The sequence below is a fragment of the Vibrio sp. Vb0349 genome (assembly GCF_033338975.1).
In genome coordinates, this window is sequence record NZ_JAWOTS010000014.1 from 1 (window position 1) to 57671 (window position 57671).

At 45.9% G+C, this 57671-nt stretch carries 54 protein-coding genes (1 of these 54 running past the window's edge); 32 read left to right on the top strand and 22 right to left on the bottom strand.

What is annotated here, in order from left to right; genetic code table 11:
• Positions 1–137 precede the first annotated feature (137 nt).
• Genes hemG through R7Q47_RS15380 form a run of 3 tightly spaced genes read right to left on the bottom strand, consistent with a single transcriptional unit; the run spans position 138 to position 2802 of the window.
• The gene (gene hemG / locus R7Q47_RS15370) at positions 138–665 is read right to left on the bottom strand and encodes a menaquinone-dependent protoporphyrinogen IX dehydrogenase (protein ID WP_005378894.1); all 528 of its coding nucleotides are present in this window, start codon (positions 663–665) and stop codon (positions 138–140) included.
• A 9-nt stretch (positions 666–674) separates the two neighbouring features.
• Positions 675–2132 carry a TrkH family potassium uptake protein gene (locus tag R7Q47_RS15375; RefSeq protein ID WP_005378893.1) on the bottom strand — a complete coding sequence of 486 codons (1458 nt, stop codon included), beginning with the start codon at positions 2130–2132 and terminating at the stop codon, positions 675–677.
• A 46-nt stretch (positions 2133–2178) separates the two neighbouring features.
• Positions 2179–2802, bottom strand: coding sequence for a YigZ family protein (locus R7Q47_RS15380; RefSeq protein ID WP_005378891.1), 624 nt, complete (start codon positions 2800–2802; stop codon positions 2179–2181).
• A gap of 261 nt (positions 2803–3063) precedes the next feature.
• Here R7Q47_RS15380 and fadB point away from each other — a divergent pair, with 261 nt between their 5' ends.
• The 3 genes from fadB to R7Q47_RS15395 all read left to right on the top strand — a co-directional run bounded on the left by fadB (position 3064) and on the right by R7Q47_RS15395 (position 7656).
• Positions 3064–5235, top strand: coding sequence for a fatty acid oxidation complex subunit alpha FadB (gene fadB, locus R7Q47_RS15385; protein WP_154204932.1), 2172 nt, complete (start codon positions 3064–3066; stop codon positions 5233–5235).
• A gap of 14 nt (positions 5236–5249) precedes the next feature.
• Positions 5250–6425, top strand: coding sequence for an acetyl-CoA C-acyltransferase FadA (gene fadA / locus R7Q47_RS15390; RefSeq protein WP_006743176.1), 1176 nt, complete (start codon positions 5250–5252; stop codon positions 6423–6425).
• Positions 6426–6675: 250 nt separating this feature from the next.
• Complete coding sequence (locus R7Q47_RS15395; RefSeq protein ID WP_005378882.1) at positions 6676–7656, top strand: MDR family oxidoreductase; 981 nt, start codon at positions 6676–6678, stop codon at positions 7654–7656.
• Positions 7657–7708: 52 nt separating this feature from the next.
• Here R7Q47_RS15395 and R7Q47_RS15400 read toward each other — a convergent pair whose 3' ends face one another.
• Both R7Q47_RS15400 and R7Q47_RS15405 read right to left on the bottom strand, forming a co-directional pair.
• Positions 7709–8653, bottom strand: coding sequence for a LysR family transcriptional regulator (locus R7Q47_RS15400; RefSeq protein WP_005383815.1), 945 nt, complete (start codon positions 8651–8653; stop codon positions 7709–7711).
• Positions 8654–8820: 167 nt separating this feature from the next.
• A complete protein-coding gene (locus R7Q47_RS15405; RefSeq protein WP_005378880.1) occupies positions 8821–9003 on the bottom strand; it encodes a hypothetical protein in 183 nt (60 codons plus the stop codon).
• Positions 9004–9136: 133 nt separating this feature from the next.
• Here R7Q47_RS15405 and tusA point away from each other — a divergent pair, with 133 nt between their 5' ends.
• A complete protein-coding gene (tusA, locus tag R7Q47_RS15410) occupies positions 9137–9385 on the top strand; it encodes a sulfurtransferase TusA (protein WP_005378879.1) in 249 nt (82 codons plus the stop codon).
• Positions 9386–9429: 44 nt separating this feature from the next.
• Here tusA and R7Q47_RS15415 read toward each other — a convergent pair whose 3' ends face one another.
• Together R7Q47_RS15415 and R7Q47_RS15420 are read right to left on the bottom strand one after the other, a co-directional pair.
• Complete coding sequence (locus R7Q47_RS15415; protein WP_005378878.1) at positions 9430–9690, bottom strand: hypothetical protein; 261 nt, start codon at positions 9688–9690, stop codon at positions 9430–9432.
• Positions 9691–9850: 160 nt separating this feature from the next.
• Positions 9851–10405 carry a TMEM165/GDT1 family protein gene (locus R7Q47_RS15420; RefSeq protein ID WP_005378877.1) on the bottom strand — a complete coding sequence of 185 codons (555 nt, stop codon included), beginning with the start codon at positions 10403–10405 and terminating at the stop codon, positions 9851–9853.
• Positions 10406–10889: 484 nt separating this feature from the next.
• Between R7Q47_RS15420 and glyQ the strand changes: the two genes are divergently transcribed.
• The 4 genes from glyQ to R7Q47_RS15440 all read left to right on the top strand — a co-directional run bounded on the left by glyQ (position 10890) and on the right by R7Q47_RS15440 (position 17672).
• Positions 10890–11807: a glycine--tRNA ligase subunit alpha gene (glyQ, locus tag R7Q47_RS15425; protein WP_005383818.1), complete on the top strand. Its 918-nt coding sequence runs from the start codon at positions 10890–10892 to the stop codon at positions 11805–11807.
• A gap of 13 nt (positions 11808–11820) precedes the next feature.
• Positions 11821–13887 carry a glycine--tRNA ligase subunit beta gene (gene glyS / locus R7Q47_RS15430; RefSeq protein ID WP_154204933.1) on the top strand — a complete coding sequence of 689 codons (2067 nt, stop codon included), beginning with the start codon at positions 11821–11823 and terminating at the stop codon, positions 13885–13887.
• A 217-nt stretch (positions 13888–14104) separates the two neighbouring features.
• Complete coding sequence (locus tag R7Q47_RS15435; protein WP_154204934.1) at positions 14105–16189, top strand: alpha-amylase; 2085 nt, start codon at positions 14105–14107, stop codon at positions 16187–16189.
• Positions 16190–16418: 229 nt separating this feature from the next.
• Positions 16419–17672 (top strand): valine--pyruvate transaminase, encoded by a 1254-nt coding sequence (locus R7Q47_RS15440; RefSeq protein ID WP_154204935.1) that lies wholly within the window; start codon positions 16419–16421, stop codon positions 17670–17672.
• A 126-nt stretch (positions 17673–17798) separates the two neighbouring features.
• Here R7Q47_RS15440 and R7Q47_RS15445 read toward each other — a convergent pair whose 3' ends face one another.
• Positions 17799–18236: an Hsp20 family protein gene (locus R7Q47_RS15445; protein WP_005378857.1), complete on the bottom strand. Its 438-nt coding sequence runs from the start codon at positions 18234–18236 to the stop codon at positions 17799–17801.
• Positions 18237–18769: 533 nt separating this feature from the next.
• A complete protein-coding gene (locus R7Q47_RS15450) occupies positions 18770–19186 on the bottom strand; it encodes a GreA/GreB family elongation factor (protein WP_017635594.1) in 417 nt (138 codons plus the stop codon).
• A 177-nt stretch (positions 19187–19363) separates the two neighbouring features.
• Here R7Q47_RS15450 and R7Q47_RS15455 point away from each other — a divergent pair, with 177 nt between their 5' ends.
• Positions 19364–19537, top strand: coding sequence for a hypothetical protein (locus tag R7Q47_RS15455; RefSeq protein ID WP_318089238.1), 174 nt, complete (start codon positions 19364–19366; stop codon positions 19535–19537).
• 111 nt (positions 19538–19648) lie between these two features.
• Here R7Q47_RS15455 and R7Q47_RS15460 read toward each other — a convergent pair whose 3' ends face one another.
• From R7Q47_RS15460 to dnaA, 13 genes are all read right to left on the bottom strand, one after another.
• Complete coding sequence (locus R7Q47_RS15460) at positions 19649–21424, bottom strand: ATP-dependent helicase (RefSeq protein WP_318089239.1); 1776 nt, start codon at positions 21422–21424, stop codon at positions 19649–19651.
• Complete coding sequence (locus R7Q47_RS15465) at positions 21417–23195, bottom strand: ATP-dependent nuclease (RefSeq protein ID WP_318089240.1); 1779 nt, start codon at positions 23193–23195, stop codon at positions 21417–21419. Before R7Q47_RS15465 ends, R7Q47_RS15460 begins: the two co-directional genes overlap by 8 nt.
• A gap of 121 nt (positions 23196–23316) precedes the next feature.
• Positions 23317–25128: a TniQ family protein gene (locus tag R7Q47_RS15470; protein ID WP_318089241.1), complete on the bottom strand. Its 1812-nt coding sequence runs from the start codon at positions 25126–25128 to the stop codon at positions 23317–23319.
• The gene (locus R7Q47_RS15475) at positions 25128–26090 is read right to left on the bottom strand and encodes a TniB family NTP-binding protein (protein WP_318089242.1); all 963 of its coding nucleotides are present in this window, start codon (positions 26088–26090) and stop codon (positions 25128–25130) included. The genes R7Q47_RS15470 and R7Q47_RS15475 overlap by 1 nt, the downstream gene beginning before the upstream one ends.
• The gene (locus R7Q47_RS15480; RefSeq protein WP_318089243.1) at positions 26087–28033 is read right to left on the bottom strand and encodes a Mu transposase C-terminal domain-containing protein; all 1947 of its coding nucleotides are present in this window, start codon (positions 28031–28033) and stop codon (positions 26087–26089) included. The genes R7Q47_RS15475 and R7Q47_RS15480 overlap by 4 nt, the downstream gene beginning before the upstream one ends.
• Complete coding sequence (locus tag R7Q47_RS15485; RefSeq protein ID WP_318089244.1) at positions 27948–28739, bottom strand: TnsA endonuclease N-terminal domain-containing protein; 792 nt, start codon at positions 28737–28739, stop codon at positions 27948–27950. Before R7Q47_RS15485 ends, R7Q47_RS15480 begins: the two co-directional genes overlap by 86 nt.
• Before the next feature lie 175 nt (positions 28740–28914).
• Positions 28915–29301 carry a helix-turn-helix transcriptional regulator gene (locus tag R7Q47_RS15490; protein ID WP_318089245.1) on the bottom strand — a complete coding sequence of 129 codons (387 nt, stop codon included), beginning with the start codon at positions 29299–29301 and terminating at the stop codon, positions 28915–28917.
• 365 nt (positions 29302–29666) lie between these two features.
• On the bottom strand, positions 29667–30692 hold the full coding sequence (locus R7Q47_RS15495; RefSeq protein ID WP_318089246.1) for a RelA/SpoT domain-containing protein: 1026 nt from the start codon (positions 30690–30692) through the stop codon (positions 29667–29669).
• Complete coding sequence (locus R7Q47_RS15500; protein ID WP_318089247.1) at positions 30647–31741, bottom strand: nucleoid-associated protein; 1095 nt, start codon at positions 31739–31741, stop codon at positions 30647–30649. The genes R7Q47_RS15495 and R7Q47_RS15500 overlap by 46 nt, the downstream gene beginning before the upstream one ends.
• Before the next feature lie 410 nt (positions 31742–32151).
• Positions 32152–34569, bottom strand: coding sequence for a DNA topoisomerase (ATP-hydrolyzing) subunit B (gene gyrB, locus R7Q47_RS15505; RefSeq protein ID WP_005378841.1), 2418 nt, complete (start codon positions 34567–34569; stop codon positions 32152–32154).
• A 13-nt stretch (positions 34570–34582) separates the two neighbouring features.
• Positions 34583–35662, bottom strand: coding sequence for a DNA replication/repair protein RecF (gene recF, locus R7Q47_RS15510; protein ID WP_213969969.1), 1080 nt, complete (start codon positions 35660–35662; stop codon positions 34583–34585).
• 9 nt (positions 35663–35671) lie between these two features.
• A complete protein-coding gene (gene dnaN, locus R7Q47_RS15515; protein ID WP_005394106.1) occupies positions 35672–36772 on the bottom strand; it encodes a DNA polymerase III subunit beta in 1101 nt (366 codons plus the stop codon).
• A 63-nt stretch (positions 36773–36835) separates the two neighbouring features.
• Entirely contained in the window at positions 36836–38242 is a 1407-nt protein-coding gene (gene dnaA, locus R7Q47_RS15520) for a chromosomal replication initiator protein DnaA (protein ID WP_005378835.1), read from the bottom strand.
• Positions 38243–38654: 412 nt separating this feature from the next.
• Here dnaA and R7Q47_RS15525 point away from each other — a divergent pair, with 412 nt between their 5' ends.
• The 23 genes from R7Q47_RS15525 to glmU form a co-directional block, all read left to right on the top strand.
• Positions 38655–39401, top strand: a complete 747-nt coding sequence (locus tag R7Q47_RS15525) for an amino acid ABC transporter substrate-binding protein (protein ID WP_005378831.1) — start codon at positions 38655–38657, stop codon at positions 39399–39401.
• Between the two features lie 114 nt (positions 39402–39515).
• A complete protein-coding gene (locus R7Q47_RS15530; protein ID WP_005378829.1) occupies positions 39516–40187 on the top strand; it encodes an amino acid ABC transporter permease in 672 nt (223 codons plus the stop codon).
• A complete protein-coding gene (locus R7Q47_RS15535) occupies positions 40184–40921 on the top strand; it encodes an amino acid ABC transporter ATP-binding protein (RefSeq protein WP_213969970.1) in 738 nt (245 codons plus the stop codon). Before R7Q47_RS15530 ends, R7Q47_RS15535 begins: the two co-directional genes overlap by 4 nt.
• A 242-nt stretch (positions 40922–41163) precedes the next feature.
• Positions 41164–41298: a 50S ribosomal protein L34 gene (rpmH, locus tag R7Q47_RS15540; RefSeq protein WP_005378825.1), complete on the top strand. Its 135-nt coding sequence runs from the start codon at positions 41164–41166 to the stop codon at positions 41296–41298.
• 46 nt (positions 41299–41344) lie between these two features.
• Positions 41345–41668, top strand: coding sequence for a ribonuclease P protein component (gene rnpA, locus R7Q47_RS15545; RefSeq protein WP_005394102.1), 324 nt, complete (start codon positions 41345–41347; stop codon positions 41666–41668).
• Complete coding sequence (gene yidD / locus R7Q47_RS15550) at positions 41635–41892, top strand: membrane protein insertion efficiency factor YidD (protein ID WP_005378822.1); 258 nt, start codon at positions 41635–41637, stop codon at positions 41890–41892. Before rnpA ends, yidD begins: the two co-directional genes overlap by 34 nt.
• Positions 41893–41894: 2 nt before the next feature.
• Entirely contained in the window at positions 41895–43517 is a 1623-nt protein-coding gene (gene yidC, locus R7Q47_RS15555; RefSeq protein WP_005383834.1) for a membrane protein insertase YidC, read from the top strand.
• A gap of 130 nt (positions 43518–43647) precedes the next feature.
• Positions 43648–45009: a tRNA uridine-5-carboxymethylaminomethyl(34) synthesis GTPase MnmE gene (gene mnmE, locus R7Q47_RS15560; RefSeq protein WP_213969971.1), complete on the top strand. Its 1362-nt coding sequence runs from the start codon at positions 43648–43650 to the stop codon at positions 45007–45009.
• A 100-nt stretch (positions 45010–45109) separates the two neighbouring features.
• A complete protein-coding gene (gene mioC / locus R7Q47_RS15565; protein ID WP_248487146.1) occupies positions 45110–45544 on the top strand; it encodes an FMN-binding protein MioC in 435 nt (144 codons plus the stop codon).
• Between the two features lie 477 nt (positions 45545–46021).
• Entirely contained in the window at positions 46022–47917 is a 1896-nt protein-coding gene (gene mnmG, locus R7Q47_RS15570; protein WP_005378901.1) for a tRNA uridine-5-carboxymethylaminomethyl(34) synthesis enzyme MnmG, read from the top strand.
• Positions 47917–48552 carry a 16S rRNA (guanine(527)-N(7))-methyltransferase RsmG gene (rsmG, locus tag R7Q47_RS15575; RefSeq protein WP_005378902.1) on the top strand — a complete coding sequence of 212 codons (636 nt, stop codon included), beginning with the start codon at positions 47917–47919 and terminating at the stop codon, positions 48550–48552. Before mnmG ends, rsmG begins: the two co-directional genes overlap by 1 nt.
• A gap of 10 nt (positions 48553–48562) precedes the next feature.
• Positions 48563–49336 (top strand): ParA family protein, encoded by a 774-nt coding sequence (locus R7Q47_RS15580; RefSeq protein ID WP_005383838.1) that lies wholly within the window; start codon positions 48563–48565, stop codon positions 49334–49336.
• 24 nt (positions 49337–49360) lie between these two features.
• Positions 49361–50242 (top strand): ParB/RepB/Spo0J family partition protein, encoded by an 882-nt coding sequence (locus R7Q47_RS15585; RefSeq protein ID WP_005383840.1) that lies wholly within the window; start codon positions 49361–49363, stop codon positions 50240–50242.
• Positions 50243–50431: 189 nt separating this feature from the next.
• The gene (locus R7Q47_RS15590; protein ID WP_213969973.1) at positions 50432–50821 is read left to right on the top strand and encodes a F0F1 ATP synthase subunit I; all 390 of its coding nucleotides are present in this window, start codon (positions 50432–50434) and stop codon (positions 50819–50821) included.
• A gap of 8 nt (positions 50822–50829) precedes the next feature.
• Complete coding sequence (gene atpB, locus R7Q47_RS15595; protein WP_005378922.1) at positions 50830–51642, top strand: F0F1 ATP synthase subunit A; 813 nt, start codon at positions 50830–50832, stop codon at positions 51640–51642.
• A 57-nt stretch (positions 51643–51699) separates the two neighbouring features.
• Positions 51700–51954: a F0F1 ATP synthase subunit C gene (gene atpE / locus R7Q47_RS15600; protein WP_002540812.1), complete on the top strand. Its 255-nt coding sequence runs from the start codon at positions 51700–51702 to the stop codon at positions 51952–51954.
• A gap of 74 nt (positions 51955–52028) precedes the next feature.
• Positions 52029–52499 (top strand): F0F1 ATP synthase subunit B, encoded by a 471-nt coding sequence (atpF, locus tag R7Q47_RS15605; RefSeq protein WP_005378929.1) that lies wholly within the window; start codon positions 52029–52031, stop codon positions 52497–52499.
• Between the two features lie 14 nt (positions 52500–52513).
• Positions 52514–53047, top strand: coding sequence for a F0F1 ATP synthase subunit delta (gene atpH, locus R7Q47_RS15610; protein ID WP_017635596.1), 534 nt, complete (start codon positions 52514–52516; stop codon positions 53045–53047).
• 13 nt (positions 53048–53060) lie between these two features.
• The gene (gene atpA, locus R7Q47_RS15615) at positions 53061–54602 is read left to right on the top strand and encodes a F0F1 ATP synthase subunit alpha (protein WP_005378931.1); all 1542 of its coding nucleotides are present in this window, start codon (positions 53061–53063) and stop codon (positions 54600–54602) included.
• Between the two features lie 44 nt (positions 54603–54646).
• Positions 54647–55513 (top strand): F0F1 ATP synthase subunit gamma, encoded by an 867-nt coding sequence (gene atpG / locus R7Q47_RS15620; protein WP_005378932.1) that lies wholly within the window; start codon positions 54647–54649, stop codon positions 55511–55513.
• Between the two features lie 35 nt (positions 55514–55548).
• Entirely contained in the window at positions 55549–56952 is a 1404-nt protein-coding gene (atpD, locus tag R7Q47_RS15625) for a F0F1 ATP synthase subunit beta (RefSeq protein WP_005383849.1), read from the top strand.
• 18 nt (positions 56953–56970) lie between these two features.
• Positions 56971–57393 (top strand): F0F1 ATP synthase subunit epsilon, encoded by a 423-nt coding sequence (locus R7Q47_RS15630; protein WP_005378937.1) that lies wholly within the window; start codon positions 56971–56973, stop codon positions 57391–57393.
• Positions 57394–57542: 149 nt separating this feature from the next.
• On the top strand, positions 57543–57671 hold the 5' end (the start) of the coding sequence (glmU, locus tag R7Q47_RS15635; RefSeq protein ID WP_054575340.1) for a bifunctional UDP-N-acetylglucosamine diphosphorylase/glucosamine-1-phosphate N-acetyltransferase GlmU. It continues 1233 nt past the right edge of the window; 129 of the gene's 1362 nt are visible here — the first part of the coding sequence; the start codon lies at positions 57543–57545; the stop codon falls past the right edge of the window.

The following is a 57671-nucleotide window of genomic DNA, read 5'->3' on the forward strand; positions in this document are numbered from 1 at the left end:
CGAAGCGTTGCCGTGTCAGCGAGGTGGCATTATAGAGATTGCGATCACATTGGCAAGCCCTTTTTCTCGTTTTTTTTTTGATTTTTTTATCGTTCGGATAAATTTGCATCAAAAGCGGTCAAAAGAGCACGTTATTTCTACAGTTCTCTGAATTTATCTGCGAAAAGAGCCACTTTTTCCCAATTGGTGTACTCCACCTCTTTGGTCGTATCAGTTTCGCCACCCGTCATCGACATAATGAACCTAATCATAGTTCTGTCGAACCAGCTGTAACGTGGGTAATAAAGTGCACCAGCAAAAACACCGATTAGCGTTGGTTTCCAAGGCGACTTAATTAGGAACTTGCGAATGTAAGCACTACCTTCAGGTGTATCCTTTCCTTGGTCCTCTTTACGAGCGGTTAGGTTTACGCAGAAAAATGCCACTTTATTTTGCTCCAATTGATTGAGGTTTCGCTCAATAAACTGGTATAGCTTTTTATTAAGATGGCCATAGCGAATAGAGGCGCCTATCAATACTCTGTCGTATTGGCTGAAGTCAATCGTCTCGACATTATGTAAATCCACCAGCTCACAATCGAAGTCTGGAAGTTGTTCATCTATATAGTGGAGAATTTTTTTAGTCTGCCCTTCGCGGGAAGAGTATAGAAATAATGCTTTTGCCACGATTTCCCCTTAGCTACGCCAAAACGTCGGCGTAAGTAGAATAAGTAAGGTAAAGATTTCCAAACGACCAAACAGCATAGAAACTATCAATACCCATTTTGCTTTGTCGTTAACATCACCAAAGTGCAGCGCTACTTCTCCCAAGCCAGGACCGAGGTTGTTCAGAGTCGCAGCCACCGCCGAGAACGCACTGAGCTCATCCATTCCTGTTGCAATCAACCCCAACATACAAACCACAAATACCAATGCGTATGCGGAGAAGAAGCCCCAAACCGCATCGACAACACGTTGCGGTAGGGCACTGCCACCTACTTTGATGGTGTAAACCGCGCGTGGATGGACTAAACGTTTTAGTTCACGCGCACCTTGTAAGGTAAGAAGCAGGATACGGATCACTTTCATGCCGCCGCCTGTTGAACCAGCACAACCACCTATAAAGGAAGAGAACAATAACAGCACAGGTAAGAAGAGCGGCCAATCCGCAAAACCTGTTGTCGTAAAGCCCGCTGTTGTGGATATTGATACGGTTTGGAACAGAGCCTGATCGAAAGCATCGTATGTCGATGTGTAAGAGTGATGTTTCAGTAATAATAGAAAGCAAATGATAAATAGCAGCACTTGAATAAACAAGAAGGCGCGAAACTCAGGATCTTTCCAGTAATACTTGGGATGTACGCCACCTGATGCAAATGCAGCAAAGTGCAGTGTGTAATTACATGCAGATATAAGCAGAAAAACCACCGTAATCAGGTTAATCGCGTAACTATCAAAGTATCCGATGCTGGCATCGTGGGTAGAGAAGCCACCAATGGCAATGGTGGAAAAGCTGTGACTGATGGCATCAAATGGCGTCATACCAGCTAACCAAAAAGCCGAAGCACAGGCGATAGTCAGGCTCAAATAGATGTACCAAAGCGCCTTAGCAGTTTCTGCTATGCGCGGCGTCACTTTAGTATCCTTGACTGGACCTGGGATCTCGGCGCGGTAAAGCTGCATACCACCGATGCCAAGTACTGGCAAAATCGCCACCGCTAATACGATGATTCCCATACCGCCGAACCACTGCAGTAACTGTCGATAGAATAGAATCGCTTTAGGTAACTCATCCAAACCAACAATAACGGTCGCCCCGGTCGTCGTGAGAGCAGAAAACGATTCAAAAAACGCATCTGTCACTGAGACGTTCGGGTTGTCAGCAATGAGAAAGGGGATCGAGCCTGCACTGCCAAGTACTGTCCAGAATAAGACGACAATAAGAAAGCCATCTCGAGCTTTAAGCTCGTGCTTATACCTGCGGTTTGGGTACCAACAAACGGCCCCACAAAACAGCAGAACAAAAAATGTCGTGACAAAAGGCACACCAGCACCATCTCGATAGATCAGCGCAACGAGTGCTGGCGCAAGCATAGTGACACTAAAGAGTGCGAGCAGTAGCCCGACGATTCGAATAATTGAACGAAATTGCATGGATAAATTGACTAGCGAAGCTGTCCCTGTTGCTTCCTGTTTTTCATTATTGTCCGTCTAGCGGAGTGACAATTGCCTTTGCCCCGCTTTTATTGATGATTGCTTGGGTAAACGCGCTCACTTCTCGAAGCTCAATTTCCACCACTAATACGACCTGATCGCTGTATTCAGCCTCGACTTCTATCGCGCCAAATTGCGGCATGATTGATTGTGCGATAGGCATAAACCCATAGTCTAACGTTAGTCTGAGCTTTGTGGTTATTTTTTTCTCAATAGTTTGAAGCAGCTTGAGCGCTTGTTGAACCCCACCCCCATACGCTTTAACCAAGCCGCCTGTACCTAACTTGATTCCACCAGAGTATCGCGTGACCACAGCCGTGATCTCCCCCACCCCAGATCCAGACAGCTGCGCCAGGATTGGTTTGCCTGCCGTCCCTGAAGGTTCTCCATCATCACTAAAGCCCCACTTCATCGAATCTTCTGGTCGACCAGCAACAAAGCCCCAACAGTTATGTCTAGCATCAGCGTGTTTAGCTTTGATTTGATCAACAAATGCTTTTGCAGCTTCGATACTTGGCGTGTGTGCCAAATAAGTAATGAAGACGCTCTTTTTAATTTCTTCTTCAAATTGAGCGGGCTCTGCTGGAATCAGATAAGGCTTGTCATTCATAGGATTATGGATTCATGTCTATTTGCCTGAAGTCTATCACGAGTGTGATTTACCCGTCGCATAAGATCTGCCACAGCGCACAATGTTAAACACTTGTTTAAAAAATGTATTGAAATTAAACAATCCACGATCCAAACTAACTTTACTGGTCAAACCAGAACAAAAATAAAACGACTTCCTCGATACCTATCTGCCGAGGTACACGGCGTCGTTGAAATAGGTATACAGACAATCCACGATTGTATGTCATGGAGATAGACAATGATTTACCAAGCCGAAACCCTACAGGTAAAGGAAATACAAGATGGTATTGCAGAGCTAAGCTTCTGCTCTCCAAAATCCGTCAACAAACTCGACCTAGCGACATTGGAATCGCTAGATAAAGCTCTTGATGCGCTCATTGCCCATCAAGGCCTCAAGGGGTTGTTGCTCACTTCAGATAAAGACGCATTCATTGTAGGCGCAGACATTACCGAGTTTTTAGGTCTGTTTGCTAAAACGGATGCCGAGCTCGACCAATGGCTGCAATTTGCTAATAGCATCTTTAACAAATTAGAAGACTTACCCGTTCCAACCATCTCAGTGATCAAAGGCCACGCTCTTGGTGGCGGTTGTGAATGTGTGCTAGCAACAGACATGCGTATTGGTGACAAAACCACCAGCATCGGCCTACCAGAAACGAAACTGGGAATCATGCCGGGCTTTGGTGGTTGTGTACGCTTACCTCGCGTTATTGGCGCAGACAGCGCAATGGAAATCATCACCCAAGGTAAAGCATGCCGAGCTGATGAAGCATTGAAAATTGGCTTACTCGATGCTGTTGTAGAGACTGATGCTTTATACGAATCAGCACTACAAACTCTTAACTCTGCAATTAATGAGAAACTTGACTGGCAAGCACGCCGAGCACAGAAAACATCGCCTCTAACGCTGAGTAAGCTTGAATCAATGATGAGCTTCACCATGGCGAAGGGTCTGGTGGCACAAAAAGCAGGTCCTCACTACCCTGCCCCAATGACAGCCGTTATCACGATTGAAGAAGGTGCTCGCTTTGCACGTAATGAAGCGTTAGACATTGAACGTAAGCACTTCGTGAAATTGGCTAAATCGGAAGAAGCAAAATCACTCGTTGGCCTCTTCCTTAATGATCAATACATCAAAGGCATTGCGAAAAAAGCAGCGAAGTCAGCAAGTAAAGACACGCAACGTGCAGCCGTATTAGGTGCAGGTATCATGGGTGGCGGCATTGCTTACCAATCAGCGCTAAAAGGTGTGCCAGTCTTAATGAAAGACATCGCGCAAGCGTCGCTCGACCTAGGCATGACTGAAGCATCTAAGCTGCTGAATAAACGCTTATCTCGCGGTCGCATTGATGGCTTTAAGATGGCGGGTATTTTAGCGTCAATCACACCGAGCTTACATTACGCAGGTATTGAAAACTCTGATGTGATTGTTGAAGCTGTCGTTGAAAACCCGAAAGTAAAAGCAGCAGTTTTGAGTGAAGTTGAGTCCCATGTCGGTGACGACACCGTTATCACCTCAAACACCTCGACGATTCCTATCAACCTATTGGCAAAATCACTAAAACGCCCAGAAAACTTCTGTGGTATGCACTTCTTCAACCCAGTGCATCGTATGCCTCTTGTTGAGATCATCCGTGGTGAGCACACCTCTGATGAAACCATCAATCGTGTTGTGGCGTATGCTGCGAAAATGGGCAAATCACCAATTGTCGTTAATGACTGCCCAGGGTTCTTCGTTAACCGCGTATTGTTCCCATACTTTGGCGGCTTCAGCATGCTACTTCGTGATGGTGCTGACTTTACGAAAATCGACAAAGTCATGGAGCGTAAGTTTGGCTGGCCGATGGGACCGGCGTACTTGCTTGACGTAGTCGGCATTGATACCGCGCACCACGCACAAGCTGTGATGGCAGAGGGTTTCCCTGAGCGTATGGGTAAACAAGGTCGTGATGCGATTGATGCACTGTTCGAAGCAGACAAATATGGTCAGAAAAATGGTAATGGCTTCTACAGCTACACCATAGATAAAAAAGGTAAGCCGAAGAAAACCTTCTCCGAATCGATCTTACCAGTACTTGCTGACGTTTGTGCCGATAAGCTGGACTTTGACGATCAGACCATCATTCAACGTATGATGATTCCAATGATCAACGAAGTGGTGCTGTGCCTACAAGAAGGCATCATCGCGACTCCGCAGGAAGCAGATATGGCATTGGTTTATGGTCTTGGTTTCCCTCCATTCCGCGGTGGCGTATTCCGCTATCTAGACAGCGTGGGTATTGCTGAATACGTTGAAATGGCAAAACAACACGCCGAGCTAGGTGCGATGTACCAAGTACCGCAAATGCTGATTGATATGGCGGCGAAAGGTGAAAGCTTTTACGGTGCACAACAGCAAGGTTCTATCTAAGGAGGGATTCTAAAATGACTAATCAAACAAGAAATGTTGTCGTAGTCGATTGTCTACGTACTCCAATGGGTCGCTCTAAAGGTGGTGCTTTCCGTCATACACGAGCAGAAGATCTATCTGCGCGCCTAATGAAAGGCATTCTTGCGCGTAACCCACAAGTGAACCCAAGCGAGATTGAAGACATCTACTGGGGCTGTGTACAGCAAACACTAGAGCAAGGCTTTAACGTTGCACGTAATGCGGCGCTGCTTGCTGGTCTGCCGATTGAAATTGGCGCCGTGACGGTGAACCGCTTGTGTGGCTCATCAATGCAAGCGCTTCACGATGGTACACGTGCCATCATGACTGGCGATGCTGAAATCTGCCTAATTGGTGGTGTTGAGCACATGGGGCATGTGCCAATGAACCACGGTGTAGACTTTCACCCAGGTATGTCAAAGAACGTAGCAAAAGCTGCGGGCATGATGGGCTTAACGGCTGAAATGCTGGGTAAATTACATGGCATTAGCCGTGAGCAACAAGACGAGTTTGCCGCTCGCTCTCACGCTCGTGCGCACGCAGCAACCGTAGAGGGTCGTTTTAAAAACGAAATTCTACCAATTGAAGGCCACGCAGCAGACGGCACACTGTTCACTCTGGATTACGACGAAGTGATTCGCCCTGAAACATCCGTTGAAGGTCTATCTCAACTTCGCCCAGTGTTCGACCCTGCAAACGGTACAGTAACAGCCGGTACATCATCGGCTCTGTCCGATGGTGCATCAGCGATGTTGATCATGAGCGAAGAGAAAGCCAATGAGCTTGGCTTGAAGATTCGTGCACGTATTAAAGGCATGGCCATTGCGGGCTGCGATCCTTCTATTATGGGTTACGGTCCTGTACCTGCGACGAAAAAAGCGCTCAAGCGTGCCGGTCTTTCAATTGAAGACATGGATGTGGTTGAGCTAAACGAAGCATTTGCCGCGCAGTCTCTGCCGTGTGCTAAAGACTTAGGCCTGCTTGATGTTATGGATGAGAAGGTCAACCTTAACGGTGGTGCGATAGCATTGGGTCATCCACTAGGCTGTTCTGGTTCACGTATCTCAACAACGTTAATCAACCTAATGGAAGCGAAAGACGCGAAATACGGTCTGGCCACCATGTGTATCGGTTTGGGTCAGGGCATTGCGACAGTATTTGAACGACCATAACAGTTCAAGACGTTGTTGTAGTGATCGAGCCAACAATCATAAGCAAATGAACTAGTACTAAAATTTTTAGTATTACACTTAAGGGCGACAATTGATGTCGCCCTTTGTTTTACATCAAACATGCATGAAGAGCATACATTAAATGCTCAAGTTTCATTTTATTCATAGACAAAGAAGACATACACTTAGACCAGTTGATATCTTGCTGCATGTGACCCAGAGTCATGCTACCGCACAATCGGAGAACCTTATGTTTAATGCTCTAGTTCTAAATCAAGAAGACAAACGTACTATCGCTAACATCGAGCAAATCGATGAAACACAACTGCCTGAAGGCGACGTTCTGATTGACGTTGATTACTCATCGTTAAACTACAAAGACGGTCTTGCGATCACAGGTAAAGGTAAAATCATCCGTAACTTCCCGATGGTGCCAGGTATTGACCTAGCAGGTACGGTAGTAAGCTCAGAAGACGACCGCTACCAAGCTGGTGACAAAGTTGTCCTTACTGGCTGGGGCGTGGGTGAAAACCACTGGGGTGGTATGTCTCAGCGTGCTCGTCTAAAAGCAGATTGGCTAGTACCACTACCAAAAGGTCTAGACAGCAAGAAAGCAATGATGGTTGGTACTGCTGGTTTCACAGGCATGCTATGTGTTCAAGCACTGCTTGATGCAGGCATCAAACCTGAAAATGGTGAAATCCTTGTAACTGGCGCAAGTGGCGGTGTAGGCTCAGTCGCAGTAACGCTTCTAGCACAGCTTGGCTACAAAGTTGCTGCAGTGACAGGTCGTGTAGAAAAAAATGGCCCGCTACTTGAAAAACTAGGTGCTAGCCGCATCATCGACCGTACTGAATTTGAAGAACCAGCACGTCCACTTGAAAAGCAAGTATGGGCAGGTGCGGTTGATACTGTAGGCAGCAAAGTACTGGCTAAAGTATTGGCGCAAATGGATTACAACAGTGCAGTTGCAGCTTGTGGTCTTGCAGGTGGTTTTGATCTACCAACCACAGTGATGCCGTTCATCCTACGTAATGTTCGCCTACAAGGTGTGGACTCAGTAATGTGCCCAACAGAGAAACGTATCGCTGCATGGGAAAAGCTGGTCGAGCTACTACCAGACAGCTACTTCGAGCAAGCGTGTACTGAAGTTGCTCTTGCTGAAGCACCGAAATATGCAGAAGACATCACCAACGGTCAAGTAACGGGTCGTGTGGTTATCAAGCTATAAACACTGACTCAGTGTAAACAGACGAAGAGCCGGCATTGCTGGCTCTTTTTTGTTAGCAGTTCAGTCCCATATCTTCGATACGTTTAGCTATCAGACGGCTACACTCTTCACGCACAATCGTTCTTAACCATTCTTGAGCGGGAGAATGCTCGCAACGCGCATGCCAAATCATCGAGTATTCAAACGGCGTGAATTGGAATGGTAACGGTTTCACCACCAAGTCATAACGCTCGGCAACCAGATACGCCAAGTCCGCTGGCACTGTGATGATAATTGGCAAGGTATCCATGATCGCCAATGCGGCTTCTAAATGATAAGCCCGCAGAACCATTTTACGCTTAGGTTTCTCCATCAAAGCTTGTTCGATCAGTGCCTTAACACCATCACTGATGGCGATCATGGCATGTGGATGACTCAGATAATCATCCAAGCTCATTTCTTTATCCGCTAATGGATGCTGTTTTGAAAGCATACACAGCACCCCCACTCGCCCCAACACTTCACTGCGTAGAGGCTCCACCGGGCCTGTCGGGCGACAAATCGCTAAGTCTGCACCTTCATAAGTGAGCTGATCTGATAAACGGTCGTGTTGCAGTGGTAAGAAGTTGAAAGACACGTTTGGCGCTTCTTGGTAAATTCTCGGCAAAGCGAACGGTAAGATCGTTTGCATGGCATAGTCGGTGGTCACGATGCTGAAAGTCTGTACGCATTGCAATGGGTCAAACTCAACCGGAGATAACAACTGACGTAAAGACTCTAATGGCTCGCCCAATGAGCGATCGATCTCTAACGCTTTCTGAGTTGGGATCAAATGCTGTCCCTGACGAGTAAACAGCGGATCTCCCAATAAGTCACGTAGACGACCAAGCACACGACTCATTGCCGATTGACTCAAGTTCAGGCGTGTTGCTGCCTTACTGACACTGTTTTCCTCTATCAGTACTCGCAACGCAACCAGTAAATTTAAATCTCGGCGATAGATATCTTCCAGTTCCACGAATTAGCCACTTATTTTGTATGTGTTTGGGTAAATTGTACTCTTTAGGCAAAAAAAATCCCGCCTTTCAGCGGGGAAGCCCAAGAAAAATGGGGATAGTGTCGGAATGAAGTGTCGGTAAAAATAGGTGAGCGTTATTAAAAGCATTCTGATCCAAGCAAGAAGCGCTAATTTTCTTGCTCAGATGCGCCAGACCATCTGCGCATCTCGATCCAAATCCCAATAATAGTGGCAACCATGCCTACGAGAGGCGTCAAAGAGGTGTCAGCTGGCGTCCTAAGTACCAATGCACAAAACGAGATAAAACACAGCACTGAGTAAATCGTAAGTCTGTCTAACGCTGTTAACATTGCCTCTCCCTTGCCAGTTGTTACCAAATTGTTAATTTAAGGTAAAACAAAAAATTCGGTTTGCCAAGTGGTTATTGAATATTTTTTCAACGAAAGTAAAATTCAACGCTCAGTTAGTTACGAGAATCACACTATGAGCTTTAATCCTGAACTGGCAAACAAGACATTAGAGGCGGAAGGACTGCGCTGCCCAGAGCCAGTGATGATGGTCAGGAAGACAATTCGCAACATGCAAGATGGTGAGATTTTGCTGGTCAAAGCAGACGATCCATCCACAACTCGAGACATTCCGAGTTTCTGCCGCTTTATGGACCATCAATTAGTTGCGGCACAAACGGAGCAAGTTCCGTATCAGTACCTGATCAAGAAAGGATTGGAATAATCTGGTCGAACTAAAAACGGCAGCCTATATTGGCTGCCGTTTGTTTATTCGTCGTATTCGAGTGTGCGAACTTCTGATTGGAGCTTGTTAAGTTGTTTCTTCATTGCCCGCATCTCTTCATGCATAGGAATGATGTGAGCGACACGAATCCACGCTTCTACTGTCAATCCAGTAAGAACGAACGATCCTGCTACAATCGGTAACCACATATCAGTTAGCACCATCGCTAGTAAACACAGCGCTAAACCAAAAGTGAATAAATAACTCTGACTCTTCGGGGACATCCCCATGTAACGTGTAAGCATAAACTTGCCCTCTCGCTATCATTCACACCATTAAACTACCATGACAAGTATGACACTTATATGTCATCCGTCACGCAACGGAACGATTTAGAGTCAGAGTTTGAACTCGCGCAGCACGCCACTAATGATTGATAACTCACATCATTTCACGTGCAAAAAATCAGAACAGTGCAGCCCCTATTGCCAGAGCAATAAACAAAAATGCGGTGATTTTACGGATCAGCCCTAAAGGCATCTTGTCGGCCGACAATTTACCAATCAGGACCACAGGTACATTCGCCAGCAGCATACCGATTGTGGTACCGATAATCACCAAACTTAACGCATCCGCGTATTGCGCCCCTAAGATGGAAGTGGCGATCTGAGTTTTATCGCCTATCTCCGCAACGAAGAACGCGATAAAGCTGGCAATAAATGGGCCTCGATTAGAAATCTGCTCGTCATCATCCAGTTTGTCCGGGATCAGAACCCAAGCCGCCATCGCGACAAAACTGACCACCAGCACCCACTTTAAAATCTCAGGTGATAGATAGTCTGCGACAACCACACCTAACCATGCAGCCAAAGCGTGGTTGGCAATAGTTGCCAAAAAGATTGCTGCAATAATTGGGATTGGTTTTCGGTAACGACTTGCGAGTAATAGAGATAGCAATTGGGTCTTATCGCCAATTTCTGCTAACGCTACAGTAGTAATTGAAATAGCTAAAACGCTCACGACATGCTCATTGGGGCAGGGATTATTATTTATAACCGAAGACAAACCTCACGCCCCTACCCCGGTTCGTGATGATTTGTCTAAGGTCTTGCTAAACTTGAAAGGCTTCAAGTCTCGAACGCCATGGTGATTTTGCACCAATTATGTTGACGGACGAACCAGATGAAACAGAAACTTCATCAGGTAAGCTACTCCCCAAAGACAGGCGCAATTCTAGCCACCTTTGTTGCGCTTCTCAAGAGCCAAAGCAGGCAAAAACTCCCTTTTAGGAAAAATACAGCAGATAACGCGGTAAAAATTCATTAAAGGAGAAAATCGCCCACGAATTAATCAAGATTAGCTCTACTCCCATGCTCAATATCTGGTTATACTAGATTGTTAATTTATTCAACCGTAATTACTCTTTATCGCCGTTGTTAGAGTTGAAAAACTCGGCATAGATGACGAATTAACGAGTAACAAGAGAATCGCGCGAACCTGACTTATGCAAAAATACGATATCAAAACCTTCCAGGGAATGATCCTCGCGCTGCAGGATTATTGGGCTCAAAATGGTTGTACCATTGTTCAACCGCTAGATATGGAAGTGGGTGCGGGTACCTCTCACCCAATGACCTGTCTACGAGCGCTTGGCCCAGAGCCAATGTCGACAGCTTACGTACAACCTTCACGTCGTCCTACTGATGGCCGTTACGGTGAAAACCCTAACCGTCTTCAGCACTACTACCAATTCCAAGTAGCGCTAAAACCATCGCCTGACAATATTCAAGAGTTGTACCTTGGCTCCCTTGAAGTTCTTGGTATTGACCCTCTTGTACACGACATCCGTTTCGTAGAAGACAACTGGGAAAACCCAACACTAGGCGCATGGGGTCTGGGCTGGGAAGTTTGGCTAAACGGCATGGAAGTGACCCAGTTTACTTACTTCCAGCAAGTTGGTGGTCTTGAGTGTAAACCAGTAACTGGTGAGATCACTTACGGTATCGAACGTCTAGCAATGTACATCCAAGAAGTAGACTCTGTTTACGACCTAGTTTGGAACATCGCACCAGACGGCAGCAAAGTGACTTACGGTGACATCTTCCACCAAAACGAAGTAGAGCAATCGACTTACAACTTCGAGCACGCAGACGTTGAATTCCTATTTGGTTTCTTCGAACAGTGTGAGAAAGAGTGTAAAGAACTGCTTGAGCTTGAAAAGCCACTGCCACTGCCTGCTTACGAGCGCATTCTAAAAGCGGGTCACGCATTCAACCTACTAGACGCGCGTAAAGCGATCTCAGTAACTGAACGCCAACGTTACATCCTACGCATCCGCAACCTGACGAAAGCAGTTGCAGAAGCATACTACGCATCGCGTGAAGCTCTTGGTTTCCCAATGTGTAAGAAAGAACAAGCGTAAGGGGTAGAGTAACATGGCAAAAGAATTTCTAATCGAGCTAGGTACAGAAGAGCTACCACCAACGCAACTTCGCACTCTAGCTGAAGCATTCGCAGCAAACTTCGAAGCAGAACTAAAAGGCGCTGAGCTTGCTCACGAAGGCGTGAAATGGTTCGCGGCACCTCGTCGTCTTGCACTTAAAGTCGCAGCACTAGCAGACAGCCAGTCTGACAAAGTTGTTGAAAAGCGTGGTCCTGCGGTTTCTGCAGCGTTTGACGCGGAAGGCAACCCAACAAAAGCGGCTCAAGGCTGGGCACGCGGTTGTGGCATCACGGTTGACCAAGCAGAGCGCATGGTAACAGACAAAGGTGAATGGCTACTGTTCAAACAAGAAGTGAAAGGTCAGCCAACGTCTGAGATCGTAGTTGAACTTGCAGCGAAAGCACTAGCAAACCTACCTATCGCAAAACCAATGCGTTGGGGTAACAAAACGACTCAATTTATCCGTCCAGTTAAGACGCTAACCATGCTAATGGGCAGCGACCTAATCGAAGGCGAGATCCTTGGTGTCGCTTCAGACCGCACTATCCGTGGTCACCGCTTCATGGGTGAGCAAGAGTTCACTATCGATTCTGCTGAGCAATACCCTGCGATTCTAGAAGAGCGCGGTAAAGTAATGGCAGATTACGAAGCGCGTAAAGCAATCATCCTAGCTGACGCACAAAAAGCGGCAGCAGCGGTTGGCGGTATCGCTGATCTAGAAGATGACCTAGTAGAAGAAGTAACGTCTCTGGTTGAATGGCCAGTAGTACTAACAGCGAAGTTTGAAGAAGAGTTCCTAAAAGTGCCTTCTGAAGCGTTGGTTTACACCATGAAGGGTGACCAGAAGTACTTCCCTGTCTACGATGAAAACAAGAAGCTACTACCTAACTTCATCTTCGTATCGAACATCGAATCAAAAGAGCCTCGTTACGTAATCGAAGGTAACGAGAAAGTGGTTCGTCCTCGTCTTGCGGACGCAGAATTCTTCTTCAACACAGACCGTAAGCGTCCGCTTATCGACCGTCTGCCAGAACTAGAACAAGCGATCTTCCAAAAGCAACTGGGTACGATCAAAGACAAAACAGACCGCATCACTGAACTTGCTGGCTACATTGCTGAGCAAATCGGTGCTGACGTTGAGAAATCAAAGCGTGCTGGTCTACTAGCAAAATGTGACCTAATGACCTCAATGGTATTCGAATTCACGGATACTCAAGGCGTTATGGGTATGCACTATGCTCGCCACGACGGTGAAGCAGAAGAAGTTGCAGTAGCACTGAACGAGCAATACATGCCTCGTTTCGCAGGTGATGAACTACCATCTAACGGTGTTTCAACTGCAGTTGCAATGGCAGACAAGCTAGACACTATCGTAGGTATCTTCGGTATTGGTCAAGCGCCTAAAGGCAGCGACCCATTCGCACTACGCCGCGCATCTCTAGGTGTACTACGTATCATCGTTGAATACGGCTACAACCTAGATCTTGTTGACCTAGTAGCGAAAGCGAAGTCACTATTTGGTGAGCGTCTAACCAACGACAATGTTGAACAAGACGTTATCGAGTTCATGCTTGGTCGTTTCCGTGCTTGGTACCAAGACGAAGGCTTCAGTGTAGACATCATTCAAGCAGTTCTAGCGCGTCGTCCTACAAAACCAGCAGACTTTGACCAACGAGTTAAAGCGGTTTCTCACTTCCGTGAACTAGAAGCAGCTGAGTCTCTAGCAGCAGCGAACAAACGTGTAGGTAACATCCTAGCGAAATTCGACGGCGAACTAGCAGCAGACATCGACCTAGCACTTCTACAAGAAGACGCAGAGAAAGCACTAGCAGAAAGCGTTGAAGTAATGACGGAAGCGCTAGAGCCAGCATTTGCTACAGGTAACTACCAAGAAGCCCTAAGCAAGCTAGCTGACCTACGTGAACCAGTTGATGCGTTCTTTGATAACGTAATGGTAATGGCAGACGACGAAGCACTTAAGAAGAACCGTCTGACACTACTGAACAACCTGCGTAACCTGTTCCTACAGATCGCAGACATTTCTTTGCTTCAAAAGTAATTCATTACTCTTCGAAGTGATTAAGAAATAACTAAAAGGGAAGCAGATGCTTCCCTTTTTTGTTGCCTTCAAACCGATGAAGGTGACGCTTATTATTCATTTTGTGAACAAGACTAAAATTTGTAGGGTGAGACGCGTTTAACTTGTTGGTATAGAGCTCGGATTGTAGAGGCACAGTTTTGCTATAACTGGACTGTTTATTCGGGGGAAGGACACAATGAAAAAAACAATTCTCGCACTCTCTATCGGTCTACTGAGCGCCTGCAGCCAGATTCCAGAAAATGCCATCGTATTAAGCGTTGGTGATGATACTGCTGTTTTTGAGGAAAACTCACAGGGCTTACTTGTCGCCGAGCAAAAACTCGAAAAAGGCAGCTACACCTTTACCATTGCCGACAGCAAGCAAAGCTGTGGAAGTAGCTTTGCCCTAGCAGAAGAAGATCGCATTAAGTTCAATCGTCCATTAAAAATGGATAACTGCGCCACTGATGCACAAATGCTGCTGCGCATCTTCAAAGCCAATACCTATCAATTTACGCTCAATCCAACCACCAACGAGCTGACGGTAAAAATCAAACCAAAACAAAGTCAGGACATCACCTACTCTTGCCCTGTCGCAACTGACACGCCAAAAACCATCAATGTTGCTCAAACCTTTAATGATGGCACTGTCGTTCGTGACGCCTTAACCGGACAAGAAGCCACAGTCGCCAATGGCAGCGTCACCATGCAGCCGGGTCCTATGAGCCAAGGTCTAGTGCTGCTAGAAGAAGTTGAACAGCAAGCCGATAAACCTTTCAGCTGGGATAACGCGACGGTGTACTTCGTCATGACCGACCGCTTCTACAATGGCAACCCAGACAACGACAACAGCTACGGTCGCAGCAAAGATGGAAAATACGAGATTGGCACCTTCCACGGTGGTGACTTGGCGGGTCTGACGAAAAAACTCGATTACATCGAATCACTTGGTGTGAATGCTATCTGGATAACCTCGCCACTGGAACAAATCCACGGTTGGGTTGGCGGCGGCGATAAAGGCGACTTTAAGCACTATGGTTACCACGGCTACTATCACCAAGATTGGACCAAGCTTGATGCTAACATGGGTACCGAAAATGAACTCAGAACCTTCGTCGATACTGCCCATAAAAAAGGTATCCGCGTGATTTGGGATGTGGTCATGAACCACACTGGCTACGCAACATTAGCAGATATGCAGGAATTCGGCTTTGGTCAGCTTTACCTTGATAACCAAGAAGCCAAACAAGTCCTTGGTGAAAAATGGACCGACTGGCAGCCAAAATCAGGACAAAGCTGGCACAGCTTCAACGACTACATCAAATACGGAGATAGCGAAGCGTGGGATAAATGGTGGGGCAAAGATTGGATCCGCACCGATATTGGCGACTACGATGCTCCGGGCTACAACGACATCACCATGTCTTTGAACTACCTACCGGATCTAAAAACCGAATCGACTCAGAAAACCGGATTACCAAACTTCTTCCGCAATAAAAACACCAATGCGCAAGATGAGCTACAAACCCCACGTGAACACCTGATTGCCTGGTTATCCGATTGGGTGCGTGACTATGGCATTGATGGCTTCCGCGTTGACACTGCCAAACACGTTGAAATGGAAGCGTGGGCAGAGCTGAAAGCCAGCACCACCCAAGCGCTTGCTCAATGGAAGCAAAACAACCCGGACAAAGCCTTGGATGACCTACCTTTCTGGATGACAGGTGAAGTGTGGGCACACAGCGTAGTGAAGAGCCCGTATTTCGATAACGGCTTCGATTCCATCATCAACTTTGAGTTCCAATCTGATGTAGCACCAAAAGCGCTGAAGTGTTTCGCTCAACTTGATAATGATTACCGCCGTTATGCAGAACGCATCAATACCGATCCTGAGTTCAACGTGTTGAGCTACCTGTCTTCACACGATACACAGCTGTTTTGGTCAGCGCGCAGCCGCAGCTTTGATGACCAAGCACGTGCAGCAAATGCACTGATGCTGGCTCCCGGTGCAGTACAGATCTATTACGGTGATGAGATAGCTCGTGATTTTGGCATTACTGGTTCAGACGCCCACCAAGGCACACGCTCAGATATGCCATGGGATAAGATTCATGGCGAGCGTGAGGATCTACTGCAACATTGGCAAAAGTTGGGCGAATTCCGTAAACGCCACCCAGCAGTTGCTCAAGGTAAGCACATCACTCGCAACCAAGAAGGTTACTACGCATTCGAACGCCAATACCAAGACGACAAGGTGCTGATTGTTTACACCGGTGAGTAAATCACACTCTCTCCACCAGCAAGGGAAGCATAAGCTTCCCTTTTTTATTGTTCTTTTTGCCCTTTTGTCTCGTTCCTCTGGTCTGATGACGCACTTTTTTCTTTTTCGGCTTAATTCACACTTTGCGTTAATTACACATTGAGGTAAGGTCAAGGATTACTCGATAAGCCGATAAAACATCGGCATAAACATACACAAAGCAATCACAATGAATTAGGTATAAGTCAGCATGCAGTTCTCAAAGTTTGGTGAAAAATTTAATCAGTATTCAGGTATTACGCAGTTAATGGACGATTTGAATGATGGTCTGCGCACACCAGGTGCCATCATGCTCGGTGGAGGTAATCCTGCCGCCATTCCTGCCATGCTCGATTACTTTCACCAAGCCAGTGAGGAAATGCTCGCCAGTGGGGAGCTCGTCGCCGCCCTCGCCAACTACGATGGCCCGCAGGGTAAAGACGCGTTCGTCAAAGCGCTAGCTCAGTTATTCCGTGAAACTTACGGCTGGGATATTTCCGAAAAGAACATCAGCCTAACTAACGGTAGCCAGAGTGGCTTTTTCTACTTGTTCAACTTGTTGGCAGGTAAACAGCCAGACGGTTCGCACAAGAAAGTGCTACTGCCTATCGCACCTGAATACATCGGTTATGGTGATGCTGGCATTGATAAAGATATCTTTATCTCTTACCACCCAGAAATCGAGCTGTTAGATAACGGTCTGTTTAAATACCACGTCGATTTTGAGCAGCTAACCGTCGACGACTCTGTTGCGGCAATCTGTGCATCTCGTCCAACCAACCCAACGGGTAATGTACTGACAGACGAAGAAGTACGTAAGCTGGACAAGCTAGCACGTGAGAACAACATCCCGCTGATCATCGATAACGCCTACGGTCTCCCTTTCCCGAACATCATCTTTGAAGATGTCGAACCGTTCTGGAATGAAAACACCATCCTATGCATGAGCCTATCTAAACTTGGCTTGCCGGGCGTGCGTTGTGGCATTGTGATTGCGAGTGAAGAAATCACTCAAGCGTTAACCAATATGAACGGCATCATCAGCCTAGCGCCGGGCAGTGTTGGTCCAGCGCTGGCAAACCATATAATTGGCAAAGGCGATCTTCTTAAACTGAGTTCAGAGGTGATTAAGCCGTTCTACAAGCAAAAATCACAACGTGCGGTTGAACTGCTCCAACAAGCAATTACCGATGAGCGATTCCGCATCCACAAGCCGGAAGGCGCTATCTTCTTGTGGTTATGGTTTGATGAACTGCCAATCACAACAATGGAACTGTACCAACGCTTGAAAGCGCGTGGCGTATTGATTGTCCCTGGTGAATATTTCTTTATTGGTCAGCAAGACGAGTGGGATCACGCGCACCAATGCCTGCGTATGAACTACGTTCAAGATGATGAGATGATGCAAAAAGGCATTGCGATTATCGCTGAAGAAGTGGAAAAGGCTTACCGCGAAGGTAAATAGACGGATTGAACTCAGCCGTTCTTCTCTTTGAAATTACGGCTTTAAAATAGCGGATTTGAAAACCCCAAACTAAAAAGAGCGCCCATATGGCGCTCTTTCTCATTCTATAACCGGGTGGTTAACTGATTAGTTGTTCTCAATCAGGTTGTTACCACCGATAGCAATCTTACGTGGTTGCATGGCTTCAGGGATTTCACGAACTAAATCGATATGAAGCAGACCGTTTTCCATTGATGCACCCACGACTTTTACGTAATCCGCTAGCTGGAATTTACGTTCAAAATCGCGTTCTGCAATACCTTGGTAAACGTAGTTTTTGCCTTCTTCGGCTTTACGTTCGCCCTTCACAATCAACATGTTTTCGTTTTGAGTCAGATCGAGCTGTTCTTCAGCAAAGCCAGCAACGGCCATAGTAATACGGTAGTTGTGCTCGTCTTTTTGCTCAATGTTGTATGGAGGGTAACCGCCAGAAGTATTTTTCGCTGTATTCGCTTCCATCAGGTTTAGCAGACGATCAAAGCCAATTGCATTACGGTATAGTGGTGAGAAATCTACATTACGCATAAATCTATCCTCTTAATTAAGCAATAGTCTTAGTTCAGATGAGTTCCATCCTACTGGCGTGTTTATGCAAAAACCAACGCCGAACTAAGAGATTCTTATCATTCCACTGGCCTTGGTTTGGCTCGGAGACATGATATTGAATCTAAAGGTTTAAGTTGTGTACCAAAACGCCATATCCTCTTCTGAGCGATCTCGTTTTAGCGATTCCAGAGGGCTGGTCTTCTAGTCTCTAGCAAGCCAGTCACCCTCTTCATAACTAGATATAAGGTCGTCAAAAATGACTTTCAAGGGAAAAAATAAAAAATTTTTAAAGCATCCACTATCCCCTTGAACAGCTTAGTTCCTCATCACTTCACGATCAGTGATAAAAAGCCCGCCGTTCTGGAGGGCTCAATCTACACTTTACTTGCGGGAGGATTTACGCGCTTTTACAACGCCCTTTTCTGCCGCCTTTTCCTGCTTTAGTTTGCGCTTTTCTTTTAGACTCAACTGCGGTTGTTTCTTTTCTTTCTTACTCATGACTTCACCTCTATTTATTGGCACAACAGACAACCACACAGCATTTTCTGAGCTGGTGGCTGCGATTGATGAACAATTTCAGTAATCACAAAGCAGCGTCGCTGATTAAAAATTTCCACTTCGAGCGCATCATTTTTAGCTCGACCTAACAGTCGAGACCCCAAATAAGAATCGACCGCGAGCATACCTGTCATGGGTTGCCCCTTACGCGAGCTGACCAATGTCATGCGATATTGATAGGCGCGTTCAACATCCACTAAGCGAACCGTGTCCCCAACCGCAATACGAGCTCGGTTACGGCAATGGGCTTGTTGCTCGCAGATTTCAAATAGCGATAACAACCTTAGTGGTGATTGATAGGTTAAAAAGCGACTGGTTAACCACCAAGTTCGCAGCGCCAAGCAGTACGCTGAGAACCAGCGTTCAAACATGATTATTTCCTTCTTAATGCCTTGTCTTACAAATAAATTCAGTGCATTGAACCGGAAGTGCATCACTTCCGGCTTAGTTCAGGAAAGTCATCACCATTTTCTTAGTCTCCTTATTCATCAGCTCTTCAGCACTATAGCGAGCAGAAAAAAGAAAGCAAAAACGCTCAAGCGAACAAAATGGCGAGAAAAAAAGAAAACAGAAATAAAATGGCAGGCTTGATCGGGTTGTTGGCAGTTAGTACCAGAAAAACATCCGCTTTAGCAGAAAGTGGCGATTTTAGCTGGTGGTACAACAAAAAAAGCAGCGATTTCTCGCTGCTTTTTACTATTGTGGGATCTCATAATTCGTGAACTCAAGATCCTAGGTATTGCAAGCCGGTTCAAGGATTATGAGATTTTAGAGCAGGCTGAAAATCTCATAATTCGTGACACTTTCACCACCAAGTCTCACTCTTCGTGAACTCAGTCAATTCTCTTATAAAGATCATTAACCCAAGGTGACTGCTCATTTTTTCCGAACACTAAGTATAAATATTGCTTAGGCCTTGTAACACCAACATAAAAGAGCCTTCGGGCCTCTCTAAGAGCCTTATTGCTTTGGAGGTCTCTCTGACTTGGTATGCCATTCTTATTCACATCAAACATTATTACAGCTTTAAACTCACGCCCTTTAGCACTATGTAGAGTGCTAAGAGTCATACGACCCGATCCATCAACTCGACCAGCAAAAATTTTTAGGGGTATGTCCAATCCCTGCTCGGGATTAGTTCTTGAGATCAAGGTCGAACACAGTTCCCACTCCTGATGAACATTGCGACAAATCAGCATCCAAGGTTCAATCAATTCGACCAACAAACGACGTAGCCAAGTATTGGTAGATTCCTCTGTACCGATACTACTACGAAGGAAACCCATCAACTGACCAGAAATAATGTTTTTTTCTTCGTCGGTCGCATTTCTACCATAGACCAAAGAAAAGGCTTCTCGCTGTAACCGTTGAAATGACGGGCTAGCATCAACCCAACCTCCTGTAACCCAACTTGCACAGGCTTCTATAAACCGCGCAAGAGGAGAATTTCGAGGAATAAGCGCATTTCTGTCTGTCCGTATGTATGGTGTATTCGATAAATCAAGCGCGTCCGCAACCTTATCGCCAAGCCATGCAGCTCGATACAAAACGGCAATTTCTTCAAGTCCAACACCTTTAGACAGTAAACTGGGGACTAATATTTTAGCAACATAAGCCGCTTGGCCTTCTAGGTTGCCAGGAATAGGGCAAAAGCCAATCTCACCCTCGCCTGACCCCGTTACTCCTTGATAGTCTCGCTCTTCACCAAGTGCTCCCAATGATCCCCGTATTATTTTACTTCCGGAACGGTAGTTGAAGCGGAGTTTAACTGTAGAAACATCTGCTCTTTTAGTGAGGCCATCAAGAAGATCTGGATTAGCACCAGTAAAACCATAGATAGACTGATCAACATCCCCCACGGCAAATAGACGAATCCCACTTTCAAAGCAAAGTAGCATAACCAGCTCATGAAGAGCGTGGCCCAAATCTTGATATTCATCGACAAGTAATACTGGGAATCGAGATAGAAGAGCTCGCCGTATCCAACGGTGGTTCTTAACCATTCGGTAAGCAATTAGAGGCATATCATCAAAATCGATGAGCCCATTTGAACGCAGCTCTGCCTCATAGGCCTCAATAAAACGTGCTAATTCTTCATTCTGTCCACGCCAATTCTGGAGCTCTCTATCTACATGTTGTCGACGCTTTTCAGCAGCCCTCTGCCAATGCCTATGGGGATCTCCTCCGTCATTAAACACCTTAATATATGCAACTTCCACAGCCGCACGGCACTCAGCAGCCGTTGCCACACGATAACTGGGTGGCAATAGGCCCGGTACACAACGAGAATATGGTGAAAGGATCTGAGTTAAAGCAAAACTGTGTACAGTACCAATAAAAACACGCTCATTGGCTCTGATTCCAAGCTTAACCAAGCGAGATTCTAGCTCAAGTGCACACTCATTATTATAAGTAATACATGCCACGCCACGAGGCTCAGTCACTTCTTCCGATAGCAACTTACCCATGGTAATCGTGAGTGTTTTGGTTTTTCCACTTCCCGGGCCTGCAAGCACAACACAATGGCCATTTGAATGCGCAGCTTGCCATTGCTCAGGGTTACTCCTGAGATCCTCTAAAGCTAGTTCAAGAGATCTCGGCTTAGACACGGTCAGCCACAAATTTGATCGCAGATGTAATGTATTCTGGCGGAGTTAACCCCACTGCCTTTTTGGCAAGTTTACCACTCAGCCGCCCTTTACCTATGTCCGACACCATTGATAATAAGTGGCCTGGATCAATAGGATTGCCCGTTTTCCATGCCTCAATTCTCGCTGAACGCGTGGCACCAAAACCCTGCTCGTTTAAAATTTCCAAAAGAGCATTCTGCAAGTTAGGAGTATTAGCTACAGCAACCTCAAAAGTGTGCGCATTCAAAAAAATTCCAGCGCCTGACCACCCTTTATAATAAGCATCAAAGTCGGCAGCCAACCATTTTGCTCTATCTTGGGCACTTATTGGGGCACGCCCAGAGACCTCTAAAAAAGCATCCCAAATCCCTAAAGTTCGTTCCTTCCCAAGAGGAGGTTTAGTGCCATCAAGCGGATCCCAATCTGTTATGACTGAAAAAGGCAATCCAAGACCTGCTGCTAATTTCACATAAGGCTTAAAATTAACGCCAGCCACATTGCAAACAGTGATACCTAGTTCATCTAAATTACATCCAATGCTTTCTGCAAACACAGGCACCAAAGCTTCCTCAGCATCCCCCTCAACAAAGATAACGCCTCGGGAGAACAGTAATTCTGAACGGGTTGCCGTTAAATAACGCTCAATATCTTCAAGTTCATCTTCTGTCACTGGAAGCTGAGCTAGTGAAAATGCACGACTAGAGCCATGCTTACACCGCAAGTTGATAATCGACTTGAGTGGCGCAACGGCCGCGAGAGTAGGTGAATGACTCGATACAATTAGCGATTGACCTACTGAATTATCATTAAAAAGCTTATCAAACACTGAACGCTGGAGCTGTGGGTGAAGATGGGCTTCAGGCTCTTCGATGCATAAAACCGAGTAGTTGCGCTCATTTTTCTTGCGAAGCCAACTAAACTCGGCCAGCTTGAGCGCTAACAAAGCCACGTTAGCAGAACCTAAACTGGCTTCAGCTATTCCGCGTTTACCATCATCAATAAAAAGAGATATAGCTCGAAATAGCCGCATAGGATCAGAAGGTGAAAAACGAAGGCGCGCATTAAGATCCTGAGCTTTTCCGGAAAGCTCTAAAATCCCGTGTCTTAGGGTATCCTCAAGTTCCTTAACTGGTTCAAATGATTCTACCTTGCTATTTGCAGCCTCTAAGGTGCCGGCGACGTCAGCAAGAGCAGCTCGATCAACAGACCCGATAGCTTCTTCCAATAAAGGACGCAAGGGAGAATTTCGCCATGATGCAAGCTGTCCTTCCGCATCACGTAAAGCATGAAGCATATCCAAAGATATCCGTCGACGAACTCTACTAGGAATAAACCGCGTTTCATCGCCCCCTCCGAAGACTAAAAACTCATAGTCCTCACTTGAGCCTGGAACTCCTTGTAATCCTGCCTTTGGCCTAAATACATAACTCAACCTCGCTACTGTTGGGTTATCCGCTCTACGGAAATCTGTTAGCAAAGCGGCGAGAGATACATCATCGTCAAATTCTGAAAAGTCTAGGTGTATCTCTACCTGCGGAGCTGTAGTTAGATCACAACCGTCCCATAAGTCTGATAATTTAAGATGCCGCGCCGAATCCGAAAGAGAAGAATCAAGTACCAACCTTATCGCATACAGTAAGTTACTCTTTCCGATTCGGTTTTCTCCCAGAAGCACTATATTGCGGGCCAACGGGATATTGATCGATTCAAAATTGCGGAAATTCTTAATGATTAAATTGGAAAGATGCACATCTTACTCCCTGATGCTGGACTGCTCCCATGCTAACAGATCTTTCAACTACCTAGTAAGCTAGCGAGTCTATTTCTGAACCACTGGTGTAAGAACTCATCTAAAGAAAGTCGGCTAAAATTTAAACATCGGAAAGCAGTTCCTTTGAATACACCTTCTGCCTGAGCGGCTTTTCCCAGCCCTGATCCACCGGATATACCCCGATACTGGCAAAATACGACATCAACGTTCTCGAACTACGTTTCGTCTCCTTGGCCAACTTCGACAGCAGAATGTACTTCTGATAAAACTGTTCAATATTGGTATGTGTGAGCCACCGAGTAGCCCCCTCTGAGGGCGAGGATAGTTCAAGCAAACCTGCATCCACCAACTGATAGGCAAACTCCTGTTGGATCTTCATTATCTTTGCAGCAACAGGGATGCTAATAACATTGCTTCTGAATTTCTTCTTCTCATACCAGGCTAAAAACTCAGACTGTGAGAACAGCATGGAAGACAAGCCTGAGCCGGATTCAAGTCTGGCAGCAACTGTTAGCTCCTGGTCTTTAACCGCTTGTAGGATAGTGATCAGAGGATCGTCAATTTGGCCCCCAAAGTATTGAAGTAACTGAGGTAGTGACCAGTGATCTCCGGGGCTATTCGAAACTTCATCTAAGAGTGAATCACGGTAGTGGTAGATATCATCTCTGTAGAATTGCCATTTAGAGCCACCTTGCTCATTAGGCTTTGAAATTACCTCAAAGCCCTCGACCTCTCTCAACCTGGCAAACTGAACCTTGGTTAAACCCAGAACAGATGCAGCATCTTTAGCAGACAGTAGACTTTTTAATCTATCTTCTCTGGCTATCAAGTCCGGTTTGTAGACTAGCGTCACTACTCGCTTTTCTTTCTCTAGTGATTCACTTCTAACAAGCCGCTGTTCAATTGCTAATTTCAGCGTGCTCTTATGTATCTCAAACTCACGACATGCCTGCTGTAACGGTATCCAGGGATGGTCATCAATCGTTCTAGAAGAAAAATTGCTGTTTCTTCTGCTTAGCGGCTTCGTCCAGTACCTGTTTATGTACTGTTCAATCAACTGGCGATACTGATGAAACACCTGGCCTGAGAAACGGTCAAAAAACTCCAGATAGAAGTGGCTGAAATGGTCGGATACTTGAGGTGCGTTAGGTGTGACCCCATGTATTTTCTTCAAAAAACTAAAGAAACCTGCTTTGCCCGTAAAAAGGGCTTCACTGGCATCATCTATATACTCTCTCGCATATACAAAATCCGACAAGTTTATCTGGGGTATCATTTGCCCCCTTTGCTCTTTATCTATCCACCGGATAGTAGATCTAACGAGTTGAATTCGACTAGCCATATCGAGTTCATCATGGTTATCGAGCAGCCGTAGCGCTTCGTCATCCATATTGCTGTAATCGCCTTCGATAAAACGCTGAAGGTTAATCACATCCTGAGAACAGGCTTGCGGCTCCGCATCACTGAAGGCTTTACCACAGGAACAAGCATCAATCTTATGGTCCTTAACCTCTAAAGGACTCTTACAGAACTCACACTGGTAACTTAGCCAAACACCATGATGAGGACAACACATGGATACTTTGATCTGCCACTGAACTCTGAAGAATGGCTGATCTTGCAGGCACAAAGGGCAGTATTTGAGAATCCTGTTTTGGATCTCATTGGGATAAAGAGAGATGAAGTCTGATATGAATTTTCGGTCTAGTTCATAGCCGCTCCAATCCGTCCCCCCTAAGATGGGATAAATCTTCTGAAGTGAAAGGTTATGAGTTGGAACCTTGTTCGAGTCAAACAGCCATCTATATGACTTGTAATCATTAAGCTGCGCGACACGGATAAGGTAGGTCATCGGATTCTCATCCGGGTATCCGGGCGGATGAATTAACGGTTTGATTAGCCTATATTCCATCACGCACGTACCCGCTTGCTTTCATTAGAGATAACCCGGTGAAATGGCATACCAGGCTTATCCAAATGCTCATATTTAAAACTTCCATGAAATGGATTTAGCTTGCCAATGCCTTCAGCCCAAATACATTCAGAGAAGGCGATGTAGAAGCATTCTTTATCCAGCTTTTCATAATCAAGTTTGATCGCTTGCTCATAGGCACCTATGAATAGCTTGACCAGATAATCGATGATGCCGTTGCTTGCAAAGAACAATGACAGGATCAGCTCTTTGTCCTGCAAGTTAATACGACCAGGTAATCCGACTTTCTCATCCAATACTCGAACGACCCCAATGAAGGTCGCTCGTGACTCTTTCGTTTTGATGCTGAAGGGCGGTATATCAACTCTACGACTAAAGCGCCGCCTTAGCTGCTCATTGACCTCCAGAATTGCCTCACTGCGTTCTAATCCCATAAGCACAGTCGAAACACCGGCTTTATCGATCACTGTTTTCAACCAGTCCGACACCTCTAATGGCGTTCGTCGCTTCCCTTGGTCAACAAAGTGCTGCAGCTCGTCAAAGATCACCATTTGCACTTCGCACTTATCTAAGTAGTTCAGAATGCGGTTGGTTTTCTCAATCGCTGACCCCTTGTTGAACCAGGGATCTCCCAGTTGGATCAGCATCTCTTCAGCTATGTTCTTAACCGTTGGTACCGATGGGGTATCGACAACCAAGATTGGAATGATCTTCTTTTCACACGTTTCAACTTCGGGGAAGGAGAGGCGCATCTTCTCTTTCAGCGTAGATTTACCTGTACCGGATTGACCTACACAGATGATATTCTGAGCTGAGTTGATTAAAGCCTTCATCTGATAAGCATTCACAATCGCTTGGTACGCATGATCGAATTGGGGATGATTGATGACTAGGCTACGGATAGAAGCCATGTTTTTGAGTTGCTCGGGTGTATAAATCATTTACTTTCCGTCCTTTCAATGACTGAAAAGACAGGGATGTCGTCATTATCCCAAGTGTCTGTAGCGGTTTTAGTTAAAACAGACTCAACATTGTTTGCCGTCCAAGCGGATTGATTCGGCTGCTTATTTAACGCTTCAGAGTTATCCCTAGCGGCTTTACGCCTCTCGCGTAACAGCTTATGTTTACTTTTTTGTTCAATCTTTTGCCTGAACTTCTCTTTACTCCGTATCAAAGAAGTCATTTCCTGCTCTGAAGCGCCACGTTCACGCGCATCAGCACGGATTTGCAAATGCTGTCTTAGCGTCAGGCCAGTAGCGTAATCAGGATCAATACAAGGTACTTTGAGAAAGTTGCCTTCATGCTCGTCATACACCCATATAAAACCCAGGTTTTCTTTGTCATATCTAAACCTCACCTTGTGACAATCGCCTAGATAGCGAAATAAGCTCAGCTCGGCAGAGTTATAAAACAGGCCTTTGAACTCGATCCCCTTATGACTCAGCATACGCTCATCTTCAGAAGTCAGAATCAGATCAAGCTGCTCCCTACTTTCTGGCAACATTGGCTCCACGATTTTCAGCCCCTCATTCCAAAGAGCGGTAGGCGTTCTCTGTGTTCCTCGATGAGTCTTTTGGCAATAAATATCGATCATCCACTGATGGACTAACTCTTTGAGATCATCCAGCGTAATGCTGGATTGGTTTACAGAGTCATAGTCACCACGCTGATTGATGTTTGAAAATGACGTTCCTGGTATCCGGTGAGATACCTCGCGGTTCAATGTTCCTAAGAAACGTTCAACAGCCCCCTTGTACTGGGGTTGGGCTTTGGGACAGAACTGCAAGTCGATATCTAATTCACCGCACATCCTTCGCAGCTGATGTGAATGAAACTCCATCCCATTGTCACAGATCAACATGACCGGCTTACCAAATGCAGGCCATTCGTTTTCGATATCTGGGTAACCCTGCTTGATATAACTCTTTGGCAAGATAGCGTTGCGCAGTGCCCTCATTACAGACAACTCAGAAGGCGGCTCAAAACCAATCTCCATGCCCACAGGCATTCTTGAATACCGATCTAACAGAAGCGTCAGGTAAGGGCGACCATCGGCAACGCCAGTGATAGGGTTGAGTACATGAACGTCCATTGGGGTGTGATCAACTTCTATCCGCTCAAGTATTCTGGTCGGACATGCCCCTAAACCAGATGCCCGGAACGCCTTGTCCGCTGCGCCTTTTCCATGCCTAGCAACCATGAGCTCATATTTATCTGAATTTTTCAGCAACCGATAAAAGGTAGCCCGACTAGGAATCTCCAATGGGATTTGCCTCGCGGAATTAACTAATAACATACGAGCAAGAAATGCATCATAGGTCGCCTGTATCGAAGTTCTTTGAGGGGTTAAGTACACCTCTTCAACTACCTCGTGTAACACTTGTCCAACGACACCTTTAAACTTTCTTGTCCCTTTGAACCCAGAAGGTTTGCTCATCAATGCTCGAATGTCATAGCCACTGCGTTTCCAATTACGCCACCACCGATAAACAGATGGCATACTTGGAGGGCATTCATCACCAAGCCTTTCGGCTCCCAAGCGGACAACTCCCTCTAGATGAATCTTAGATGGCTGATCACCATGCAAATCTCTCAAAAGTTTTACATAGTGGTATTTTCTCAATACAGCTTGCTGGCTATCATTATCCAACCCGCTCAGGTCAATCTCGCTTCTGGCAGTATTAGCAGGGGTCACATGTTTGCCGTGAATGATCAGCGTCCCTTGATACAAAGCCGTCATAAGCTCTTGTTTCGTTTTTTTTACAAGCGCTAGGTCAGACTTACGCTCCAGGTAACATTCACCTCCTTCTAATATCCTGCTGATCATGAAAGGCACATCGTTCAAAGTCAGGTGCAGTCCGGTATGCAAAGAGGCAAGTTTCATCAGTTGATCCTTCAGGCTGGATAGTTAGTAATGAGTCGAGATCAATGGGTTGATCCAGGTCGAATGTAATATGACCTTGCGCGAGCAAAGCGTAGGCATCACTGAGCGACCCAATGAAGCTTGTAAGCTCATCAAGAGTTGCGTCCTGATGTGAAGACATCCACAACCGGGCCTGTCCGATAACATCAGCACTGCATTGGTATGCAAGATAAGGTCTTAAGAAAGCCAGGTTGCTCTGTCTGACTGGCTGGTTCAGCTCTTCATCTGTTATCACGATGAAGTAGCAGCCATGCTGCTGCCAGAAGCCGTCTATATCGCGGAACTTCGCCTTCAGCTCATCATTAGCTAACTTACTGGCAGGCTTCACTTCAACATAGATCCGTTGGCCGGTGTTCAGCTGTAATTCAAAGTCTGGTGTGTATTTTCGTATACTGCCGCCGCTCGGAAAGCTGATGGTTATTGGCTGCTCCCTGTAACTGGCCACAATGGGAGAGAACTCAAAAAGCAAGCAGGCCTTCTTTTCGAGTTGTGACTCCCAGGCAACTTGGCGTTTGTTTTTTACTGAAGGCAGGAAACCCACGACTTTGCCAGCGGTTGGCCTAACCGGCTCTCTTGCACGCTTCACAGATGGCTGAGGAGCCAATTTCAGGCACAGCCTAGCCCCCCGATGGGTTCCAAATGGAACCACGGTATTTTTAAAAGACATGAAAAACCCTTACCCCTAGAGGTAATAGAAATTACTGTTTATGGTTAGGTTACTTAGGAGTTCTTGCGCGCGCGGCAGGGAAAGGGGATACTTTTGATTCTGACGTCGTAAGTATCAACTTACACTAGCACAGCGGGGCAGTCCTTACGGGTTGTCCCGTTTTGTTTTTAAGCCATCAAATACTCCTGATCTCGACACCAGACTTTGGCCTGACATCCATATTCAAAATGTTACGAATGACGTTCACTTTGTCTGAACTCAAAGCACCCAGGTGACGACGCAGGTCACGCATCAGGGCGTACTCTTCAAGCGTTGCGTTATCCGGCAGCCGAATCGTTCGCTGAGACTGGTCTACTTTGTCCCAGAGCGTTTCTTGCTCTTCAGCATTCAGCTTCAGGGACGCTACCAACTTGCTTAGGACTTGCTGTGAAGGCGGGCCTTTCTTCCCGTTTTCCATTGCACTCACGTAGCAGGCGTTCACACCAAGGTGGTCAGCCAGCTGAACTTGTTGCAACTGACGACTTCTCCTTAGTGATTCCAAATACAATCCAAATGGAGTCATCAATATGTTCCGAGAATGAGGTTAATTTGTTACCAGAATAAGGTAACAGGAGGGGGGAAATCAAAAGATAATTAATAAAAAATTCTATAAAAATCAAAGCATTATGATTTGATTAGTCAATATAGGGTGATTTGATTGAATCGTTAGTAGCACACGGCTGAAACGCTCCAACTGCTATAGTTATTAATGTGTCTTCGCCTAATTTCTAGAAATCATTTACTCTATGCTAACAACACTCATATTAGCCCAGCAGATGATTTAAATGACTTCCATTGGTGCAGCCGGAACGCATTGCCCTTCTGCCGGTACCAATTGACCACCTCTACTGACAATCATTGCTCAGTCGGCTGGTGATATTGCCCACGTTAATCATCTAGAGTACTTATACCAAGATCATTTGCTAGAGGGATCAACATTTTTCTGTCTAACGGCCAGTTATCAAGCAACTTCCTTTTCTTCCGCTTCAGCATCCAATAAATAAGCAGAACGGTGCTTTGTTTATAAACCGCACTTTCGGTGTATTTGGACTTAATGATTTCTGGAATCGCGACATTGCTTTTGACGAATGCTTCAATTTTTCCAATAAGCTCATCGTCAACCAAGTCCTCAAACTCATCCAGAATTGTTAAAATAGATTTTTGGGTTTCGGCCTTTATTCCAGTAAAGCTGAAGTACAAAGCATCAAGCTTAGAAACAATACCTAGTTCATCTGCTGGTCCCTGATTAAGTTGCTGAGTGACCTCAGTGAAAAAATCATCAGTTGTTTCGATAAGCGCCATGCTCTTCGCAACTGTTCGATGAACCTTGGGTTTAATCGCTGTTTTTGCTTTATAAATAGCGTCATGGGTCAGTTCGGCATGCGCGTGCTGAAGTAGCGTTCTGATCTGAACTTCACACGGGATATCAGTTGGTATTTCAATACCATCAAACGTAATTGCTGTTTTGGGGCGTAAAACGAAGTGAACCGACTGGTATGTAAACAGCAAAGGGGACTTTTCTTTATCCTCGTTAAAGTGCTTACAGGCATCAAATGACCAAAGTTCAGATGATCTTATGATGTCGCAAATAAGTTCGATATCGTCAAGAACAAGTACAACAAACCTTGCGCCGACCTTGTCTTCAATATCATTGTAGGGGTCTGCGTAATTCTTACCTGCACGGTAAAATGCTTTATCAATAAGAGACTTTTCATCTTTTAAGCGGTGTTTAGCTGGCAGTTTTAGAAAAGCACTTAAATCTTTCCCCTTACCCTCTAAAGCAGCGCAAATTTGCTGGACAATGAAACGCCCCCAAGAATCATATACCGGCTTTTCTTGGCTCCACTTTGCTTGAAATTCGGCTTCCGTCATTCCTGCGTCACTATCTTGTCCTTGATAATCACTTGGGTCCACTCCGCTGCCATCCCCGATTCATCTGCATCACCTTCAATTGTAGTAATAGTTATCAAATCTTTGAAGGATTCTGCCGGTGCGGTGATCTTGACATTTTTGCTGGTTTTTACTTTTCTGAACTTTAGACTATCTGATATATGCTCAACATCCTTGGTAAAGGAAGCGGTTGGTATACCGGCGCTCTCCATATGTTCAGAAAATGCGTCCTGAACATCTGGTTCAAAATACTTTGACGCAAAGTCAGCAGTGCTAATTGAGGAGGACGTATCAACTTTCAGGTACGTGGTTAGCGCATTGATATAGTCACTTTTCTTAGACTCAGGAACATCCAAAGCCGAAATAAACGTCTTAGCAGCTTCATAAAATTGCTTGGTTGTTCTTGCACTGGTTTGCGGGTAGCCACAACCAAGAAAATCAGAGTAAAAATACCTTGCAGCCGCTTTTCCCCCTGCTTTGTTGATTTGTGAATCCGACACCATCACCGCCCACTTGTCATTTAAGTTAGTGTAAGGCGAATTGTATGCGGCTTTTTCAAAGAATCCGGCTGTCTTGTACAACTTTGAACTGGGTGTCAGCAGCACCTCTTCAACGTACTTTAATGAAATTTCACCTGTCGTATCATCAACCTCTTTTTCGTAAGCACTATGAGTTTCCGCTTTGATAATGCCTAAGAATTTTTTCGCCGGGTGACCTTGAGTACCAGTAAACACCACAACGATTCCGCCCGGTATCGATTTCATCTGTTGTGCATCAGTGAGTAACGTCGCGAAATCATAAGATGACACAGCAAAAGTACTCTCATCTTCATCTATTGCTCTTTCAACAATCTGCGGTAAATCTTTAGGCTCCTGATGAACAATTTCCATTTGCACCGCACGTGAACTCTCACCGAGAGCCTCAACCACTCGTTGCTTAAACGTTTCCATTGCGTCATGTGAAAATCGCGTAAATTCGTGACTCTGCATCGGAGCCTTTTTCTGGCCTTCCGCGTCTCTTTGATACACCTGATGGATAATGATTCGGTCAATATTTAGGTTTAATAACTGCATCGCACTACCTTGTTATAATTTTTGTCCTGTCGCTGGATAAAAAACAGCCCACTATATTTTCAAGCTTACTACTGGGAAGCAAGCTGTCCCCAGAAGCCTAAGTATCAGCCTTTACGAAGTTAAGCCAGAGCGCCGAGTACCAATAAAATAGCCCCACCATCGAGGGGCAAGGCTTTGGATTCAAAGGTATTCAACGAAAAAAGAGGGATAACACAGTAAAAACACCAATATCGATAGTTGAACCCGAAAGGAACAATACTACATGCTCTTTTTTTCGATTCAGACTTTCTGTGAAGCGATACTCCCTATCTTTTCCAAACCTCAGTTCACGAAGGATGAGACGTCGGATCACGGTTGTGAGATCTCAGATCACGGAGGATGAGATCCCACAACTATCACGAACAGTGTCGTTATACGTCTAGGTTCGCTACTTTCAGTGCGTTCTCTTCGATGAAGTTACGACGAGGTTCTACTTGGTCACCCATTAGCGTAGTGAACAGTTGATCTGCGCCTACCGCATCTTCAATCGTTACCTGCATCATACGACGAGTTTCTGGGTCCATGGTGGTTTCCCAAAGTTGGTCTGGGTTCATCTCACCTAGACCTTTGTAGCGCTGACGGCTTAAGCCACGCATTGACTCTTTCACTAACCAGTCAAGCGCTTCTGCAAAGTTTGCCACTGGCATAGTACGCTCACCACGTTTGATGTACGCGCCTTCTTCCAGAAGTCCATCAAGTGCTTCTGATAGATCAGCCAACTTGCCGTACTCTTTCGAGTTTAGGAAGTCGATGCTAATTGCATGTTCGTGCGTCACGCCGTGAGTACGAACCACAATCTTAGGCAAGTTTAAGCCTAGCTCTTCGTGCTGCTCAACTTCGTAGCTGTACTGGCTTGCACCCACTTCTTTCGCATTCAGCTGTTCAATAAGCTGCTTCGTCCACGCTTCCACAACTGATGCGTCATGGCATTGCTCTGGCGTTAGGCGAGGAGTGTAAATCAACTCGTTTACCAAAGCACTTGGGTAACGACGGCTCATACGTTCCGCCAGTTTAATACCCGCATTGTACTGTTGAACAAGCTTCTCTAGTGCTTCACCAGCCAATGCTGGTGCTTCTGCGTTTACGTGTAGCGATGCATTGTCCAGAGCCAATGATACTTGGTATTGGTTCATCGCTTCTTCATCTTTGATGTACTGCTCTTGTTTGCCTTTTTTCACTTTGTATAGTGGTGGCTGAGCGATGTACACATAGCCACGCTCGATAAGCTCTGGCATTTGACGGTAGAAGAAGGTCAACAGTAGCGTACGGATGTGCGAACCATCGACATCGGCATCGGTCATGATGATGATGTTGTGGTAACGAAGCTTGTCCGGGTTGTACTCGTCACGACCGATACCACAACCTAGTGCGGTGATCAGTGTTGCTACTTCTTGAGAAGATAGCATCTTGTCGAAACGTGCTTTTTCTACGTTAAGAATCTTACCTTTTAGCGGTAGGATCGCTTGGTTCTTACGGTTACGGCCTTGTTTTGCGGAGCCGCCTGCCGAATCACCCTCCACTATGTATAGTTCAGAGAGTGCCGGATCTTTTTCCTGACAGTCAGCAAGTTTACCTGGAAGGCCAGCTAGGTCTAGTGCACCTTTACGGCGCGTCATTTCACGAGCTTTACGCGCTGCTTCACGAGCACGTGCTGCATCGATGATTTTCGAACAAACCATCTTCGCTTCTGTCGGGTTCTCAATCAGGAACTCAGACAGTTTTTCACCCATTGCAGACTCAACAGCTGATTTCACTTCAGAAGAAACCAGTTTGTCTTTTGTTTGGCTTGAGAACTTAGGATCAGGCACTTTCACCGAAACAACCGCAGTTAGACCTTCACGCGCATCGTCGCCTGAAGTCGCTGTTTTCGCTTTCTTCGAGAAACCTTCTTTATCCATAAAGCTGTTCAATGTACGTGTTAGCGCAGCACGGAAACCAGCAAGGTGAGTACCACCATCACGCTGTGGGATATTGTTGGTAAAGCAGAAGATGTTCTCTTGGAAACCATCGTTCCATTGCATCGCCACTTCAACTGAAATGCCGTCTTCACGCTCAGAGTTAAAGTGGAAGATTTTTTCGATGATTGGCGTTTTGTTGGTGTTTAGGTGATCAACGAACGCTTGAATACCACCTTCATACATGAAGTGATCATGTTTGTCCGCTTCACGTTCATCAACCAATTTGATCGACACACCAGAGTTCAGGAATGACAGTTCACGCAGGCGTTTCGCCAGAATGTCATAGTGGAACTCAGTGTTAGAGAACGTTTCGGCACTTGGCCAGAAACGAATTTGTGTACCGGTTTTATCCGTATCACCCACAACGGCTAGTGGCGCTTGAGGCTCACCATGGCGGTAGGTTTGCGTATGGATATGGCCACCACGATGAATCGTTAGCTCAACTTTCTCTGATAGTGCGTTTACTACTGAAACACCTACCCCGTGAAGACCACCCGATACTTTGTATGAGTTATCGTCGAACTTACCACCCGCGTGAAGAACCGTCATGATTACTTCTGCTGCAGAGACATTTTCCTCTGAGTGGATTTCTGTTGGAATGCCACGACCATCATCGCTAACGGAAACCGAGTTATCCTCATGAATTGTCACAACGATGTCTTTACAGTGACCTGCCAACGCTTCATCAATTGAGTTATCCACCACCTCGAAAACCATGTGGTGAAGGCCGGTGCCGTCGTCCGTATCGCCGATGTACATTCCTGGACGCTTACGTACCGCATCCAGACCCTTCAGTACCTTAATACTCGATGAATCGTAATTTTCAGACATGAGTTTCTCTCTTCTAGTTTGACTCTATCCTGCCATGTTCCACATGAAACAATTTACCGTGATCGTCCAACATATCGGCGATTTGGCTTTCAGTGATAGAGCTTACAAATACTTGTGCGCCCGTCTCTTTTAAGCAGTCAGCAAGACGCTTGCGACGTTGGCTATCTAATTCCGACGCGAAGTCATCAATTAGGTAAATGCATTGTTTACCGGCCATCTCTGTCAGGTGTTGCCCTTGCGCTACACGCAATGCACACACCATGAGTTTTAATTGACCGCGTGACAGAACATCTTCAACGGGCGTTCCGTTCACTTTAATGCGCAAATCAGCTTTGTTTGGGCCACTAAAGGTGTATCCCAATGCCTGATCACGCTCAAAATTCTTTTCTAGTATCTCGTGGTATGGGGTGTCTTTATCCCAGCCACGATAATACTTCAATTGGATCTCAAATTCTGGCAAAAATGTCTGACAGATAGTTTCTGCGACAGTTTTCATCTGCTCGATGTAACTTGCTCGCCATTGGCTGATGTTTTCAGCCAATCCTGCCATTTCCTGATCCCAATAACTGAGCTCACGATAACTATTGGCGGTTTTCAACAACGCGTTGCGCTGCTTGTTCAGGCGCTTGAACCTTCCCCATGCTTGATAAAAAGCGGGCTCGGTATGAAACACGCCCCAATCAATAAACGCACGACGATGTTTAGGGCCATCTGTCAGTAAATCAAACCCTTCTGGGTGTATCAACTGCAGAGGCAGAACTTGTGCCAACTGCGCTAATTTTTGTCCAGATTGACCGCCTATTTTAACCTCTGTTGAGCCATCACGCTGCTTATTAATGCCGATAGGTAGCTCAAATTGATCCGAGTTCAAAAAACGACCATGAACAAACAGTTCGTCACACTCATTTTGTATCACTCGTCCGGTGAGAGAGCTCTTGAATGAGCGGCCATGCCCGAGCAGATAAACCGCTTCTAAGACACTGGTTTTACCGCTGCCGTTCGGCCCGATAAGAAAGTTAAAGCCTGCTGATAACTCAATATCACAGGCTTTAATGTTTCGAAACTGCTGAATGATGAGACGAGAAAGAGGCATTCAGTTGGCTTATAGACGAATTGGCATCACCACGTACATGGCACTGTCATCGTCGGCATTTTCAATCAACGCGCTAGCGTTAGCATCCGACATCGACACACGTACATTTTCACAACGCAACGTGTTCAGAACATCAAGCACATAGCTTACGTTAAAGCCGATTTCGATGGCGTCACCTTCAAAGGTTACATCAAGCATCTCTTCCGCTTCTTCTTGTTCTGGGTTATTCGCGGTTATGCGCATTTCAGTATCAGCCAGATTCACACGCACGCCACGGAATTTTTCGTTGGAAAGAATCGCAGCACGAGAGAAGGCTTGGCGCAACTCGTCACAACTTGCTATTAGTGTCTTATTGGTGCTCTGAGGCAATACACGGCGGTAGTCAGGGAAACGACCATCAACCAACTTAGAGGTAAAAGTAAAGTTATTCACCTCAGCACGAACATTGGAGCTACCGATCTGAAGTACTACGGGCTGCTCTGGCGCATCCATCAACTTTACTAATTCTTGCACACCTTTGCGTGGCACGATGATTTGCTTCTGCGCAAAGTCCGCACCTAGCTGAGTTTGCGATACCGCCATACGGTGGCCGTCCGTCGCCACGCTGCGTAGCGTGGTGCCGTCAATTTCAAACAACATGCCGTTGAGGTAGTAACGAACGTCTTGATTCGCCATCGAGAACTGAGTTTTGTCGATCAGCGTACGTAAATCAGCTTGGCTCAGTGATACTTCCACTTCGCTTTGCCAGTCTTCAATATTAGGGAAATCGTTCGCAGGAAGCGTTGCCAACGAGAAACGGCTGCGACCAGAGCGAACTTGTACGCGATCACCTTCTAATACAAATGTGATGATCGCATCGTCCGGTAAACCACGGCAGATATCGAGAAACTTACGCGAAGGAACGGTAATGCTGCCCGCTTCAAAATCACCTTCTAGCGTCACTTTGCTTACTAACTCTACTTCAAGATCGGTTGCCGTCATCGACAATACGTTCTCTTCTACTTTAAGAAGTAGGTTACCCAGGATTGGCAGAGTTGGTCGGCCACCTAAAGCGCCCGAAACCTGCTGTAGCGGTTTGATTAAATGACTACGTTCAATGGTAAATTTCATGCTTGGCTCTTTACGCTGTCAGCTCAATAAATGATTTGCTTAGAATACCGTTATTCTAACCGATTACGAAGACAGGGTGCGAATCAAGTTAGAGTAATCTTCTTTAATGTCGTGGCTCTCTTCACGCAGCTGCTCAATCTTGCGACAAGCATGAAGTACGGTCGTATGATCGCGGCCCCCAAACGCATCGCCAATTTCAGGCAAGCTATGGTTGGTTAGTTCTTTTGCTAACGCCATAGCCAGCTGACGAGGACGCGCTACAGAACGAGAACGACGCTTAGACAGCAAGTCCGCTACTTTAATCTTGTAGTATTCCGCCACTGTCTTTTGAATGTTATCGATTGTCACAAGCTTCTCTTGTAGAGCAAGCAGATCGCGCAGCGCTTCACGAACAAAATCAATCGTAATTGGACGGCCAGTAAAGTTCGCGTTCGCAATAACACGGTTCAGTGCACCTTCTAGCTCACGAACGTTCGAACGCAGACGCTTGGCAATGAAGAATGCCACTTCATCAGCAAGGTGGATTTGGTGATCTTCAGCTTTTTTCATCAAGATCGCCACACGCGTTTCAAGCTCAGGCGGCTCGATCGCAACAGTAAGACCCCAACCAAAGCGAGATTTAAGACGATCTTCAACGCCATTAATTTCTTTAGGATAACGGTCAGACGTTAGAATGATCTGCTGATTACCTTCCAATAGTGCGTTGAAGGTATGGAAGAATTCTTCTTGTGAACGTTCTTTATTAGCAAAGAATTGGATGTCATCGATAAGGAGCGCATCCACGCTGCGGTAGTAGCGTTTGAATTCTTCAATCGCATTGTTTTGCAGCGCTTTTACCATGTCTTGCACAAAACGTTCTGAGTGCATGTAGACCACTTTTGCGTTCGGGTTGTTATCCACAATCGCGTTGCCCACCGCATGCAACAAGTGCGTTTTACCCAAGCCCGTGCCGCCGTATAGGAACAGCGGGTTGTATGCTGCACCAGGATTATCCGATACCTGACGCGCCGCAGCCAAACCCAGTTGGTTCGACTTACCTTCAACAAAGTTATCGAACTTGTGTTTTGGGTTCATGTTTGAGCGGTGATTGATAGCCGCAATCGCTTGAGCGTCGTCATCCCAGGTTTTGTGTACTGGCTTACGCGCCTGTAATTGCGCAGGTGCAGATGACTCGGCAGCCACATCTGCAGGCGTACGTGTCGGCGCTGGTTTTGGTGCAGAGACAGGTCGGCTCCCCACTTCAAAACGTAAGTTAGGAATATCGCCACCGCAGTATTCCTGCAGTAAGCGAGTAATATTGTTCAGATACTTATCACGCACCCAGTCCAACACAAAGCGGTTTGGCGCGAATAGAGTGAGAGTATTGTCATTGAGCTCCGCTTGTAGCGGACGAACCCACATGCTGAATTCTGTAGCTGGTAGCTCTTCTTGAAGCTGCTGCAAACATTGCAGCCAAAGCGAAGATGACACGGTGCCCCCACTGAGTAATTGAATTATCGGAAAAGACTGGCAATTTTACCTGTTGATAACCAAGATCGCCAGCGATTGATCGACGATCCAGTGAATAAGATCCAAGTTATTCACAATTATTTCTGCAAACTTGATGAGATCAACACACCTTGCCCCAAATTTGCCCACACAACGATCCACAATTGGGCAAAATTCACAAGATCGAGCGATTGGTGATAAGTCTGTGTATTATTTTATTCCCAATGTTGATTTTGTCGATCATTTCGCTAGGTTCAGTTCGCATTTTCGTCACATTTAACATTCTTCTTCTATTATCTAATAACTCACAGGTCTAGGTTATTGCTCTTGGTTATTTATTTAATTGAGCTAACTAACAGTAGTATTTCCAACCATAAAATTATGGAGATGTATTATGAAAAACTGGATTAAGGTTGCCGTTGCAGCCATTGCACTGTCGGCAGCAACCGTACAAGCCGCTACTGAAGTCAAAGTTGGTATGTCAGGTCGCTACTTCCCATTTACTTTTGTAAAGCAAGACAAGCTACAAGGCTTTGAAGTCGACATGTGGGATGAAATCGGTAAACGTAACGATTACAAAATCGAATACGTAACAGCCAACTTCTCTGGTTTATTTGGTCTTTTAGAAACTGGTCGTATCGATACGATCTCCAACCAAATCACCATGACTGATGAGCGTAAAGCTAAATACCTATTTGCTGACCCTTACGTTGTAGATGGCGCACAAATTACCGTGCGTAAAGGCAACGACAGCATCAAAGGTGTTGACGATCTTGCGGGCAAAACCGTTGCGGTGAACCTAGGCTCTAACTTTGAGCAACTGCTGCGTCAATACGACAAAGACGGCAAGATCAACATTAAAACGTACGACACAGGCATCGAACATGACGTGGCGCTCGGTCGTGCAGACGCGTTTGTAATGGATCGTCTTTCTGCGTTAGAGCTGATTAAGAAAACTGGCCTTCCTCTGGAATTGGCAGGCGAACCGTTTGAGACCATTCAAAACGCATGGCCTTTCGTTGACAACGAGAAAGGTCGTAAGCTGCAAGAAGAAGTAAACAAAGCACTGGCTGAGATGCGCGCAGATGGTACAGTAGAGAAAATTTCCGTGAAGTGGTTTGGCGCTGACATCACGAAATAAGAACTCTTTGTACTTTAGGCCGCAAAGTGGTATCACTCTCGGACTAAAATAAACTTACGTAAAGGTGGAACTTGTTTTCCACCTTTTCTTTTCTCTAGCCTTTAGGTAAGCCGTATGGGATTTGACTTTAATTACATGTTGGAACTGCTGCCGATATTGCTGAAATATCTTGGCACAACCATGGAAATGGCGACATGGGGATTGGTGTTTTCGCTGATTTTATCCGTCATTTTAGCCAATATTCGCGTATTTAAACTGCCAGTTCTGGATCAATTAAGCCAACTGTACATCAGCTTCTTCCGTGGCACCCCACTGTTGGTTCAGCTTTTCCTGCTCTATTACGGCTTACCGCAAATTTTTCCATTGATGGTCGGTATCGACGCCTTTTCAGCAGCGGTTATCGGTTTAACGCTGCACTTTGCCGCTTATATGGCGGAAAGTATTCGTGCCGCCATTATTGGCATTGATCGCAGCCAAATGGAAGCGAGCTTATCGGTCGGTATGACGACATCCCAAGCAATGCGCCGAGTGATTTTACCTCAAGCAACGCGTGTCGCACTGCCTTCATTGATGAACTATTTCATCGATATGATCAAGTCAACGTCTCTTGCTTTCACGCTTGGTGTGGCCGAAATCATGGCGAAAGCACAGATGGAAGCCTCATCAAGTTTCCGTTTCTTTGAAGCTTTCCTTGCGGTTGCTCTTATTTACTGGGGCGTGGTGGTGATTCTGACTCGCGTACAAATCTGGGCAGAAGCAAAACTGAATAAGGCGTACGTACGATGATTAAGTTAGAAAATATTCACAAACGTTTTGGTGAGACTGAAGTGCTGAAAGGCATCGACCTCGATATTAAGCAAGGTGAGATCATCGTGATTATCGGCTCAAGTGGTACGGGTAAATCAACCTTGCTGCGTACGGTGAACTTTCTAGAACAAGCAGATGAAGGTCGTATCACGATAGATGGCATCTCCGTTGATACTCAAAAACACACTAAAGCCGAAGTATTAGCGCTGCGTCGTCGAACTGGCTTTGTGTTCCAAAACTATGCCCTGTTTGCCCACATGAATGCGCGCCAGAACATTGCCGAAGGTCTAGTGACCGTTCGAGGTTGGAAAAAAGCCGATGCTCTCAAACGAGCGCAACAAATTCTGGATGACATCGGCCTTGGGGATAAAGGCGATAGTTATCCAGCGTCATTATCTGGCGGCCAACAACAACGTGTGGGTATCGGCCGAGCGATGGCGCTGCAACCAGAACTGCTGTTGTTTGACGAACCAACTTCTGCGCTGGATCCTGAATGGGTCGGTGAAGTTCTCTCATTAATGAAGAAGTTAGCTAATCAGCATCAAACCATGCTGGTGGTGACGCACGAGATGCAATTCGCGAAAGAAGTCGCTGATAGAGTGATCTTCATGGCGGAAGGCAATATCGTTGAGCAAGGTTCTCCACAGGATATCTTCGATAATCCACAAGATCCTCGTTTGAAAAAATTCCTTAACCAAGTAGGAATAGAGTAACGATCAAGCATCAGGATCGATTGATCCTTGAGATTTTACTCACACTACGTATAATCGCCCGGCCGGAATTTCGTACTCATTGAGTCATTGACACATTATGTGAGTGTGATTACAATTCCGCCTCTTTGTTGAGAGGCGTCGGTTGTCCTTCTCTATATAAAGAGCTTCTTTATATAAGAAAGCAAATACCCACGCCGGGTTTAACAAGAACCTAAAACTACTGATCAGTAAAGGTAATTATCATGAAACGCACTTTTCAACCTACAGTTCTAAAGCGCAAGCGTACTCACGGCTTCCGTGCTCGCATGGCAACTAAGAACGGTCGTAAAGTTATCAACGCACGTCGTGCAAAAGGCCGTGCGCGCCTATCAAAATAATCGCTAGTTTATTTTGAACACGTACGCGTTTAATCGGGAGTTACGTTTGTTAACTCCCGAGCATTATCAAAACGTCTTCCAGCAAGCTCATCGAGCTGGCTCGCCTCATTTCACCATCATTGCTCGCAATAACAAACTTTCTCACCCACGATTAGGTTTAGCGGTTCCCAAAAAGCAAATCAAAACGGCTGTCGGTCGTAACCGATTTAAGCGTTTGGCTCGTGAAAGCTTTCGTAACAATCAACATCAGCTTCCAAACAAAGATTTTGTTGTGATTGCGAAGAAAAGCGCGCAAGATTTAAGCAATGAGGAAATTTTTAAGTTGTTTGATAAGCTATGGCAACGCCTGTCTCGCCCTTCACGTGGATAGCCATTGGGCTCGTTTATCTGTATCGCTGGTTTATCAGCCCTTTGATTGGTCCTCGTTGCCGGTTCACACCAACCTGTTCCACTTACGCGCTAGAAGCTTTGAGAGCTCACGGTTTTGTAAAAGGATGTTGGTTATCAGGCAAACGTCTATTAAAATGCCACCCTTTGAATGAAGGGGGGTATGACCCCGTTCCACCAGTCCAAAAACAAGACAGAGATAACTAACGATGGATTCTCAACGTAATATCCTGCTCATCGGTTTGGCCCTGGTTTCTTTTTTGCTGTTTCAACAATGGCAAGTTGCAAAGAATCCAGAACCTCAAGCAGTTGAACAGGCTCAATCAAGCAGCACTCTACCTGCACCATCTTTTGCTGATGAACTTGACCCAGTTCCAGGTCAACAGCAAGCTTCTGCAAAAACTATCACAGTAACGACTGATGTTTTAACTCTGTCGATCGACACCGTTGGTGGCGATGTGGTACATGCCAACCTTAACGAATACTCTGCTGAGTTAGATTCATCAGATTCCTTTGTTCTGCTTAAAGACGCTCAAGGTCACCAATTTATCGCTCAAAGCGGTCTAGTGGGTCCTCAAGGTATCGACTTGAGCAGCACAAATCGCCCTCACTACAACGTAAGTGCAGACAGCTTCACAATGGCTGACGGTCAAGATGAACTTCGCGTTCCGATGACATTCACTGCAAACGGCATCGAATACACCAAAACTTACATCTTTAAACGCGGCAGCTACGCGCTTAATGTTGAATACGATGTAGTGAACAACTCAGGCAACAACGCAACATTTGGTATGTACGCTCACCTACGTCAAAACCTAATGGACGATGGTGGTAGCATCACAATGCCTACTTACCGTGGTGGCGCATACTCAACAGAAGATACGCGTTACAAGAAGTACAGCTTTGATGATATGCAGGATCGCAACCTGTCTCTTAACCTAGCCGATGGCCAAGGTTGGGCGGCAATGATTCAGCACTACTTTGCCGCAGCTTGGATCCCACGTAACGAACCAGGTACTAACCTATACACTCGTGTAATTGGCAACCTAGGCGACATCGGCGTTCGTATGCCGAACAAAACTATCGCAACAGGCGATCAGGCTAAGTTTGAAGCAACACTTTGGGTTGGTCCAAAACTGCAAGATGAAATGGCAGAAGTGGCACCTAACCTAGACCTAGTAGTGGACTACGGCTGGTTATGGTTCATTGCGAAGCCTCTTCATATGTTGCTTTCATTCATCCAGAGCTTTGTTGGTAACTGGGGTGTGGCAATCATCTGCCTGACCTTCATCGTTCGTGGTGCAATGTACCCACTAACAAAAGCGCAATACACATCTATGGCGAAAATGCGCATGCTACAGCCTAAGCTGCAAGCAATGCGTGAGCGTATCGGTGATGACCGTCAGCGCATGAGCCAAGAAATGATGGAACTGTACAAGAAAGAGAAAGTGAACCCACTAGGTGGTTGTCTACCTCTTATCCTACAGATGCCTATTTTCATCGCACTATACTGGGCGCTAATGGAATCGGTAGAGCTACGTCACTCACCATTCTTCGGTTGGATTCATGACCTTTCAGCGCAGGACCCTTACTACATCCTGCCGCTATTGATGGGTGCGTCTATGTTCCTAATCCAGAAGATGAGCCCAACAACGGTAACGGATCCAATGCAGCAGAAGATCATGACCTTTATGCCGGTTATGTTTACCTTCTTCTTCTTGTTCTTCCCATCAGGTCTCGTTCTATACTGGTTGGTGTCGAACATCGTAACGCTTATCCAGCAAACTCTGATCTACAAAGGATTAGAGAAAAAAGGCTTACACAGCAAGTAACCTTTTAGGAAATGATTGAGAAAGGCGGCCAAAAGGTCGCCTTTTTGTTTTTGGCTGATTACAATTCAGCTAATTAATTGTGATGGCTCCCTAGGTATCTTCCCTATAGCCCAGCTCAAAAGGCAAAATTATGACTACAGATACGATTGTCGCTCAAGCGACCGCGCCTGGTCGTGGCGGTGTCGGTATTATTCGAGTTTCTGGCCCTAAAGCCAACCAAGTGGCGTTAGAAGTCACTGGCAAAACACTAAAGCCCCGCTACGCAGAGTACCTGCCGTTTAAGTCAGAAGATGGCACTGTGCTTGATCAGGGCATCGCACTGTACTTCCCTAACCCACACTCATTTACAGGTGAAGACGTACTTGAGCTGCAAGGCCATGGCGGCCCTGTCGTGATGGATATGCTGATAAAACGCATTCTAGGTATAGATGGTATTCGAGCTGCTCGCCCTGGTGAGTTCTCTGAACGCGCATTTCTGAACGATAAACTCGACCTAGCTCAAGCCGAAGCGATTGCAGACCTCATTGATGCAAGTTCTGAAGAAGCCGCAAAATCGGCGCTGCAATCCTTACAGGGCGCATTTTCAGGCCGTATTAATACCTTAGTTGAGTCGCTGATTCATTTGCGTATCTATGTTGAAGCAGCCATCGACTTCCCTGAAGAAGAGATCGACTTTTTGGCCGACGGTAAAGTGGCTGGTGACCTACAAGCCATCATCGACAACCTAGATGCGGTGCGCAAAGAAGCTAACCAAGGCGCTATTATGCGTGAAGGGATGAAAGTCGTGATTGCGGGTCGTCCAAATGCGGGCAAATCAAGCCTGCTGAACGCACTATCGGGTAAAGAGTCTGCAATCGTAACCGACATCGCAGGAACCACGCGTGATGTACTGCGTGAGCACATCCATATTGATGGCATGCCACTACACATCATTGATACAGCAGGTTTGCGTGATGCTTCCGATGAAGTAGAGAAAATCGGTATCGAACGTGCGTGGGATGAAATAGTCCAAGCAGACCGCGTGTTGTTCATGGTAGATGGCACAACAACCGATGCCACCGATCCGAAAGATATCTGGCCAGATTTTGTGGATCGCCTACCAGACAACATTGGCATAACTGTGATCCGTAATAAAGCGGATCAAACGGGTGAAGATATGGGGATCTGCCACGTCAATAACCCTACTCTTATCCGTTTGTCAGCGAAGACTGGTGCAGGGGTTGAAGCTCTGCGCGATCATCTCAAGGAGTGTATGGGCTTCTCTGGCAACAGTGAAGGTGGGTTTATGGCTCGTCGTCGTCATCTCGATGCATTAGAACGTGCCGCACAGCACCTTCAAATAGGCCAGGAGCAGCTTGAAGGCTATATGGCAGGTGAAATATTGGCTGAAGAGCTACGCATCACCCAACAACATCTCAATGAGATTACCGGTGAGTTCAGTTCTGACGACTTACTGGGACGAATCTTCTCTTCATTCTGTATCGGGAAGTAAATAATCGAACGCGCGGTGCTGAGCTTAACTCACACCGCGTTTCTTTTTGTACGGCAAGCCATCCATGAGCTTTAGCCGTCGCATTCAATAAGGAAGAAGTATGATCCACATTATTACAGGCAGCACGTTAGGTGGCACAGAATACGTAGGGGATCACCTGAGTGATCTACTCAACGAGAATGGATTTGAAACAACGATCTACAACCAGCCTTCCCTCAGTGATATCGAAAATCAAGGTACGTGGTTGGTGATCACCTCTACACATGGAGCTGGTGAGTATCCTGATAATATCCAACCTTTTATCGCAGCATTACAAAATACACCGCCAAAAATGACTGATGTAAAATTTGCGGTGATTGCGATTGGTGACTCTAGCTACGATACGTTCTGTGCCGCTGGTCAACACGCTTATGATTTATTAGAGGATATTGGTGCAACCCCTCTCGCAGATTGCTTTAAAATCGATGTACTGAGCCATGATGTGCCAGAAGACGCCGCAGAGATGTGGTTAAAAGAGAATATCGAACGTTTTTAAACTCACGACTTTCCCTTCAACAGAGTCGAAATTCGGCTCTGTTTTCTCCCATGTGAATAACTCCCACCAAATTATTTTGTTTAACCGCTCAAAAACCAACCAAACAGACTGTGGATAACTACAATAAGATCCAGTGATTTTCCTTTAGTTATCCCAATAACAACTTTGATCAATTTTACCTCCTGTGTATAACTACCACTTTTGATCCCAGGTAATCCTCGATCTGATCCAATCATGATCACAAGATATGATCCAAAGAAGATCCATGATCTTGTTGATCATTTTTAGGTTATCCACAGAAACGGTCGATCCTAATAGTAGATCTAATAAAAGATCATATATATAGATCTTATATATATTTATCTTGAAGCTTAAAACGGATAAAACGAGAAAACGTTTTTCTCTCTGGCATAAAGCAGGTAAAATACGGCTCCTTTATCTGTCCATTAAATCCCTTTGAATACCTGAGGTCAGTTCATGCTTTATCACGAAAACTTTGACGTCATTGTTGTCGGTGGCGGACACGCAGGAACGGAAGCCGCGCTCGCATCTGCACGCACAGGACAAAAAACGCTTCTCCTTACCCATAACATCGATACATTAGGCCAGATGTCTTGTAATCCGGCGATCGGTGGTATTGGTAAAGGTCACTTAGTAAAAGAAGTAGATGCTATGGGCGGTTTGATGGCTGAAGCCATCGACCATGCAGGTATTCAGTTTCGTACACTAAATGCCTCCAAAGGTCCTGCAGTACGAGCAACTCGAGCTCAAGCCGATCGCGCTCTGTACAAAGCGTACGTTCGTAATGCATTAGAAAATGCGCCTAACTTAACGTTGTTCCAGCAGTCAGTTGATGATCTGATTGTTGAACAAGATCGCGCAGTTGGTGTGGTAACTCAAATGGGACTTCGCTTCCATGCGAAAGCCGTTGTGCTAACCGTGGGTACCTTCCTTGGTGGTAAGATCCACATAGGTATGGAAAGCTCGTCTGGTGGTCGTGCCGGGGATCCACCATCGATCGCATTAGCGGATCGACTGCGTGAACTGCCGTTCCGTGTGGATCGTTTAAAAACAGGTACTCCACCGCGCATTGATGCTCGTACAGTTGATTTTTCAGTGCTAGAAGCTCAGCACGGTGATAACCCAACGCCTGTATTCTCGTTCATGGGCAAACGTGAACAGCATCCGCGTCAGATTCCATGTTTCATTACCCACACCAATGAACAAACTCACGATGTGATCCGTAGTAACTTGGATCGCAGTCCAATGTACGCAGGTGTGATTGAAGGTATTGGTCCTCGTTACTGTCCGTCTATTGAAGACAAAGTGATGCGTTTCGCTGACAAAAACAGCCACCAAATCTTCATTGAGCCAGAAGGCCTAACCACGCACGAGTTATACCCTAATGGTATCTCGACCAGCTTGCCATTTGATGTGCAAGTACAAATCGTGCGCTCAATGAAAGGGTTTGAAAATGCACACATCGTTCGCCCAGGTTATGCGATTGAATATGATTTCTTCGATCCACGTGATTTGAAGCAAACGTACGAGACGAAGTTCATCCATGGTTTGTTCTTTGCTGGCCAGATTAATGGTACGACTGGCTACGAAGAAGCCGCAGCGCAAGGCTTGATGGCGGGCCTAAACGCAAGCTTGTTTAGCCAAGACAAAGAAGGCTGGAGCCCACGTCGTGACCAAGCTTACATGGGCGTGTTGATTGATGACTTATCGACCATGGGTACCAAAGAGCCGTACCGCATGTTCACTTCTCGTGCGGAATACCGCCTGCTACTTCGTGAAGATAATGCCGATTTGCGTTTAACGGAAAAAGCGCGCGAGCTAGGCTTGATTGATGATGTTCGTTGGGCTCGCTTTAACGAGAAAATCAACAATATGGAAACGGAGCGTCAGCGTTTGAAAGCAACGTGGATGAATCCGAAGTCAGAGGGTGTTGATGAGTTGAACAAGCTGCTGAAAACCCCAATGGCCCGTGAAGCGAGTGGTGAGGATCTTCTGCGTCGTCCAGAGATCACTTATTCGCAACTGACGCAACTTGAAGCGTTTGCTCCTGCACTTGAAGATCAGCAAGCGGCTGAGCAAGTTGAAATTCAAGTGAAATACGATGGTTACATCAAGCGTCAGCAGGAAGAGATCGAAAAATCACTGCGTCACGAAAATACCAAGTTACCTGCTGATTTGGATTACCGCGATGTAAAAGGTTTATCAAACGAAGTCGTTGCTAAACTGAGCGAGGCCAAACCAGAGAGCATCGGTATTGCATCACGCATTTCTGGTATTACGCCTGCTGCAATTTCTATTCTACTTGTTCACTTGAAAAAGCATGGTTTGCTGAAGAAAGGTGAGGAAGAATAATGAGCGCATTGCGAACAAAGCTGGATTCACTGATCGCGAAAACCGATTTGGAAGTGTCAGAACAGCAACGAGAGCAGTTAGTTGGTTATGTCGAACTGCTCGACAAATGGAACAAAGCGTACAATTTAACATCGGTACGTGATCCGCTTGATATGTTAGTGAAACATATTCTTGATAGTATCGTTGTAAGCGCACACCTGCCCGGTGAGCGCTTCATTGATGTTGGTACTGGTCCGGGGTTACCGGGCATCCCTTTGGCAATCATGAACCCTGAGAAAACCTTCTTTTTGCTCGACAGTCTTGGCAAACGCATTCGTTTTATCAAGCAAGTCGTGCACACATTAGGACTGAAAAACGTGACACCAATTCAAAGTCGCGTCGAAGAATTCCAACCTGAAGAAAAATTTGATGGCGTTTTGAGTCGAGCTTTTGCTTCAATGACAGACATGGTGGAATGGTGCCACCATTTGCCGAAACAAGAGCACGGGGTGTTTCTAGCGCTGAAAGGACAGCACCCTAAAGATGAAATGGATCAGCTTCCTGAATGGTGCAGTGTGACAGAGATCATATCTTTGGCTGTTCCTGAGTTGGAAGGTGATCGTCATCTAGTAATCTTATCGCGCAAGGAAAATTAGCGAGGTAATCGTGGGGAAAATTGTAGCAATCGCCAACCAGAAAGGTGGGGTCGGCAAAACAACAACGTGCATTAACTTAGCGGCTTCGATGGCGGCAACAAAGCGCAAGGTTTTGGTGATCGATCTCGACCCGCAAGGCAATGCTACGATGGCCAGTGGCGTGGATAAGTATATGGTCGACGCCACCGCATACGATCTTTTGGTCGAAGATACACCGTTCGATCAAGTCGTTTGTACCCAAACAACAGGGAAGTATGATTTGATCGCGGCGAACGGCGACGTCACCGCGGCAGAAATCAAATTGATGGAAGTTTTCGCTCGTGAAGTGCGTCTAAAAAATGCATTGTCGTCAGTTCGCGATAACTATGATTTCATCTTTATTGATTGTCCTCCTTCTCTAAACCTTCTTACAATCAATGCGATGGCGGCAGCTGACTCTGTGCTGGTGCCGATGCAATGTGAATACTTTGCGTTAGAAGGTTTAACTGCTCTTATGGATACAATCAGCAAGTTAGCGGCTGTTGTGAATGAAAACCTAAAAATCGAAGGTTTATTGCGTACCATGTACGACCCACGCAACCGCTTATCGAATGAAGTATCCGATCAACTTAAAAAACACTTTGGGAATAAAGTTTACCGTACTGTCATTCCGCGTAATGTTCGTTTGGCTGAAGCGCCAAGTCACGGTAAGCCAGCAATGTACTACGATAAGTACTCCGCAGGTGCCAAAGCGTATCTTGCTCTAGCGGGCGAAATGCTCCGCCGCGAAGAAATCCCAGTTTAACTCTAACCTAAGGAATTCAATCCCATGTCTAAGCGTGGTCTCGGAAAAGGACTGGATGCGTTATTGTCGACCAGTTCGTTTGCTCGTGAAAAACAGCATATTGCATCGCATAGCCAAGAATTATCGGCAGACGGTGAGTTAACCGATTTAGCGATTGGTCAATTGCAGCCGGGCGTATACCAACCGCGTAAAGATATGGCGCCTGAAGCGCTAGAAGAACTAGCGGCTTCGATTCAATCACAAGGCATTATTCAACCAATCGTGGTTCGCCAGGTCGAAAATGGTCAGTTTGAGATCATCGCAGGTGAGCGCCGCTGGCGTGCTGCAAGGCAGGCGGGTTTAAAACGCGTGCCGTGTTTGGTGAAAAAAGTTGAAGATCGTGCCGCCATCGCCATGGCGTTGATTGAAAACATTCAACGTGAAGACTTGAATGTGATTGAGGAAGCCCAAGCGCTTGAACGTCTACAAGATGAATTCACGCTGACACATCAGCAAGTGGCCGATGTGATTGGTAAATCAAGAACGACGGTGAGTAACCTATTACGTCTGAATCAGTTGGAAGTTGATGTAAAAGGTCTGGTTGCAGATAAAAAATTGGAAATGGGTCATGCTCGAGCTCTGTTAGCGTTAGAAGGCGAACAGCAAGTTGAAGTAGCTCAACAAGTGGCTAAGAAGCAAATGACTGTTCGCCAAACCGAACAGTTAGTAAAAAAGTGCTTAGCCCCACAAAATGAGCAAAAAGGGCAACAAGAGGATACCGAAGCCGAGCAAATGTCGCATAAATTGAGTCAGCTGCTTGATGCAAAAGTTTCTCTTACCCGTTCTGCAAACGGAAAAGCGAAATTGACGATAAGTCTTGATGAGCCTCACAAATTGGACCAACTAATTGCCAAGCTTGAGGCCTAGATGAGATAATTGATTTAGGTCAATTAATCTAATTAATCGAATTTTGTGCGAAAGTTGTCGTTTTGTAAACAAAACTGTAAGTTTTTGATGCAATCGAATTGCTTTACGTTGAACTGAACGTATAATTTTCGCCAATTTCCCAGCACAGAGAGTTAAGTGCGAAGTGGATATTACTAGAGGTACGAATACATGGTAGCTGCGTTAGCTAGACCAGGACGAGAGCTCGCAAGGCAATTGTTAATGATCCAGTCTGGCGCGGTTATTTTTGTGGCAGCAGGAATGGCGGTAGCCATAAATCCTGACTGGGGATTTTCAGCGCTGATTGGCGGAGGCATTTTTGTTGTTGCCAATGCAGTATTCGCGCTGTGTGCTTTCATGTTTAGTGGAGCTCGCGCTGCCAAGCGCATCGCTGTTTCCTTCTATACGGGTGAAGTACTGAAAATTCTCATCACGGTTGCACTGTTCTATGTTGCCTACATGTATATGCAGGTGGAACTTGTTCCCCTCAAACTAACCTATTTGCTGGTACTAGGTATTAATATCTGTGCACCAGTGCTATTCATTAACAACAAAAAATAGGATGAGTTATGGCTGCGCCAGGTGAAGCGCTAACATCGTCCGGTTACATTGCCCACCACCTTTCTAACCTATCGCTATACAAGTTGGGTTTAGTAGGGTCGGAGACAAGTTTCTGGAACGTACATATCGATAGCCTGTTTTTTTCTTGGTTTACTGGTTTAATTTTCCTCGGAATTTTTTACAAAGTAGCAAAGAGAACAACAGCGGGTGTACCGGGTAAGCTTCAGTGTGCTGTAGAAATGATCGTTGAATTTGTCGCCGATAACGTCAAAGACACGTTCCATGGACGCAACCCACTGATCGCGCCTTTAGCACTGACTATCTTTTGTTGGGTATTTTTGATGAACGTGATGGACTTAGTTCCTATCGACTTCTTACCATACCCAGCAGAGCATTGGCTAGGTATTCCTTACCTTAAGGTTGTACCGTCTGCTGATGTGAATATCACCATGGCTATGGCTCTAGGCGTTTTTGCATTGATGATTTACTACAGCATCAAAGTAAAAGGTCTAGGTGGATTCGCAAAAGAACTTGCACTACATCCATTCAATCACCCACTGATGATTCCGTTTAACCTACTAATTGAAGTGGTATCGCTATTAGCGAAACCTCTATCACTTGGTATGCGTCTATTCGGTAACATGTTCGCGGGTGAGGTTGTATTCATTCTTTGTGCGGCAATGCTACCATGGTACTTACAATGGATGGGTTCACTACCGTGGGCAATCTTCCATATCTTGGTTATTACGATTCAAGCCTTCGTATTCATGATGTTGACAATTGTTTACCTGTCAATGGCACACGAAGATCCTGATCATTAATTTTTTTAAAGCTTTTTATTTGGGCACTAAGCCAACAACTATAAATTGGAGATAGTAATGGAAACTTTACTGAGCTTTTCTGCAATCGCCGTAGGTATTATCGTCGGTCTTGCTTCTCTTGGTACAGCGATTGGTTTCGCACTGCTAGGTGGTAAATTCCTAGAAGGTGCTGCACGTCAACCAGAAATGGCTCCTATGCTACAAGTTAAGATGTTCATCATCGCGGGTCTACTTGATGCGGTTCCAATGATCGGTATCGTAATCGCGCTACTATTCACTTTCGCAAACCCATTCGTTGGTCAACTAGGTTAATCACCTTTAACTCGGGACGGGCGATTATCGCTTGTCACTGATTAACACTAAGTCCAAATAGAGGGGTAGCTGTTGTGAACATAAACGCAACTCTGCTAGGTCAAGCAATCTCGTTCGCACTATTTGTGTGGTTCTGCATGAAGTATGTATGGCCACCGTTGATGCAAGCGATCGAAGAGCGTCAGAAGAAAATTGCTGATGGTCTTCAAGCAGCAGAACGTGCTGCGAAAGACTTGGATCTAGCACAAGCCAACGCTTCTGATCAATTGAAAGAAGCGAAGCGCACAGCAACTGAGATCATCGAACAAGCGAACAAGCGTAAGTCTCAAATTCTTGATGAAGCTCGCGAGGAAGCTCAGGCAGAACGCCAGAAAATCCTAGCGCAAGCAGAAGCAGAGCTTGAAGCTGAACGCAATCGTGCACGCGATGAGCTGCGCAAACAAGTTGCTACTCTGGCTGTAGCTGGTGCTGAGAAAATCCTTGAGCGTTCTATCGATAAAGATGCGCAAAAAGATATTCTCGACAACATTACTGCAAAACTTTAAGTCTGGGGGCGCATATGTCTGATTTGACTACTATCGCACGCCCCTATGCTAAAGCAGCCTTCGACTTTGCTTTAGAGAAAGACCAGTTGGACCAATGGGGCCAAATGTTATCTTTTGCTGCTGAAGTGGCCAAAAACGAACAAATGAACGAGCTACTAACGGGTTCGGTTTCTGCTGACAAAATGGCAGAAATTTTTGTTGCAGTTTGCGGCGAACAAGTTGATGCGCACGGTCAAAACCTTTTGAAGGTAATGGCTGAGAATGGTCGTTTAGCGGCCCTTCCTGATGTTTGCACGGAGTTTTTTACTCTGAAAAAAGAACATGAGAAAGAAATTGATGTTGAAGTAATTTCAGCAACAGAGCTTTCTGATGAACAACTTGCAAACATTGGCAGCAAACTTGAAAAGCGTCTTGAACGCAAAGTGAAGCTGAATTGCAGTGTAGATGAGACCCTACTTGGTGGGGTTATTATTCGAGCCGGAGACCTAGTCATCGATGACTCAGCGCGTGGTCGTTTGAACCGCCTGAGCGATGCATTGCAGTCTTAATGGGGATTGGAGCATGCAACTTAATTCCACGGAAATTAGCGATCTGATCAAACAACGTATCGAATCTTTCGAAGTTGTTAGTGAAGCTCGCAACGAGGGTACTATCGTATCGGTAAGCGATGGTATCATCCGCATCCACGGCCTAGCGGACGTGATGCAAGGTGAAATGATTGAATTACCGGGTGGCCGTTATGCACTGGCACTTAACCTTGAGCGTGACTCGGTTGGTGCGGTTGTAATGGGCCCATATGCTGACCTTAAGGAAGGCATGAAAGTTACAGGTACTGGCCGCATTCTTGAAGTGCCAGTTGGTCCAGAACTACTAGGCCGCGTAGTAAACACGCTGGGTGAGCCTATCGATGGTAAAGGTCCAATCGAAGCGAAAATGACTTCGCCTGTAGAAGTGATCGCACCAGGTGTAATCGACCGTAAATCGGTAGACCAACCTGTGCAAACTGGTTATAAGTCAGTTGACTCTATGATCCCAATCGGTCGTGGTCAGCGTGAGCTTATCATCGGTGACCGTCAGATTGGTAAAACAGCACTGGCGATCGACGCGATCATCAACCAGAAAGACTCTGGTATTTTCTCTATCTACGTAGCAATCGGTCAGAAAGCATCGACTATCGCTAACGTTGTTCGCAAACTAGAAGAGCACGGCGCACTACAAAATACTATCGTTGTAGTTGCATCAGCTTCTGAATCTGCAGCGCTTCAATACCTAGCGCCTTACGCAGGTTGTGCGATGGGTGAATACTTCCGCGATCGCGGTGAAGACGCACTGATTGTTTACGATGATCTATCTAAGCAAGCGGTAGCTTACCGTCAGATCTCTCTACTACTTAAACGTCCACCAGGCCGTGAGGCATTCCCAGGTGACGTATTCTACTTACACTCGCGTCTACTAGAGCGTGCTGCTCGTGTAAACGAAGAGTACGTAGAGCGTTTCACTAACGGTGAAGTGAAAGGTAAGACTGGTTCTTTGACTGCTCTTCCTATCATCGAAACTCAAGCAGGTGACGTTTCAGCATTCGTACCGACTAACGTAATCTCGATTACCGATGGTCAGATCTTCCTACAAACTGAGCTATTCAACGCTGGTGTTCGTCCTGCTGTTGACCCTGGTATCTCAGTATCTCGTGTAGGTGGTTCAGCTCAGACGAAAATCATCAAGAAACTATCAGGTGGTATCCGTACAGCACTAGCTGCATACCGTGAACTAGCGGCATTTGCTCAGTTCTCTTCTGACCTTGATGACGCAACGAAGAAACAGCTAGACCATGGTCAAAAAGTTACAGAACTAATGAAGCAGAAGCAGTACGCTCCAATGTCTGTATTTGACCAAGCTCTAACTATCTTCGCGGCAGAGCGCGGTTACCTTGATGATGTAGAACTTAACAAAGTTCTAGATTTCGAGGCGGCTCTACTATCGTACGCTCGCGGTCAATACGCTGAACTAGCAGCTGAGATCGACAAGTCTGGCGCTTACAACGATGAAATCGAAGCTCAGTTGAAGAAACTGACTGACGACTTCAAAGCAACCCAAACTTGGTAATTAGGTCGGTGGCAGTTTCTGCCACCAACTAACGGAGAGTAACGATGGCCGGCGCAAAAGAGATACGTAATAAAATCGGTAGTGTTAAAAGCACTCAGAAAATTACGAAAGCGATGGAAATGGTAGCAGCTTCAAAAATGCGTCGTTCTCAAGATGCAATGGAAGCTTCTCGTCCATACGCTGAAACAATGCGTAAAGTGATCGGTCATGTGGCTAACGCAAACCTAGAGTACCGTCATCCGTACCTAGAAGAGCGTGAAGCTAAACGTGTTGGTTACATCATCGTTTCGACAGACCGTGGTCTGTGTGGTGGTTTGAACATTAACGTGTTCAAAAAAGCCGTTACAGACATGCAAGCATGGAGAGAGAAAGGTGCTGAGATTGAGCTAGCCGTTGTTGGCTCAAAAGCAACAGCTTTCTTTAAACATGGTGGCGCAAAAGTTGCGGCACAGGTTTCTGGTCTTGGAGATAATCCAAGCCTACAAGACCTAATCGGCTCTGTTGGCGTAATGCTGAAGAAATACGATGAAGGTGAACTGGACCGTCTATATGTAGTATTCAACAAGTTTGTAAATACTATGGTTCAGCAACCAACGATCGATCAATTGCTACCTTTGCCTAAATCGGACAGCGAAGAGATGCAGCGTGAGCATTCATGGGACTACATCTATGAGCCTGAACCAAAACCTCTACTGGATACGCTATTAGTGCGTTACGTAGAGTCTCAGGTATACCAAGGTGTGGTTGAGAACCTTGCTTGTGAGCAAGCGGCTCGAATGATTGCGATGAAGGCTGCAACGGATAACGCAACCAGTTTGATTGACGATTTGGAACTTGTGTACAACAAAGCCCGTCAGGCTGCGATTACACAAGAACTATCAGAAATCGTTGGTGGTGCAGCTGCGGTTTAAGCTTAGGTAAAACGAAATAGTTTAGAGGATTAACGATGGCTACAGGTAAGATCGTACAGATCATCGGTGCGGTAGTCGACGTAGAGTTCCCACAGAGCAATGTACCTAGTGTATATGACGCTCTAAACGTAACGGACTCAAAAGAGCGTCTAGTTCTTGAAGTTCAACAACAGCTAGGCGGTGGCGTAGTTCGTTGTATCGTAATGGGTAGCTCTGATGGTTTACGTCGTGGAGTAGAAGTGGTTAACACTGGCGCTCCAATTTCAGTACCAGTAGGTACTAAAACTCTAGGTCGTATCATGAACGTCCTAGGTGACGCGATTGACGAGCGTGGTGAAGTGGGTGCGGAAGAGGTTTACTCTATCCACCGTAGTGCACCAAGCTACGAAGAGCAATCAAACGAAATTGCACTTCTAGAAACGGGCGTTAAAGTAATCGACCTAATTTGTCCATTCGCTAAGGGTGGTAAAATCGGTCTATTCGGTGGTGCTGGTGTAGGTAAGACCGTTAACATGATGGAACTTATCAACAACATCGCACTACAGCACTCAGGTCTATCAGTATTTGCTGGTGTTGGTGAGCGTACTCGTGAAGGTAACGATTTCTACTACGAGATGCAGGAAGCGGGCGTTGTAAACGTTGAGAAGCCTGAAGAATCAAAAGTAGCGATGGTTTACGGTCAGATGAACGAGCCACCAGGTAACCGTCTACGTGTTGCACTGACTGGTCTAACAATGGCAGAGCGTTTCCGTGACGAAGGTCGTGACGTACTACTGTTCATTGATAACATCTACCGTTACACACTTGCAGGTACAGAGGTATCAGCACTACTAGGTCGTATGCCTTCTGCGGTAGGTTACCAGCCAACTCTTGCAGAAGAGATGGGTGTACTTCAGGAGCGTATCACGTCAACGAAATCAGGTTCTATCACGTCTGTACAGGCGGTATACGTACCAGCGGATGACTTGACTGACCCGTCTCCAGCAACAACGTTCGCGCACTTGGATGCAACGGTTGTACTTAACCGTAACATCGCTGCAATGGGTCTATACCCTGCGATCGACCCGCTAGATTCAACATCTCGTATGCTTGATCCACTAGTCGTTGGTCAAGATCACTACGAAGTTGCTCGTGGTGTTCAGCAGACTCTTCAGCGCTACAAAGAGCTGAAAGATATCATTGCTATCCTAGGTATGGACGAGCTATCTGAAGAAGATAAGCAAGTTGTATCTCGTGCACGTAAGATTGAGCGTTTCCTAACTCAGCCTTACCACGTAGCAGAAGTATTTACAGGTGACCCTGGTATTTACGTACCTCTAAAAGAGACTCTACGTGGCTTTAAAGGTCTACTAGCTGGTGAATACGACGACATTCCTGAGCAGGCATTTATGTACTGCGGTAGCATCGACGATGCTATTGAGAATGCGAAGAAGCTATAAGGCTAACTAGGAGGCGATATGGCAGCAATAACCTTTCACCTAGACGTAGTAAGCGCTGAGAAGAAAATCTTCTCTGGTCGTGTTGAAACGTTTCAGGTGACCGGTAGCGAAGGTGAACTTGGTATTTTCCATGGTCACACACCGCTGCTGACCGCTATCAAGCCTGGTATGGTGCGTATTGTGAAACAGCACGGCCACGAAGAAATTATTTATGTTTCTGGTGGTATGGTAGAGATTCAGCCTGGTACAGCGACTGTACTAGCTGATACAGCTATCCGTGGTGAAGAGCTAGACGCAGCGAAGGCAGAAGAAGCCAAACGCCGCGCTGAGGAGCAAATCCAGAATCAGCATGGTGACATGGACTTCGCACAAGCGGCCAGTGAACTGGCTAAAGCCATTGCTCAGCTACGAGTTATCGAGCTGACAAAAAAGCGTCGCTAAGCTCAATTAGCAACGTTGCATGAAAAAAGGCGGCCAATTGGTCGCCTTTTTGATTAATTTTAGTTGGAAATTTACCTTACTCCATTAACTATTTTAAAAGAGCTGTTTAAAATAACGGCCAATTAACATAAAACGTCAATAGGTTATCAATGAAATTCAGTGCTGTGATTCTTGCAGCGGGTAAAGGTACCCGTATGCATTCGAACATGCCTAAGGTGCTACACACTTTGGCAGGTAAGCCAATGGCAAAACATGTGATTGATACATGTACAGGTCTA

What these genes read in the sequence shown, in the direction of transcription:
- R7Q47_RS15470 (WP_318089241.1), bottom strand. Translation starts at nt 25,128, where the DNA reads ATGGAATATAGGCTAATCAAACCGTTAATTCATCCGCCCGGATACCCG.
- R7Q47_RS15395 (WP_005378882.1), top strand. Translation starts at nt 6,676, where the DNA reads ATGTTTAATGCTCTAGTTCTAAATCAAGAAGACAAACGTACTATCGCT.
- R7Q47_RS15630 (WP_005378937.1), top strand. Translation starts at nt 56,971, where the DNA reads ATGGCAGCAATAACCTTTCACCTAGACGTAGTAAGCGCTGAGAAGAAA.
- R7Q47_RS15475 (WP_318089242.1), bottom strand. Translation starts at nt 26,090, where the DNA reads ATGATTTATACACCCGAGCAACTCAAAAACATGGCTTCTATCCGTAGC.
- R7Q47_RS15445 (WP_005378857.1), bottom strand. Translation starts at nt 18,236, where the DNA reads ATGCGTAATGTAGATTTCTCACCACTATACCGTAATGCAATTGGCTTT.
- gyrB (WP_005378841.1), bottom strand. Translation starts at nt 34,569, where the DNA reads ATGTCTGAAAATTACGATTCATCGAGTATTAAGGTACTGAAGGGTCTG.
- mnmE (WP_213969971.1), top strand. Translation starts at nt 43,648, where the DNA reads ATGACTACAGATACGATTGTCGCTCAAGCGACCGCGCCTGGTCGTGGC.
- R7Q47_RS15490 (WP_318089245.1), bottom strand. Translation starts at nt 29,301, where the DNA reads ATGACTCCATTTGGATTGTATTTGGAATCACTAAGGAGAAGTCGTCAG.
- R7Q47_RS15435 (WP_154204934.1), top strand. Translation starts at nt 14,105, where the DNA reads ATGAAAAAAACAATTCTCGCACTCTCTATCGGTCTACTGAGCGCCTGC.
- R7Q47_RS15375 (WP_005378893.1), bottom strand. Translation starts at nt 2,132, where the DNA reads ATGCAATTTCGTTCAATTATTCGAATCGTCGGGCTACTGCTCGCACTC.
- R7Q47_RS15500 (WP_318089247.1), bottom strand. Translation starts at nt 31,741, where the DNA reads ATGCAGTTATTAAACCTAAATATTGACCGAATCATTATCCATCAGGTG.
- R7Q47_RS15485 (WP_318089244.1), bottom strand. Translation starts at nt 28,739, where the DNA reads ATGTCTTTTAAAAATACCGTGGTTCCATTTGGAACCCATCGGGGGGCT.
- R7Q47_RS15415 (WP_005378878.1), bottom strand. Translation starts at nt 9,690, where the DNA reads ATGCTTACACGTTACATGGGGATGTCCCCGAAGAGTCAGAGTTATTTA.
- R7Q47_RS15525 (WP_005378831.1), top strand. Translation starts at nt 38,655, where the DNA reads ATGAAAAACTGGATTAAGGTTGCCGTTGCAGCCATTGCACTGTCGGCA.
- atpA (WP_005378931.1), top strand. Translation starts at nt 53,061, where the DNA reads ATGCAACTTAATTCCACGGAAATTAGCGATCTGATCAAACAACGTATC.
- rpmH (WP_005378825.1), top strand. Translation starts at nt 41,164, where the DNA reads ATGAAACGCACTTTTCAACCTACAGTTCTAAAGCGCAAGCGTACTCAC.
- R7Q47_RS15535 (WP_213969970.1), top strand. Translation starts at nt 40,184, where the DNA reads ATGATTAAGTTAGAAAATATTCACAAACGTTTTGGTGAGACTGAAGTG.
- R7Q47_RS15480 (WP_318089243.1), bottom strand. Translation starts at nt 28,033, where the DNA reads ATGAAACTTGCCTCTTTGCATACCGGACTGCACCTGACTTTGAACGAT.
- atpH (WP_017635596.1), top strand. Translation starts at nt 52,514, where the DNA reads ATGTCTGATTTGACTACTATCGCACGCCCCTATGCTAAAGCAGCCTTC.
- mnmG (WP_005378901.1), top strand. Translation starts at nt 46,022, where the DNA reads ATGCTTTATCACGAAAACTTTGACGTCATTGTTGTCGGTGGCGGACAC.
- R7Q47_RS15455 (WP_318089238.1), top strand. Translation starts at nt 19,364, where the DNA reads ATGGCGAGAAAAAAAGAAAACAGAAATAAAATGGCAGGCTTGATCGGG.
- yidC (WP_005383834.1), top strand. Translation starts at nt 41,895, where the DNA reads ATGGATTCTCAACGTAATATCCTGCTCATCGGTTTGGCCCTGGTTTCT.
- recF (WP_213969969.1), bottom strand. Translation starts at nt 35,662, where the DNA reads ATGCCTCTTTCTCGTCTCATCATTCAGCAGTTTCGAAACATTAAAGCC.
- mioC (WP_248487146.1), top strand. Translation starts at nt 45,110, where the DNA reads ATGATCCACATTATTACAGGCAGCACGTTAGGTGGCACAGAATACGTA.
- rsmG (WP_005378902.1), top strand. Translation starts at nt 47,917, where the DNA reads ATGAGCGCATTGCGAACAAAGCTGGATTCACTGATCGCGAAAACCGAT.
- R7Q47_RS15405 (WP_005378880.1), bottom strand. Translation starts at nt 9,003, where the DNA reads ATGTTAACAGCGTTAGACAGACTTACGATTTACTCAGTGCTGTGTTTT.
- R7Q47_RS15380 (WP_005378891.1), bottom strand. Translation starts at nt 2,802, where the DNA reads ATGAATGACAAGCCTTATCTGATTCCAGCAGAGCCCGCTCAATTTGAA.
- tusA (WP_005378879.1), top strand. Translation starts at nt 9,137, where the DNA reads ATGAGCTTTAATCCTGAACTGGCAAACAAGACATTAGAGGCGGAAGGA.
- atpB (WP_005378922.1), top strand. Translation starts at nt 50,830, where the DNA reads ATGGCTGCGCCAGGTGAAGCGCTAACATCGTCCGGTTACATTGCCCAC.
- R7Q47_RS15450 (WP_017635594.1), bottom strand. Translation starts at nt 19,186, where the DNA reads ATGTTTGAACGCTGGTTCTCAGCGTACTGCTTGGCGCTGCGAACTTGG.
- yidD (WP_005378822.1), top strand. Translation starts at nt 41,635, where the DNA reads ATGGCAACGCCTGTCTCGCCCTTCACGTGGATAGCCATTGGGCTCGTT.
- R7Q47_RS15530 (WP_005378829.1), top strand. Translation starts at nt 39,516, where the DNA reads ATGGGATTTGACTTTAATTACATGTTGGAACTGCTGCCGATATTGCTG.
- R7Q47_RS15440 (WP_154204935.1), top strand. Translation starts at nt 16,419, where the DNA reads ATGCAGTTCTCAAAGTTTGGTGAAAAATTTAATCAGTATTCAGGTATT.
- atpD (WP_005383849.1), top strand. Translation starts at nt 55,549, where the DNA reads ATGGCTACAGGTAAGATCGTACAGATCATCGGTGCGGTAGTCGACGTA.
- R7Q47_RS15585 (WP_005383840.1), top strand. Translation starts at nt 49,361, where the DNA reads ATGTCTAAGCGTGGTCTCGGAAAAGGACTGGATGCGTTATTGTCGACC.
- atpG (WP_005378932.1), top strand. Translation starts at nt 54,647, where the DNA reads ATGGCCGGCGCAAAAGAGATACGTAATAAAATCGGTAGTGTTAAAAGC.
- R7Q47_RS15590 (WP_213969973.1), top strand. Translation starts at nt 50,432, where the DNA reads ATGGTAGCTGCGTTAGCTAGACCAGGACGAGAGCTCGCAAGGCAATTG.
- atpE (WP_002540812.1), top strand. Translation starts at nt 51,700, where the DNA reads ATGGAAACTTTACTGAGCTTTTCTGCAATCGCCGTAGGTATTATCGTC.
- dnaN (WP_005394106.1), bottom strand. Translation starts at nt 36,772, where the DNA reads ATGAAATTTACCATTGAACGTAGTCATTTAATCAAACCGCTACAGCAG.
- fadA (WP_006743176.1), top strand. Translation starts at nt 5,250, where the DNA reads ATGACTAATCAAACAAGAAATGTTGTCGTAGTCGATTGTCTACGTACT.
- glyQ (WP_005383818.1), top strand. Translation starts at nt 10,890, where the DNA reads ATGCAAAAATACGATATCAAAACCTTCCAGGGAATGATCCTCGCGCTG.
- fadB (WP_154204932.1), top strand. Translation starts at nt 3,064, where the DNA reads ATGATTTACCAAGCCGAAACCCTACAGGTAAAGGAAATACAAGATGGT.
- glyS (WP_154204933.1), top strand. Translation starts at nt 11,821, where the DNA reads ATGGCAAAAGAATTTCTAATCGAGCTAGGTACAGAAGAGCTACCACCA.